Origin of the sequence: Dialister sp. i34-0019-2H8 (assembly GCF_042846925.1) — a bacterium.
Taxonomy (GTDB): domain Bacteria; phylum Bacillota; class Negativicutes; order Veillonellales; family Dialisteraceae; genus Dialister.
Genome location: NZ_BAABYQ010000001.1, coordinates 280686 through 338356 on the forward strand (window position 1 = coordinate 280686; position 57671 = coordinate 338356).

Consider the following 57671-nt stretch of genomic DNA (forward strand, 5'->3'; position numbering starts at 1 on the left):
ATGGATGGGGAAAAATGAGGAGTGAGGAATGGTGGAGCGGCGAGATCCTTCGTCTCAGCCCCCGCTTCCGGACTTCGTGAGAAGTGCTGGAATGTCTTGGCTCCCCATCGGTGGAGCGCCCCGAAGGGGAAGCAAGTTGCTACGACGTTAATTCTGGCTGCATTTGTATGTCGATTGAATCAGTGTTTCCCTAGTGACTCCTAATCCCTAATCCCTAATCCCTAATCCCTAGCTACTAGTCCCCAGTCCCCAGTCCCTAGTCACCAATACCTGGTCACTTTGAACATAGGACCCTTTCCCTCTCATCCCCCGCCTCTTTTTATTATGCTATAATAAGAAGACATATTTTCCTTTTTATTTGCGTCGAAAGGTGCTTTGGGCTTATGAAATTTATTTCCGCAGACGGGATCCTTTACATGACATTCGACTGTTATCAGGGACAGGGGGTCGTAGCGGCTGTGTCATGCCGCACTGGCGGGGTGAGTGAGCCGCCATTTTCCTCTCTGAATATGGGCTTCCATACGGGCGACGATGCGGATGCGGTGCGTGAGAACCGCATCCGCTATTTCGAGGCACTGGGGCTTTCCGCCTCGCGCCTTGTCTCGGGAAATCAGGTGCATGGCACCTACATTTACAAGGTGACGGAGAAGGATGCCGGACGCGGCGCACTCACGATGGAGACGGCGATCCCTGCCTGTGATGGCTTCGTGACGGATGAGAAGGATATCCCGATCACGATGAATTATGCCGACTGCACGCCGCTCTTTTTCTACGATCCGGTGAAGCGGGCGATCGCGCTGTCTCATGGAGGCTGGAGGGGGACAGCCGGCAATATCGCTGCGCTCACGGTGGCGAAGATGGAGAAGAACTACGGCTCGAAGCGGAAGGATATCCTGTGTGCGATCGGTCCGGCGATCGGAATGGAGTGCTTCGAGGTGGGTGAGGAAGTGGTAGAGGAATTCTATAGGCTCTTCAATGAGAAGGAGATCTCGCGTCTTGCGGTCAAAAAAGCCAATGGGAAGTACCTCTTCGATCTGCACAATGCGAACCGCCGCCTCCTCGAAAAGGCGGGCATACCGGCCGACCACATCGAAGACTGCGGGCTCTGCACCTACTGTCATGATGATCTCTTCTACTCGTATCGGAAATCCGGCGGAAAAACAGGTCGTCACATGGCAGTGATGGCGCTCGTTTGATCGGTGGAAGATAAAAAGCTCACGGCTTCTGTCGTGAGCTTTTTGAGTGGGGTGACTAGGGACTGGTGATTGGTGACTAGGGACTAGGGATTAGGGATTAGGGATTAGGAGACTAGGAGACTAGGAGACTGGGGGACTGGGAGACAGCAGGCTCTCTCGTATCGTCATTGAAAGCGTTGCCGAGAAATCTCTATCGCAGAATGCCCATTGCCGTATGTGAGGCAATGGGCATCGTCTTTCCTCGGTGCATACGTGCTGATTACCGTAGTGCAGTAGAGATTCCTCGGCTGCGCTCGGAATGACGATACGGGAAAGGCGGTGTTCTCGTATCGCCCCTGAACCCTGAACCCTTCAACCTTCATCCCATCGTATTCTTCCCGAAGACGGGGTGACTGCAGGGCCTAAGGCTTCGTTTTTCGATGAGGGAGAGGGCTTCCTGCATATCGACATCATGGCGTCCTTTTCCTGTCTCGTAGACGAGCATGGGAGAGGCGGCATCCAGCTCGCTGGCGGGAAGGTAGATGTATTCCTGCATGTGCGGATCGCCGTAGATGAAGCCGGCGAGAAGTTTGCTTTCGGCAAGTCTATGCATGAGGCGCCTCCAGATCACAGATGAAGTATGGCTTGAAGTCCAGATAGTCCGAGCTCGTCAGGCAAAGCGGGACGCCCAGGAGGGAATCCGGCAGATTTTTGAAATTCGGCGCGCCGTGGATGTGGCCATAGAGGCAGAGGTCTGCGCCGCCGGCGGCGATGATCTCCATCATGTGCGAAGGCCGCCGCATTTCATCGAAGGGCGGGTAGTGCAGGATCGCGATGATCCGGTCTGCCTTCATTTGCTTTGCCAGGGCGAGCGAGCGCTCCATGCGCCCTTCTTCGCGCAGGATGATGGACTTGTCGGTGTCTTCTTTATATGTTTTTGCCGTCTCGGAGATCCAACCGCGCGTACCGGCGAGTGCTACATTTCCGACCTGTATGGCGGAGTTGTGAATAAATTCGAAGGCGCCATGCGTCATGGCGGTCATCTTCGTGACGGTGGACCACCAGAAGTCGTGGTTGCCGCGGACGATGATCTTACGTCCCGGGAGCGTGCCAAGCATGGTGAGGTCGGAAATGGCGCTCTCCATGCTCATCGCCCAGGAGAGGTCGCCTGCCATGATGACGGCATCGTCTTCATGGATCGTTTCCTTCCATGCATTCACGATCTTTTCCCGGTGGTTCTTCCAGTTCTCTCCGAATATATCCATGGGCTTCGTTGGCGGATCTCCGGAGAGATGGAAATCACTGAAGGCATATAGTTTCATAGGGTAACCTCGTTTGGGAATGGGGGATTAGTGACTAGTGACTGGTGACTAGTGACTGGGGGATATCAGACTCTCGTATCGTCATTTCGAGCGAAGCGAGAAATCTTCCTTGCAGACCGACAAATGAAGGATGTGTGAAAGCAAGGATGAGTGACTGGGGATTAAGAGACGCGAGTGAGTGGTGACTTGAATACTACTTTCGGGCATCGCCTCATATATATTCGCGGCGAAGCCGCCACCACAACCTTGAACCCTGAACCTTGAACCCACAACCTTTTTTATCCAAAATACTTTTCTGATTGCAATGTCTCGATGATCCGCTTCTTGCTCGTTTCGTCCATCACATTTGTGATGCGGTAGCCCATGTAGAGAGGGCTTGCTGTGAAGCGTGGGAAGATCTTGGCGTGGATCTGATTTTTCAGATGATAAAAGAAAATGTTGTAGCTCGAGCAGCGGATAGGGAAGTCGGAGAGGACGTAGCGCGCGAGGGTCTGTATGGTGTCAGCAAAGCCGTCACTTCCTCCCTCTTTCTTCAGTGTCACGTTCAGCTCGCCGACGCCGCTCAAGGGGTACTCTGCGAGCGAGGCGTAGCAGTCGTCATTTTCATAGATGACCTCGCCCAGGAAATTTTCGCCCTGCAGATTGTCGCGGTAGTCGTACTCTTCAAGCCCGATGATCTGCGAGTGCGGGTGGCGCTGGGAGCCGCCGGAGGTGGGGCCGAAGTTGCGGAAGTAGATGACGGAGCGGAAACGCTTGTCACTTTCCATTTCCTTCCACTTGGCAAGGCCGAAGGCGATCACCTCGTGGAGCTTCTCGGGTGAATAGGCGCTGAGCTCGCTGTCGTGGTCGGCTGTCTCGACGATGACGGTGGGGACAGTCTTCTCAAAGACGGGATACTTGTTCATGAGCCAGATGATATCGTTTTTCCGGTCAAGAATGTGTGTGAGATCTTCAGGATGGCAGAAAGGGCAGACTTTTTGTGTGCCGGAATGAGGCTTCTCGCTGCCGATGGATATATTGAATGTGATAGGATTGGTCATGGTGTACACCTCATCTTTCCGATTCTTATTATAGCATAGAAGGGTTAGCCCGTTGGGCGTGCTGCCTCTTGATTGCGGATGAAAGCTTCGCTTGAATGAGAAATTAGAAATGAGAAATGCGAAATGGTGGTGCGGCGCAGAAAAAAGAAGCGCCGCAGAATTTTGATAGCGCTTCGCGCTGTCTGCACCAGAAGCGTTGGCGAGAGATCTTTCTTGCAGAACGGTCAGCGCATCAATTGCACTATTTCAAACATCGCATGCTCCTAATCCCTAGCTACCAATCCCTAGCTACCAATCCCTAGTCCCTGTTCACCAGTCACCGGTCGCTCATTTCATAACATTTCACTTCTTTACTTGACAAAAGGATTTTTATAGGATAAGATATGTGCATACCGATGCTTTACTGAGATAAAGAAATGAAGATTTCAAAAAATGGGAACAGGAGAGATGACCATGAAAATGAAAAAACTGATGATCGCCGGAATGCTGGCTCTGGGTGCTTGTGGAATGCTCGCAGGATGCGGCGGTGGAGACAAGGCGGCTTCGAGTGCGGCCAAGGCCGCATCCGGCAAGCCGGCGAAGATCGTAGCCGGTATGGATGATACCTTTGCTCCGATGGGATTCCGTGATGACAGCGGCAAGATCGTCGGCTTTGATATCGATATGGCAGAAGCGGTATCGAAGGAGATCGGCGTGCCGATCGAATTCAAGCCGATCGACTGGGCTTCCAAGGAAACGGAACTGAATTCCGGCCGTATCGACTGCATCTGGAATGGCTTCACCATGACGCCGGAGCGTACCAAGAAGCTCGCTTTCACGAAGCCGTACATGGATAATATCCAGGTCTATGCGGTATTGAATGACAGCGCCGTCAAGACGCCGGAAGATCTGAAGGGCAAGAAGATCTCCATTCAGGAAGCCTCCACCGCAGAAACGGCGCTGAACCGTGATGAAAACCTCAAGAAGTCTTTCTCTGAGATCAAAGCATACCCGGATCTCACGGCCTGCTTCATGGATCTCGAGTCCGGCCGTTGTGATGCCGTCCTCGCTGACTCTGTCCTCATCGAATACTATATGACGAAGAAACCGGGACAGTTCAAAGAACTCGAGGGTGTCGTTTCTAAGGATACCTTCTCCATCGGGATCAAGAAGGACAATCAGGCTCTCGTCGATCTCTTGAATGACGGCATCGCCAAGGTCGTAGCCAGCGGCGAAGCCAAGAAGATCTCTGAAAAATGGTTCGGCAAGGATGTCGTGCTGAAATGATTTGAGATGATTTTTGAAAAGGAGCTGTGAAGAAATGAATCCTCATTTCTTCACAGCCCCTTTTTACTTTGCTTTCATTTGGTTCAGGGTTCAAGGTTCAAGGTTCAGGGGTAGCCCCCGGGGCGTGCTGCCCCTTGATCGTTTGCAAAAGAGGGGGGAGCGGGTTCTGCAGGTTCAGAGGGCTTGGCGGGAGTGGTACGGCGCATTTCGTCATCCTGAGCGGAGAAAAATGTCGTGTGTTAAGGAAACGCTGATTCAATCGCAGAATCAGATTATGAAGCTTCATAAATAGGGAATAAGAATAGCCAGCTTTCAAACTTGAAGTATATAGAGCGATGCACTTACTTCGATTTCTCCCTCCTTCCTCTGGAAGGAGGGAGAAGGGGAATGAGTAGCCCATCTACCCCCTTCCCATGGAAGGGGGATGCCCGAAGGGCGGGGGTTGGCCGAAGGCGAAAAAGAGCGAAGCCAACCTCCGGCGCTACGCGCCACCTCCTTCCAGAGGAAGGAGGGAGAAGCGGGATGAGTAACCCATCCCCCCCCTTCCAAGGGAAGGGGATAGAAGAAGTGTAATAACGCTCATCTTAAGGAAATGCCGATTATAAACAAGGCGATTCCTGAAGGTTTCATGGAGAGCAGGGTTCCCGTTTGATGTTTCCAAACATCGACCACCTGACCGCAAATGGCAAAGAATTTTCGCTTACGCTCGAAATGACAATGCGAGAGAGTCCCCAGTCACATGCCACTTTCGGGCATCGCCCTATATATATTCGCGGCGAAGCCGCCACCTTCATTCCTCACTTGAGCAAAGCTTTCGCAAGGGGCAGCACGCCATAGAGGCTGACCCTATCCCCATGAAATGGCTCTGCCATTTCATTTCTCTATCTTGCTAAAAGGGTGAAATCAGTGTATGATAACTCTATATGACACTGGTTTTATAAGGAGTATTTTATGGATTACATTCTTCGCATCCTGCCGAATATGTTTGCCGGGCTGGGCGTATCGGCACAGATCTTTCTGATCACCATCGTGCTCTCGCTGCCGATCGGTATCCTGCTGGCACTGGTCCGCATTTCCAAAGTCGCTGTTTTCCGCAAGCTCGCGGAGATCTATATTTACGTCATGCGTGGCACGCCGCTCATGCTGCAGATCATGTTCATCTACTACGGGCTTCCGCTCATGCTGAATGTGCAGATCAGTGATTTCCCGGCGGCGATCCTTGCCTTCGTAGCGAACTATGCGGCTTATTTTGCGGAAATTTTCAGAGGCGGCATCCAGTCCATCCCGAAGGGGCAGTATGAAGGCGCGAAGGTGCTCGGCTTCACCTACAGGCAGACCATGTGGCATATCGTGCTGCCGCAGGTCGTGAAGCGTGTCATCCCGCCGCTTGGCAATGAGACCATCACCCTTCTGAAGGATACCTCGCTCGTCTACATTCTGGCGATGAATGACCTCATGCGCGTCACCCGCGCCTTCGTGCAGCGTGACTTCGATACCATGCCGTTCCTTGTGGCAGCTGTTTTCTACCTCGTATGCACCGCGATCCTGACGAAGATCCTGGCGTATGTGGAAAAACGCTATGCGGTCTATGAAGAATAAGGAGGACGGACATGAGTTTTATTGAAATGAAAAATATCCGGAAGGATTTCGGCAAGCTCACCATCCTTCACGGCGTCGATATGACACTGGAAAAGGGCGAAGTCATCTCCATCATCGGGCCTTCAGGGGCCGGCAAGAGTACGCTTTTGCGTTGCCTGAACCATCTGGAAACCATCCAGGGCGGCTCGATCGCAGTCGATGGAGAATTTCTTGCCGAGGACAAAGACGGCAAGGTCACCTATGCGAGCGAAGACAGAACGAAGGAGATCCTTGCCAAGATGGGCATGGTCTTTCAGTCCTTCAACCTTTTCCCGCACATGACCGTGCTGGATAACATCATGGCCGCTCCCATCTACGTGAAGGGCATGAAGAGGGAAGAGATCCAGCCGATCGCGGAAGATCTTTTAAGCAAGGTCGGCCTGCTCAATAAAAAAGACATGTATCCCGGCAGTCTTTCCGGCGGTCAGAAGCAGCGTGTCGCCATCGCGCGGGCGCTCGCGATGAGTCCGGAGATCATGCTCTTCGATGAACCGACCTCCGCGCTCGATCCGGAGCTGACGGGCGAGGTCTTAAAGACCATCCAGCAGCTGGCGGATGAGAATATGACCATGGCGATCGTGACGCATGAAATGGCTTTCGCCAAGTCTGTCTCGGATAAGATCCTCTTCATGGTCGATGGCCGCGTCGAGGAAGAAGGGACGAGCGAAGAGGTTTTCGATCACCCGAAGAGCGAACGAACGAAGGCCTTCCTGAAGTCAATATTGAGAGCCTGATAAAAAAGGATGCACCGCGAAATGCAAAAGCATTTCGCGGTGCATCCTTTTTCTTTTACAGCCCGAATGCGATCCCGCAGACAGCGCTGATCGCGATATAGAGCACAGGGTGCTTTTTATATTTCTTAAGACCGAAGTAGATCGCAATGGCAAGGAGAATGGCCGGCCACTGGAAGAGGGCGATGAGCGAGCCGCTCTTTTCATAAAGCGCGGTATCTAAGAGAGATACCTTCGCGACGCCAAGACCGGCGGCTGCGATGAGCGCGGTGGAGGCAGGGCGCAGACCGTAGAAGATCCGCTTCACGGCGTCCGATTCGGAAAAGCGTGTCAGCATCGCATAGATAATCGTGATAACGATGAGCGCGGGTGCTGTGAGGGAGAGCGTCGTGAAGATGCCGCCCGGGATGCCAAGCGCCTGAAATCCGGCGTAGGTCGCCATATTGACGCCCAGAGGCCCCGGGGTGGACTCTGATATCGCGATCATATTCGCGATGTCTTCCGCGCTGAACCATCCGGTGCGTTCAGAAATATGATAGAGAAAGGGAAGTGTCGCGAGCCCTCCGCCGACGGCGAAGAGACCGGTCTTGAAGAATTCCCAAAACATGGAAAGCCAGATCATGATAGATGCTCCTTTTGAAAAAAGTGAGGAGTGAAGAGTGAAAGTGCGGCGCCTTTCGTCTTCTCACTTTGTTGTCCTCGGCATCAGATAGTATCCTGCGATGCCGGCAAGGACGACGGAGAAAACGGGAGAGAAGGGAGCGAAGAGAGCGATGAGAAGGATGCCGATGAAGATCGCAAGTGTGCGCTTATCCTTGATCGACTTCTTGCCGAGCTTCACGACGGCGTCCAGAATGAGGACGCAGACACAGGCACGGATGCCGGCGAAGGCGTGAATGACATAGGGATTCTCTTCGAACTGGGTGAGAAAGAGCGCGATCACCGTGATGATGATCATGGACGGGGTGATGACGCCGAGCGTCGCGAAGACGCCGCCCCAGAAGCCTTTCAGCTTGCAGCCGATGAAGGTCGCGACATTCACCGCGATCATGCCGGGCGTGACCTGCCCCAAGGCATAGTAATCCATCAGCTCTTCCTCGCTGCCCCAGTGCTTATTCTCTACGATCTCGCGCTGGAGAATCGGCAGCATCGCGTACCCGCCGCCAAAGGTGACGGCGCCCATTTTGGCAAAGATAAGAAATAATTCGAGTAGTAGTTTCATAGATGGGATACTCCTTTGATTGGGGGGAATGGGGAGTGACTGGTAGCTAGTAGCTAGGGATTAGGGGCGAAAAGTGACTGGTGACTAGTGGCTAGGGATTAGGGACTAGACGCAAAGACTAGGAGCCTTAGACATTAGATATCAGAGGTCTAAGGCATAACATCCCAAGCAGGCATCGCCTCTTATATATTCGCGGCGAAGCCGCCACTTTCATTTCGCATTTCTCATTTCTAATTTCTCATTCAATCGAGGCTTTCAAACGTAATCAAGGGACGGCACGCCCCACGGGCTAACCCCGCACCTCAATGTAATTTCCTCTATCATACTGTCAGAGATGGAGAAAAGCAATCAAGAGAACGTAAAATTTGTATTTTCGAAACAAGTGTGGTAGAATATATCTTGCGATTTAGCGTATTTTGTAAAAATAAAAGATGGTTCAATATTGTCGGAAAAACCGACTTAAGGAGGAATAATTTTTATGAACGTAAAAGTAGAGGCACTGGATCAGCACAAGGTATCTCTTGCCATTGAACTGCCGGCAGAAGCTGTACAGAAAGGATTCAAGCAGGCTGTAGCTCGCATTGCAAACCAGGTCAGAATCCCGGGGTTCCGCAAAGGCAAGGCAAGCCGCAAGGTACTGGAAATGCATTTCGGCAAGGAAGCTGTCGTCGCTGAAGCGAAAGATATCGTCATCAATGGCGCTCTCACCGAAGCTATGAAGCAGGAAAAGATCATCCCGATCACCCAGGCGGATGTGAAGGAAGATCTCTTCTCTGAAACCGAAGGCGCAAAGTTCACCGCTACTTTTGTAAAACGTCCGGAAGTAGAACTGGGCGAATACAAAGGCCTCGAAGCAGCCCATGAAGAACCGGAAGTTTCCGATGCACAGGTCGAAGCTGAACTGAAAAAAGCAGCTGAACAGAGCGCACGCCTCGAAAAAGCAGAAGAAGGCGCTGTCCTTGCCAAAGGCGACTACGCTGTCATCGACTTCAAAGGCTTCGTAGACGGCAAACCGTTCGAAGGCGGCGAAGGCAAGACCTATCCGCTGGAAATCGGCTCCCAGAGCTTCATCCCGGGCTTTGAAGAACAGCTCGAAGGCCATAAAGCAGGCGATGACGTAGAAGTCAAGGTCACCTTCCCGGAAACCTACTTCGTCGATGCTCTCAAAGGCAAAGAAGCAGAATTCAAAGTTCACATCAATGATGTAAAACGCAAACAGCTGCCGGCTCTTGATGATGCTTTCGCAAAATCCATCAGCCAGTTCGATAAAATGGATGACCTGAAGGCTTCTGTGAAACAGCAGATGCAGCTGCAGGCTATCCAGCAGGCAGAAGAAGCCTACCATGAAGCTCTCGTAGCGCAGGCTGTAGCCAATGCCAAGGTCGATATCCCGCACGAAATGGTCGACCAGCGCATTGACGAGATCGTCGAAGAGATCTCCATGAACCTCGAATCCAGAGACATGAAGCTCGCTGACTATCTGAAGAACATCGGCCAGACCGAAGAACAGCTCCGTAAGAACTACGAAAAGACCGCTGAAGAACAGGTTCGTCAGGGCCTTGTCCTCGAAACCATCGCAGAAAAAGAAGAACTCGATGTAACGAACCAGGACCTCTCCATGGAAGTCTACAGCATGGCTCACCAGTTCAACGCTGACCCGAAAGATGTCATGAAGATCATCAAAGAAGAAGGCCGCGTGAACATGCTGATCAACTCCGTCCTTCGCAAGAAAGCAGCTGCTTTCATCTACGGCGCTGCTAAAAAAGCAGAAGCAGATAAGAAAGAAGCAGAAGAAGCTCCGGCTGCAGAAGCAGCAGCTCCGAAGACCGAAGAAGACTTCAATGCTATGACCGTCAAGGATCTCAAGGCTTACGCACAGGAAAAAGGCATCGCCATCGAATCCAAAGCCAAAAAAGCTGAGATCATCGATACCATCATGGCTGCTGAAAAGGAATAATCCTTTAGAAAATTGAATGAGTACTGCTGCGGCAGTGTGTATTGGAAGAGACGCGGGGATGACCAGCGTCTCTTTCGGACATATGGGGAAATTGGGGAAAGGATTGCCCCGATCTCGATTTTATGAATTGACATTGGGATAGCCCGTGGGGCGTGAGAAGTGCCGGTGCGGCGCATTTCGTCATCCTGAGCGAAGAAAAACGTCGAATATAGCTTATCTGAAAACAGGAGAACTGAGTCGAAGGATCTAAGCGCTGCAGCGTATAGATGGCGGCGATGCCCTTAGTCACCAGTCACTTTCAATCCCTAATCCCTAACCCCTAGCTGCCAGTCACTGCCTATTATTTAGTCAAAAGAAAGGGTGTTATCACATGGCATATGTACCGATTGTTGTCGAACAGACCGCTCGCGGAGAGCGCTCCTATGATATTTATTCCCGTCTTTTGAAGGACCGCATCATATTCCTTGACGGCCAGATTGAAGACCATATGGCCAATGTCATCATTGCGCAGCTTCTCTTTCTGGAAGCCGAAGACCCTTCGAAAGATATCCATCTTTACATCAACAGCCCCGGCGGCGTCGTGACCGCCGGCCTTGCGATCTATGATACGATGCAGTATATCCATCCGGATGTTTCCACCATCTGTATCGGATCCTGTGCCAGCATGGCGGCTGTCCTCCTGACTGCCGGTGCGAAGGGCAAACGCTATGCCCTCCCGCATGCGAATGTCATGATCCACCAGCCGCTGGGCGGCGTACAGGGACAGGCGACCGAGATCGAGATCCATGCGAGAGAGATCCTCCGCCTGCGCGAAGAACTGAACGGCATCCTTGCCAAGCACAGCGGACAGTCCCTTGAAACCATCAAAAACGACACCGAACGCGATAATTTCATGACAGCCCAGATGGCGAAGGACTATGGCCTCATCGACCACATCCTCACCCGCAATGAGCTGGCGAAAATGACACAGAAATAAAGGAGAAAGACCATGAACGGAGAAGATAAAGAACCGAAGATCTGCAGCTTCTGCGGCCGATCCAGCGACGAAGTCGAAAACATGGTCACCGGCCCCGGCGTCTACATCTGTAGCGAATGTATTGACATCTGTCATAACATTCTTCTGGAAGAGCGGAAAAACAAAGCAAAGCCGGGTAAAGAACCCGCTGACACCAAGGTGCCGACACCGGAAGAGATCAAAGAATATATCGATCAGTACGTCATCGAGCAGGACAATGCCAAGATCGCTCTGGCCGTCGCCGTGTACAATCACTACAAACGCCTCTTTTTCAAAGGCGAAGATGACGGCGTAGAGTTGCAGAAATCCAATATCATCCTGCTTGGGCCGACCGGCAGCGGCAAGACCCTCCTTGCCCAGACCCTCGCCCGCTACCTCGATGTGCCCTTTGCGATTTCCGATGCCACTACCCTCACACAGGCCGGCTATGTCGGAGATGACGTCGAGAACATCCTCCTCCGCCTCATTCAGGCCGCGGACTACGACATCGAGAAAGCCCAGCGCGGCATCATCTACATCGACGAAATCGACAAGATCGCCAAGAAGACCGAGAACGTCTCCATCACCCGCGACGTCTCCGGCGAAGGCGTCCAGCAGGCCCTCCTGAAGATCCTGGAAGGCACCGTGGCGAACGTGCCGCCGCAGGGCGGACGCAAGCATCCGAATCAGGAAATGATCCAGATCGACACCAGCAACATCCTCTTCATCTGCGGCGGCGCTTTCGCCGGCCTCGATAAAGTCATCGACAGCCGTCTCACCAAAAGCGTCATGGGCTTCGGCGCCGATATTGAGAAAGCAGAAGACAAAGACATGGACGAGCTCCTCCAGCAGGTCCAGCCGGAAGACCTCCTGAAATTCGGCCTCATCCCCGAATTCATCGGCCGTCTCCCCGTCATCGTCGCCCTTCACCCGCTGAAGGAAGAAGCTCTCGTCAAAATCCTGACCGAACCGAAGAATGCCCTCGTCAAGCAGTACAAGAAGCTGCTGGCCATGGACGGCGTAGAGCTCGTCATCGAAGACGCTGCCATCCATGCGATCGCCCGCCAGGCTATCGAGCGCAATACCGGCGCCCGCGGCCTTCGCGCGATCATAGAGAAGATCATGCAGAAAGTCATGTACGAGATCCCCGGCATGAAGGATGTCGTGAAATGCACCATCACGGAAGACAACGTGGTGAACCACACCGATCCGCTGCTGGAACGGAAAGCGGCAGAAAAATAAAAAACACCTCCCTGTGACTCGCTCATAGGGAGGTGTTTTTTTTATTGCGAGGTGGATGACGATAAGTGGGTGGGCATTGGTAGATTGCCTGACTTACCACTCCCATAACCTTAACATGAATGGCGAATCGTATCGCTTCCAAAATGCGCGCAAAAGGAAGTCGTAGTTTTTACGGTCAAAGTGGCTCAGAAATTTACGGCCGCATGGCTCACTTTTTCATTGGCATTAGATCCGCGCTTAAAATACAAGGGGCTGGTCTGAATCCCTGGATCCATTATAGGGAACCCTCGGATAACTGTATTCGTATATTAAGCCCCCATCTGAGATGGGGGACCCGGTGGAGCCGTAGCTTTGCCTAGAGTATAAAAAATCCTCCAGTGTTAGAATAAAGAGGGTCTAGCAAACCACTTTAGCTAACAAAGGAGGAGTCCAAATGGACAACAATAGTATAGCTCATACCAAATGGAATTGCACATATCATATCGTATTCATCCCAAAATATCGCAAGAAAGTATTCTACGGGCAAATGAGGAAAGATTTGGTTGAAATCATCCGAAAATTGTGCGAGATGAAGAAAGTGGAACTGATCAAGGGAGCTGCATGCGTGGATCATGTGCATCTGTATCTCGGGATACCGCCGAAGTTGAATATATCAGACGTAGTAGCCTATATCAAAGGGAAAAGTGCGTTAATGATATACGACCGGCATCCCGAGATAAAAGCCAGATGGGGAGAACGGCATCTCTGGGCACGAGGCTATTATGTAGAAACCGTCGGGAATATCAACGAAGAAGTTATCAAGCGTTACATTTCAGAGCAAGAAGAAAGCGATAAGTTCGAGAAGTAAGTAAGACGAATAAGCGAAAGAGCCGCCATAGGCGGCTGTAAGTACAAAGACGATTTGCTAGACCTGCCATAGGCAGGTGTCAGTACAAAACCCCGGAGGGGTTCCAAATAAACCCCCATTTGAAATGGGGGTTGCTAACTTTATATTAATCCATTTTAGCAATAAACGGATATAAAAATACCACAATCAAAAACATAATAACTTCAATAGCAACACAAAAGTTTCTACGTTGTATATTTACTCTATACATTTTGCCTAAATCCTGTTTATGGTATACATAATTTAACTCAGCCTCTTTTTTTATTACTTGTAAAATCCCAATACTCGATGCACCAATAGCTAGGCAAAGATAGGAAAACAATCGCTCTTCTTCTATTTGAAAAATTCTAGCAATCATCTCAATTTTCAATAAAACCAGAAAACTTATTATCAAGCTTAAATAGCTTATCACATACTCCAACAAGTAAAATTTTTCTGAAATGTATTCTTTAGGAAACCTTTTGAAGCATTTATATGTCATATGACAAATCTCGAGAAAGAATATTATTTTAATTAAATCCATTTCAGTCATAATCAATTACCTGCTTTCTGAAATCGATTTAATTTTTCCATGTATTCTTTTTCTTTATCAGTTTTGGTATTTTTTAACTTATATTTCAATACAAGAGCATCAATAGAACGATTAGCTATAGCTGATACTCCTACGGATGCAATACCACTACTGAGAGATAACGTTCCAACAAAAGTGCTAATACCGATAGAATCCTTTGCCACAAATTGGGAATTTATCTCCTGAATATTTTTTCTTAAACCTGCCATTTGTTCTATTGCACTCCTAAAAGAGAATACTTTAAAGCAATGACAATAGCTATCATTATAGCTTCTATAACTATTAAAAAATTTCTACGAATTATATTATTCTTATACTCGTTTTCCAGCTTTATTCCATAATTCTTATAATCTAAGATTGCCTTTTTTTTGATTGCTTCCGAAATACCAATTCCCGATACTCCTAACATCAGACAAATTCCTAGAAACATATTAAATTCAACAATATGTAAAATTACAGAAATCTTCGTTATAAAGAGTAGGACTAAAAAACTAATTATAAAACATGAATATGAAAAAGTGTACAGTAAAAAGTAGCTTGTTTCATGAAAATATTCCTGTGGAAAATTATGAAAGCATTTCCAAATCATACGAAAAACACCAAAGAGTAGAATAACTCGAATTAAATCAATTTCAGTCATAGTTTGTCACCTTCTTTCTGAAATCGATTCAGTTTTTCCAAATTATTCTTTTCTTTATCAGTTTTCGTATACTGTAATTTGTACTTTAGGACATTAGAATCAATATACCGATTAGCTACAATTGACAGTCCTATAGTAGTAATACCACCGCCAAGTGGTATAGCTCCCACAACAACTCCACCTAATAGTCCCACGGAATCTATGCCAAGAGCCAAATACCTATCTTTTCCACTATAATCTCTAAAATCCTGGGTAATATTCATAGTTCCGTTTGCAACAGAACCTATAACACTATATTTCCCAAGTGCCTTTGCCCATGAAGGTGCATATTGCTGATCCTTAACTAATTCCCATGGTAATCCAGCACTTTCCGCGATTCCCCAATTTCGCACAGAGGCACATCCATCAAAAGCTCCCATTCCCTTGTAGTCATAGTAGTCTTTTCCCATTAATTCATTTACTTTATCACGTGCTTGGTCTTCTAATGATTTTTTGACATCTAATGGTACATTCGGACTAAAAGTAGGTATGCCAGAAGCATCAACACCTAGTAACGTAAATGGATTATTATCAACTTTTCCTACATCAGGATGGATTTTTTCATAATCAGATAAAAGTTCATTTGTATAATCATCTTGCAATTGTCTTTTCTTGGTATAATATTCAGCCTCGTCTGCATTTCCAGCATTTTCTGCCTGCTTTATTTTATCGGCATAATCTTGTGCGTCTTTATGATTAATCCAGTTGAACTTCGTCCCACTCCAAGCGGCAGCAGCCCCTACATCTCCATCACCGCCAAAGAGTTTTCCTGCACAATATCCGAAAATGCTAGACACTTCTTCTCGCATATCCGGATGGTCTTTCAGGAAGGTGTCAAGCATGGGCTGCAAGCCTTCCATAGTGGCTCCGGAGGCTACACCGGACAGGATACTGTTTCCACCTAGTTTGGCAGAGATACCACCCAGTAGTCCATGAAGCAGAGAGTGTCTAGGGTCATTGGGGGACCAGTTCTTTTCTTTGGCAATATCACCAATCTTTTCGGCTCCCAGTTTGGCAAATTCGTTAGCCAGTGCCTGTCGTTCTTGTACCTTCTCTTTGTCAAAAATCTTTTCCAACTGGTTCAAGGTATTCTTTGTATCTCGATTGAGAGCAGATATATCTTGTTTCTGGTTTTCTTTATCAGTGATAGAAATCGTTCCTTCTGAAATAGCGGATTTGGTTGTGCTATCAGATTTCTCTTTTACCGGTTGTGATTGAACCGGACTGGTTGCTACTTTATTCCCACCTACTTTTTGTGTCGTACCGTCCTTCTTTGTAATCGTTTCTTTCGGAGACCAGCTAGCACCGTAGTTCCTACCATCTGCTGTCGCTTTATAGTCTGCCTTGTTTTCTACATCTTCCCAGGTCAACGTACCTGTGGTAAGGGTATTTTTATCCTTGCTTGCATTGCTATCAATAAGGCCACCTTTGAGATAAGTATTGGCTTTGACAGAAATATCATAGCCTTGGTTGCTAGCAGTAATGCCAGCTTGGTTTGTCACGCTTTCGTAAGTAGAATCTGTATTGCCTTTGGTTGTCCCTACCGTCAGTCCACCATGTCCATTAGTTGTTTTGCTAGTACCTGTGGACAGTCCCATGCCTTTGCTTTCATTATGAGATGTATAGCTGTCCTTATCCTGTACGCTTTCGATGGCCAGATTTCCGCCCGCCTTGATGGTCACTTTATCTCCATAGGCATTGCTGCCACGTAAGGTTGTATCTTTTCCGCTTTCAGTGGTCAGATCCTTTCTGGCAATGACTTGGCTGCTGGTATGAGTTAAAGTTTCTTCTGTCTCATTACCCTGTCCCTTGCTGGCATTGGCATAGAAACTATTTCCTGTGGGTGCAAAAGTCATACCTGCCTGGCTGCTTTTGCTGCTTTCTTTCGTGTCACTAGAGCTTCTATTTTCTGCTGCACTGAGGGTGATATTTTCTCCCGCATTCATAGAAACATTATCACCAATAATCTGTGATCCTTTCATCTCGATGTCTTTCTTGGCAGTGATATGAATATCGTTATTCGCCAACAGATTACTTCCTACTGCTTCTATAGTTTCTGTGTGGGAGGTTGCTTTGAACACACTGGAGCCTATTCCTACTTTTATACCTGGCATGCCTTTCTCGCTGATGTGATTCAAGGAGTCTTTTCCCTTGGCCATGGTTTCATAGACTTCTGCGCCATAAAGTGCTTTTAGCTGTTTATCTCTAGCAGAGGACGCTTTTTTCGCATAATCTATAGTATCTGTTAGTATGTCAGCAACTCCACCACTGGCAGAGACCGTGAGTCCACTCTTCTTGTATTCGTGCTTCTCATCACTGCGATATACATTGTCCTTGCTGGTGATGGTGACATTTTCACCGGTCATAGAAATGTCTTTTCCTGTCATGATGTCAGAGGCGTCTACATGGATATCCTTATTCGCATTAACCGTTACATTTCCTTGCAAGCTGCCTACTGTCGACGTTTTCTGTAAGGTATCTGCTTCTTGGTATTGGTCGTTTCTCTTTTCTTTCCCGATAGTAAATCCCAATCCGCTGCCTTTGTTGCTATTGGCATAAAAGGTATTTCCTGGCATGAATCCCACAACTGCCTGGCTGCTTGGTACCACAATTCTTTTAATCCGCCCCATATATTATATAATAAGCAGCACTTAATAAAAGAGAACACATAGCTAGACAACCACCACAAATGACAAAATAGAGTTTTCTTTTCATCTGCGGGTAATTAGCTGGCAATAGAATTCCATACCTTTTTTTGTTATATTCGGCATTTTTTAGCCAACTTACCAAATTCACTAATGCAGATGCAGGCAATATAAACAATATTACCATCCAAAATGCCAAAAATTCACTAAACTTTAGTGAGTAAAAACTCAACAAATGAAGCACAGCAAGTAGCAATAGCATAGAAATTATAAATCCGATATAACCGCCTACATAAAAATATTTGTATATTGGTAACATATTATGCTGTTTCCTGTAATCATTTAAAAATATTTTAATGTTATATCCTATAGTCATACAAAAAAATAATTCTATGATAATATCTATTATACTATTCATGGTTATCTCCTGTTCTATTAGCTTCTTTCTTTTGTAGATCTGTTTTTGTGTACTGAGATTTAACTTTATAACTTAAATAATCCAATACAGGTGCATACAAAAAACCAGGAGTGGGAACAAATATCCCAGAAGCTACTCCTACGCCAGTTTTTCCGGCATCTATAAGCGCAGCAATTAATAGATCTTTTCCACTGTAATCTCTATAATCACTTGCAAAATCAAGAGTCCCTGAAATCCCAATTCCAATTACATTGTATTTTCCTAGAGCTTTTACCAGACCGCTACTACCATATTTTTCACTCAACGCCCATGGCAGACCGGCTTCTTCGCCAATAATAGCTGTTGCAATAGAACTCTTCCAATCAAATGTACTGCCAGGTACTACATCGGGATTCTCTACAACGTACTGACCTTTAATTCCACGTAAATCCCAATAATCACCTACGCCTTGTTCTTTCAACCAGTTATCTTCTTGTTCATCATTTATTTCTAGCCATTTGGCTTTTACCTGTTTCTTCTCCTCTTCTGTTGTCGCTGCATCCCATTCTTTTGCATACTCAGCCATCTGCTCATGATTCAGCCAATTAAACTTTGTCCCATTCCATGCCACAGCAGAACCAGTTTCTCCATCACCGCCAAGCAGCTTTCCTGCACAATATCCGAAAATGCTAGACACTTCTTCTCGCATATCCGGATGGTCTTTCAGGAAGGTGTCAAGCATGGGCTGCAAGCCTTCCATAGTGGCTCCGGAGGCTACACCGGACAGGATACTGTTTCCACCTAGTTTGGCAGAGATACCACCCAGTAGTCCATGAAGCAGAGAGTGTCTAGGGTCATTGGGGGACCAGTTCTTTTCTTTGGCAATATCACCAATCTTTTCGGCTCCCAGTTTGGCAAATTCGTTAGCCAGTGCCTGTCGTTCTTGTACCTTCTCTTTGTCAAAAATCTTTTCCAACTGGTTCAAGGTATTCTTTGTATCTCGATTGAGAGCAGATATATCTTGTTTCTGGTTTTCTTTATCAGTGATAGAAATCGTTCCTTCTGAAATAGCGGATTTGGTTGTGCTATCAGATTTCTCTTTTACCGGTTGTGATTGAACCGGACTGGTTGCTACTTTATTCCCACCTACTTTTTGTGTCGTACCGTCCTTCTTTGTAATCGTTTCTTTCGGAGACCAGCTAGCACCGTAGTTCCTACCATCTGCTGTCGCTTTATAGTCTGCCTTGTTTTCTACATCTTCCCAGGTCAACGTACCTGTGGTAAGGGTATTTTTATCCTTGCTTGCATTGCTATCAATAAGGCCACCTTTGAGATAAGTATTGGCTTTGACAGAAATATCATAGCCTTGGTTGCTAGCAGTAATGCCAGCTTGGTTTGTCACGCTTTCGTAAGTAGAATCTGTATTGCCTTTGGTTGTCCCTACCGTCAGTCCACCATGTCCATTAGTTGTTTTGCTAGTACCTGTGGACAGTCCCATGCCTTTGCTTTCATTATGAGATGTATAGCTGTCCTTATCCTGTACGCTTTCGATGGCCAGATTTCCGCCCGCCTTGATGGTCACTTTATCTCCATAGGCATTGCTGCCACGTAAGGTTGTATCTTTTCCGCTTTCAGTGGTCAGATCCTTTCTGGCAATGACTTGGCTGCTGGTATGAGTTAAAGTTTCTTCTGTCTCATTACCCTGTCCCTTGCTGGCATTGGCATAGAAACTATTTCCTGTGGGTGCAAAAGTCATACCTGCCTGGCTGCTTTTGCTGCTTTCTTTCGTGTCACTAGAGCTTCTATTTTCTGCTGCACTGAGGGTGATATTTTCTCCCGCATTCATAGAAACATTATCACCAATAATCTGTGATCCTTTCATCTCGATGTCTTTCTTGGCAGTGATATGAATATCGTTATTCGCCAACAGATTACTTCCTACTGCTTCTATAGTTTCCGTGTGTGTTTCTGCTTTAAAAGAACTGGTTCCGATTCCTACGCTGACACCGGGCATTCCTTTCCCTGACAGATCTTTCAAGACATCTTTCCCTTTTGCTATTGTCTGGTAGACTTCTGCGCCATAAAGTGCTTTCAGTTGTTTATCTCTAGCGCTGGATGCCTTTTGAGCATAAGCCAGAGCATCACTCAGAACTGCTACTGCTCCACCCGTAGCAGAGACAGTGAGCCCGCTCTTTTTATACTCGTGCTTTTCTTCGCTGTGATACACATTGTCTTTGCTGGAAATCTGTACATTCTCGCCTGTGATAGAAATATTCTTCCCCGCGAGTACGGCTGACGCGCCGACTTCCGTCTTGTTGCCCGATTCGATCGACACATTGCCGCTTACACTTCCCACGGTGGATGCTTTCTGAAGAAGGTCAGCATCGCTATACTGATCTTTCCGCTTCTCCGTCCCGATGGTAAATCCGAGTCCGCCACCCGAGAGCGGGCCGCTCTTCTTGACGCGTTTCTCATAGTCGTGCTGCTCTACTTCTTCTGCACTGGTGATAGTCGTATTTTTACCAGAAGTGATAGACACGTCGTTCGTACCTACCACATTGGATGCGGTGATAGTGGTGTTTCCAATAGAAGTAATGCTTATTTTGTCTCCAGAAAGCATACTGCCAATTGCCGTCTTGCTTTCGTCATGGCTTTTTATGGCTGTTGTCTTATGAGAGAGGAAGCCACTTTCTTTGTACTTTAAGCCGTAGTCATCCATAGCTTTATTATATCCGTTTTCGATGATTACATCATCAGCAGCTTTCATGGAAACCTGCCCATTTTCACTAGCTACGGTGGTACTTCTCGCTTTGATATCATTGCCTGAAATGAGCGAGATATCTTTCCCGGCGGTCAAAGTATTCGCTGTTTCTGTCTTGCGATAGGTGCGGATATAGTTGTCATTATTCTCAGTCATATCTTTCTTGGCTTCCAGACTATCCGTATCCATAGTGAGATTGTGCCCAGCAGAGAAGATCATAGAGCCATTTTTACCTAAAGCGGCTAGCGTAGCACCAGTCATGGTGATGTCTTGTCCTGATTGCATCAGAAGTAAGCCTTCTTTCCCTTTGACGGCGATGCCGGCGGTGGTGTCCAGGATGGCCTGGTTCATGCCATGCTGGATGGTGTTTTTCATGGTAATGTTTCTGCCTGCATCTAGGGAGATTCTATCTTCTCCCTCTATGATACCACTATGTACAATATCCTGGCTAGCTTTGAGGGAAATGTCATTGCCGAAGATGGTGCCTTTGTTCACGATGTTCTTGGACTTAGTGATGATGGTATTTCCTTTGAGTGTGCCTTGGTTCGTCAAAGTACCCTTGGTATCTGTAATCAAGGTATTGGCACTGATGAGGCTGCCGTCTTCGGTGAGGGCTTTTGCCGTGCTGGCTTTGAGATACACATGAGGATAAAGAACCGTGTATGTCTTGCCATTCACGGTGACGGTGGTGGTCTCAAGCCAGACGATGTCGCTGGTGAGAGCGGCTATCTGTTCTTTGGTGAGGGCGATGCCTGGTTTCAGGTTATATTCTTTCGCATAGGCGATCCCTGCATCCATTAGAGCCTTGTATTCCTCTTCATCATTGGTATAGCCATTGAGATGACGCATGCCAGTGAGCTGGGTCACTTGGTTCCGGATGAGTTCTTGTTCATAGAATCCGTCACCGAGCCGTTTATTGACTTTGTCGTTATCCCAAAGAAGCTGGTTGTACATGTAATCAGACGAAAGGAACTTCTTTTTGTTGGTGAAGGCGGGATCGGTCTCGATGAGATACTTTGCCTTCTCTTCTGGATGGAGCTTGCAGAGAGAGCTATCTGGGATAAAAGACAGCGTGCCACCTGTTTCTTTTCCGGCTGTACTGCCTGGATTGGTTTCTTTCCCGGTAGCAAATGGATTCAAATGTTGCTGGACGTTGTCACGCATGGCCTGGGTAATGTCTTCTTTATTTGGGTTCTTTCCTGTGTTTCCTTCATAGGATCCAACATCAAGAGAGGTGGGGTTGTCCAGCTCTTTCTGTGGCGTCATGAAAATTTGGTCCCGATAGTGCCGTCTCCATGCTTTATGGGGTCTATGTTTTCTTTTGGTGTAGCTTTCTTGTGTGGTACCGAAGGTGATTTTCTGCACTTGATTCTTTTCGGCAATGTTGTCCAATGTGCCACTGTTTGCCGTGAGGGTACTCCCAGCGGTGATACGGCTGTTTTCATTGGTCACGTTGCCAGAGAGGATCATATCTTTCCCACTGGAAATGTTGCCCGCTTTCGTTTCCTGCACTTGTTTTTCTGACGTGTGGGTGGTGGTGCGAATGATGGTGTAGTATTTGATGGCTTTACTTTCGATAGCACCGATGGAATCATTGTAAGCCTTGGCTTCTTCGTTGTAGGCTTTTATCTTTTCATTGAGTTGATTCAATATTTCTTTATACTGCTTGTCCCAATCGGCTTGCTTCGGATCATCATAGCCGGGGCGTGGAGTATCCATGGATTTGACACCCAGTTCTTTGAAAATGGGATCATTGTAGTCATAGTTTGGTGCTTCTTGGCCTACTAATTCGTCGGGGACCGGTGTTTCGCCGTCTTTCCGTTCTTCCTCGGTGATTTGTTCTATCTTGTCATAACCGGCTTCTTCGTAGAGTGTTTTCGGGGTGATACCTTTGTTATGGTACGCCCCATAGCCGCTATCCAGAGCAGAAAATTCATCTCTGGTGAAAGATTGCCCTCTTTCTGGATGTCCATTTTCATCGATACGGATAAGGTCAGGATTAGTGACTTCGCTTGTCCATACTCGTTTAGCAGAGAAGGCTTCGTTTTCATTGGTGATGGTAGGAGCTGTGAGGGACATATTTCCCTGTGCTTTGATGTCAGCTCCGTGGTTAGTGATGTCTTTGGCTTCGGAAATAGCCATGTCGCCACCGGCATAGAGCAGAGAAGAGGCACTATTCAGCAAGGTATCCCCTGTAATGATCATGTCATTCCGTGCAGCGATAGTGGCAGACTTCACCTGTGCCATATCTGCTAAAATAGCATCGACAGACGCTTTGGAAGCAGCATAGGCCGCTTGCTTATTTTCTATTTCTTTGAAATAGTTTTCTTTTTCACTATCGCTCTTGAAAGCGGTCACGTCGATGGCAAAGGCGCCATCCAGATCTTGTTCTTTCTGCTTTAAATCTTTCATGGCAGCAGCCAGTTTTTCTTCCAGTACTTTGTCTTTTCTATTTTCCAGCGTCTTAGCATGAAGGGTAATGTCTTCACCATAGATGCGACCGGTAGCTATATTCTGTAATATATCTGTGGTGATTGTATTTGCTTGGTCAGCACTCACTAAACCACGGTTTGTCAGAGTCGTGGACGTGATAGAAACACTGCCACCGTTGATCTCACCACTTTCTTTATTGGAAATATCTTTGGCACTGAGTGTAAGTGTCCCTTTGGATTCCAGTTTCTTGCTGTTAGTCAGGTTACCTTTGGCGGAAATGGTCAGATTTCCATCTGCCTGGGTGATACCGTAGTTTTCTTTAGCACTGTCATTGGTGATGTCATGATCTGTGGTGATAGTCAGATTATTACCTGCTGCCAGTTTCCCATCCAGCTGAATATCTTTCGTTGTGATAGTTTCATTCTGCCCAGCCGTGATGGTTCCTTGGGCATTATGAATCAGATCAGATGAAATAGAAATATTCTCATTAGCAGCGATTTGACCTTGTTCATTTTCCAGTTTGTCTGATACAGAAATGGTATTGCTCCCATAAGCAGTTAGTTTCCCTTGAGAGTTATTTAGTGTTTTTCCTTGGATAGACAAGGTACTGCCAGAAGCGATATTACCATTCAGGTTGTCCGTATGACTGGCTTGGATAGTCACATTTCCATTGGCAAGGATTTCACTATTGGAATTGTCCAGCGCATTTTCTTCTTCACTGGTTGTGGTAATGGACAAGTCTTTTTCAGAAGCAATGGTCTTGTGATTGGTGACTTGGTTGGCAGTGATTGCCATATTTCCAACGCTTCCCATGATTTTATCATTGACAACCTGCCCGTCAGCGCGTAACGTCATATTTCCGGAAGCTGCCATAGTGCCAGTATTCTGTATATCTTTCGCATGGATGGTCATATCTTCCGTGCTGTGGGTGGTGCCGGCATGGTATAAGTTTCCTTGGTTATCCAGCACCATATGCTGGCTTTCGATGGCACCTTTAATGTCTATAGGAAGGCCTTTTTCATTGCCAATAAGGAAGATACGTCCAGCATACATGCCGCCTAGGTCTTTCACATCAATGGCAATCTCCGGTTTCTTTCCTTTTCCTTCGATAGCAGTGACTTTCCCTGTATTGGCATCAATCACATTGGCACCGGTGGTGACATGTACGGTATTCCCAAAGATAGCCGCTTCGATTTCTGCGGCTCTGGTATAAAGTTCCAATGTGTCTGCTTTTTTACCATTGAGCCCATTTCCGGTGATAAGAATGGTAGCGTCATTATCTATGCGGAAATCTTTCAGTCGTTCCTTGTTGTCATACTCCGGTTTGCCCGTGGTCAAAATGGCACGAGCTGTATTGATGAATCCGCCACCATTGACGGTAATACCATTCGGATTGGCAATGATCACATCAGCTTTATGGCCTGCTACTTCCAGAAATCCATTCATCGTCGTAGGATTTCCGCTGGTCACTTGGTTCACAATGATTTTCGCCGGACCTTGTGCCATATTGGCATTGCCTTGCACGTAACCGGCCAGTTCCGTTTTGGATAGGGTATAGGAGTTATTCAGAATGGCCCCTTTTTCTGGTACATTGAAGCGGTCATAATCATTGCGAGATACACCACCTGCAGAAGGAGCAGAAATATTGACCAAGGGGATCCCATTGGCTGTTTCTTGTACCAATGGCTGACGGTTTCCTGGGGCTCTCTGGTCTGGCAGAATCGGTGTTTCAGCGAAAATGGCAGTGTCAGCGAAAAACACTCCTGCTAAGAGAAGGCTCATGATTTTTCTGGCGAGTTGTTTTGTATGATTTCGTTGCATGATATATGACGCTTCCTTTTATTATTAGTGACTCGTGACTGGTGACCAGGTGAGGAATTAGGCTGTATTCTTCTTAATGTAAGAAAAGCGTGAGTTTCCCTATACGATTTCTTCCGAACCGCCTTCCCCGATAGGGAAGGCATTGGAATGGAAATTAGTCATTAAAGATTAGACAATTAAATTTCTAATTCCCAATCCTTAACTACTAATCACTAGAACTTGCAAGTAATAGTGAATCCCATAGGCCACCGCCTGGTGTGGTATCCTTCTGGTTTATACAAAGCTCGACTGATAAACGCATCGTAGGAAATACCAGAGGAAAAGGTTCCTCTCATCCCGATAGTAGCACCGGCAATGGTTCTGCCGACTAATGTGTCTGTGCTCACGCCATAGACAGCTCCCACATCCAATCCCATATAAACCTCACTATGTAAAGAGGGAATCGTGCTGGCTAATTCATTTCGTAAGTACCAACCACTTTCGCCCATGAGAGTGTACTCTCCGTCAAAGCCATTCACAGTATATCTGTTTCCTATACTTAGCATATCCACGCCATAGAGACGATTGCCTTTGCTATTCCATTGTCCGTGAAGGGAACTGGAAAAAGTAGCGGGGCGATGTCCCATGGTAAAAGGCTGATACCAATCTACATCAAAGAGCCACATCTGGTATCTTGTCTTTGGCGCATCTGGATATTCATTTTCTTTCTGCGCACCGAACCATCCCATACCTTGTTTGTGCGCTACTCGAAGATACAAAGTATTTCTTCCGAAATAGATTCGGTCATTGAATCCAATTTCCAAAGCTGATGTGTTCATGGCCTGCACAGGAATTTCCGTATCATTGATGAAATAATGAGAATTCCGTTTGCTCACCGTGATATCCATGGATCGTCTTTCTGTCTGAGAACGAGAAATCATATGCTCCAGACTTACACGGCTCGTTTGCGACTTTCCGGAACTGGTAAAGTCATATGGCTTAGAGAAGACAAGTTGGTTGTACCGATTTCTGCTATGGCTGATGGTCAGTCTATTTTTGCCACAGGGAATCGAATAACTGAAGCTCTGGCTTCGTGTCCCCTTTTCATTCCAATCCCGGCTAGTGTCTAGCGTATTGGATATGTATAAGACATCATTGGCATTGAACACTCGATCAAATCCAAGACTGGTTGTAAATTGGTTTTTCCCCGTTTCTTTCATCCCAGAATCATCAAAAGACAAACTGCCATGGACTTGTTTCTGGCTATGAATGGTGAGTTCCAAATCCGAAAACCCCGGTTCATTGGGTGGAAGGATTTTCATAGACACATCGAGCGAAGAGATCCGCTTCATATTCTCCAGACCTTCCTCTAGCATCCGAAGATTCATCAAATCTCCCTCTCGGATGGGGAAAGCATTTTTCCATGGAAGATTCTCGCTTCCCTTTGCATATACCACTTGTCCTAACTTTCCAGGGGTACAATACAAAACAAGTTTCTCCCCAGATAGATTTTGCTCCGGTATTACCACTTGGCTTGTTACATAGCCCTTATCTTGTAATTTTTGATTCAGTTTCCGTACCAATTCTTCTATATCTGACAGTTTCAAATTTCTGTTTTCGTAGGAAGGAAGCAAGTCATACAGAAAGTCCAATTCTTCAGGTAGATTTTTCAGCGTGATTTCTTGCACATAAAAAGCAGCTGATGGAAGGGAGCCACTGGACATCTCTTTCTCACCATCTGCTTTTTCTATTTTTATACGAGGCAGACTTTCTCTGTCTGCTTTCCACTTGGCTATTTCTTTCGCTTGATTTTGCAATTCCTGGTGTGCAAAAGGTTGTGATACATCTGCAGCATCTACAGATGCTTGCGTACCAAGGCATAAAAGCGTGATTGGTATAATTATCCATCTATTTTTCATGGAGTTTTCCTCCCTTACATGTGGGGCTTTTCTTCTTCTTGATTACTCATTCTAGCACTAACAATAAGTATTTGCAAAACCTCATGATCACCTTTCCTTAATAAAAGCTGATCTATTTAGGGGCATAATGGCCGTGAAAAAAATGAGCCACATTTGGCTGACATCTCATATAAAAAGTTGAGATAAAAACATGAAAGGTCTGATATTTCGATCAGTTGCTCTGACGCTCATAGAACGATTCAGACTGTAGAATCGGTTCATCATAATAACTCTTTGAATTCTCAATTTTTTATAAAATTAACCGTTCTCCTCTTTTCAAAGACACATCTTCATTATATAATTAGATAATTTTGTGCGTCTTTCGCACTATATGATTTTCAGGGTCATTGTCTGCACAAGATCAGACATGTAGGGGAGGTATTATGTCGGAAAAATCTTTGGAAGAATTGGAATTTGAGGAAACTGGCGTCACCCGGAAGGAGCGATGGAAGGTCATGTGGGCTTCGATCGTCGGGTATGCGATGGATGGACTGGATGTTTTGATCCTGTCCTTTGCCATGGCAGCGATCGTTGCGGAGTTTGGTCTGACGCTCGGGGAGGGCGGTCTCATCGCGACGTACACGCTGATCGGTACGGTCCTTGGCGGGTATCTCTTCGGCGTCTTTGCTGATTACTTCGGCCGTGTGCATACCTTTGCACTGACCATCATCATTTTCTCGATCTTCACCGGGGCCTGCGCTTTTGCAGACAATGTCATGCATCTCAATATCCTTCGTTTCCTGGCAGGGCTCGGCCTTGGCGGGGAATACGGGATCGGTATGACGCTCGTCACGGAGACCTGGCCGGCAGCGAAGCGCGCGCGTGCTACGGCGGGCGTGGCGATGGGCTGGCAGGCGGGGGCTGTGCTCGCTGCGATCCTGGCGGCTGTCGTTCTTCCTGATTATGGCTGGAGAGGCCTCTTCCTTGTGGGCGTTATCCCGGCGCTGCTGGCGGCATGGGCGCGCCATGGCTTGAAGGAACCACCGATGTGGCTGAAACGCAAGGAGCTGAAGAAGCAGCTGAAAGCAAGAAAAGCGGCTGGCGAAACGCTGACGGCAGAAGAAGAGGAGGAGCTCGCGGAAGCAAGCAAGTTCCCTCTTGCGCATCTGTTCTCCAGCCCGTCGAAGACGGCGACCACGATTTCTCTCACTGTCATGACGAGTGTGCAGAATTTCGGCTATTACGGCATCATGGTGTGGCTGCCGATGATCCTTCTGAAAGAGCACGGCCTTTCCACGAGCTCGATGTCAGGCTGGATGGTCGTCACGGTCATCGGCATGATCGCAGGCATCTATGTCTTCGGCTATCTCTCGGATCGTTTTGGCCGCAAGAAACCGTACCTGCTCTTCTACCTGTGTGCGGCAGCGATGGTGTATGTGTATGTCAATCTGAATACGCCGATGGCGCTGCTCTTCGGCGGTGCGGTGCTCGGCTTCTTCTGCAATGGCATGATGGCCGGCTATGGTACGCTGCTTTCTGAAAACTATACGACGGATGCGCGCTCGACGGCGCAGAATTTCATTTTCAATACGGGCCGTGCGGTCGGCGGTTTTGCCCCGGCGATCATCGGTGCGCTGGCACAGGCGAATGGCTTCTCTGCGGCTTTCGCTCTGCTGTCCTGCGTGTACCTCGCGGCAGCGCTCAATGTTCTTTTCTTCATCAAGGATACCAAGGGCGTGACGATCAAATAGTCGCTGGCGACTGGGGAATAAAAAAGACTCGTGAGATCTCACGGGTCTTTTTTATTGACTTATAATCCTAGGGAAACGCTGATTTAATCGCAGAGTCGGATTTCATATGGATTTTTATACATAGCTTCGTCATCATCTTCCTTACATAGCTCGCTATTCTCGGCAGATGATTCCTTGCTCTGTATAAAAATCCAAGAATGAAATCTGACAACGATTTAATCAGTGTTTCCCAGCGCTTCTTCGCAGGTGGCTGGCATTTCCGGTACGGGCGTCTTGAACCATTTTTCGTGGAGCTCATTCAGCGTACCCTTCTGCTTCAGGTCGGCGATGGCTTTATTGATCTGCTGCTGCAGTTCTTTGTTGTCTTTATTGAAGCCAAAGGCGAAGTACTGGACTTTGGAGTCCGGCACATCGACCACGCGGAAATTGTCCTTGCCGTCTGTCGCGACGAAGTAGTCTGCGGCAGGCTTGTCGAGGATGCCCGACTTTGCACCGCCTGCTTTGAGTTCCATCACGATATCCGATGCATGGTCGAAGCCGCGGATCTTCATGCCCTTATCCTGGGCATAGTACGCGGCTGTCGTACCCATCTGTACGGCGACTTCGGCGCCGTCCTGCATGTCTTCGACAGAGTGGATCGGGCTGTCCTTCGGTGTCACGACCGCAAGCTTCGTCGCATAGAAGGGGGCGGCGAAGAGGATCTTGCCGGCTCTTTCTTTCGTGGCTGTCATGCCGGAAGCCGTCATGTCGACTTCATGCGACTGCAGAGATGGGATGAGTCCGTCAAACGCAATGTTCTTGAATTCCACATCGCGGCCTAGTTCTTTCGCTACCGCACGCACTACGTCGATCTCATAGCCGGTATAGTCTTTTCCATCTTTGGATTTAAATTCAAAAGGCACATACGTCGCATTCGTAGCGACTTTCAGCGGGGCTTTGCCCGATGCCGCGTCTGCCTTCTTCTCGCTGCCGCAGCCGGATGCAAGTCCGAGTGCGAGCACGGCCGCTGCGGCCAGTGCCAATCCCTTTTTCCAAGTTTTCATTCTTATCGCCTCTTTTAAAATGTATACTCATAAAAGGATGTACATATTATATAAAGCGGTATGCGATTTGTCCACGAGAAATGAGGAATGAAGGTGGCGGCTTCGCCGAGATCGAGGGCTCAGGTCGCAGCTGTTCTGGCATTCGTTATCTCACATACGACGTTTCTCACCGCTCAGGATGACGAAACGGGGCGATGCTCGAAGGTGAGCGGGTAGCAGGTTTCCCGTTTGAGTTTGTCTGATGGGAACCGTTTGAACGAGAATGACAAAGATTTCTCGCTTCGCTCGAAATGACGATACGAGAGAGACTGATGTCTTCTAGTCTCTTAGTCTTCCCTGCACTTGAGATTACTAATTCCTAGCCACTAATCCCTAATCCCTGCTTTCAATCTTCAGGTGGCGGCTAAAGGCAGGCGATGCTCGAAGGTGAGCGGGTAGCAGGTTTCCCGTTTGAGTTTGTCTGATAGGAGCCGTTTGAACGAGAATGACAAAGATTTCTCGGCAACGCTTTCAATGACGATACGAGAGAGACTGATGTCTTCTAGTCTTTTAGTCCTCCCTGCACTTGAGATTCCTAATCCCTAGCCACCAGTCACGAGTCACTCGTCCCCCGTCTCCCATCGCGCTACTTCGATCTCTTTCCCGAAGGTGAAGGACCAGAGGTAGAGGTGTTTGACGGGCTTTCCCAGCAATTTCTCGGCGGATTCGCCGTAGACCTGGAGCTGGATCTTGTAATGGGCTTTCAGCTCTTCTTCGGTCATGGTGCGGTCGGTCTTGTAGTCGATGATGGTGAGGCCGTCTGCTTCTTCCACGAGGCAGTCCATGATGCCCTGCAGGAAGAGGGTCTCGCCCTCTTCACACTGCGGGTAGAAGGAATGGGCGGGAAGGAGGATGGAGAAGGGCATTTCCTTCCTTACGGCAGCGGCTCTTCGCATCAAAGCGGCGAGGGGGCTTTGGGCAAAGGTGAGGAGGGCTTCTACGGGATTGCGATCTTTTCGATGGGAGAGGAGGACCTTCGTCTCCTCTTCGGTGAAGACGTGCTTATCAGAAAGGGCGCGGATGTGTTTTCTGAGGGCGTCTTCAGTGGGGAAAGGGGCGGTGAAGTCGATCATCTCCATCGCCTTGTGCATGAGGGTGCCGAAGGAGGTGCCGCTATACAGGGGGGCGTCCTCGCTTAGGAAGGCGGGCGGCGTGCTGTAGTCGGCGGGAAGGCCCTCTGTCTCTGCTACGTCCTCAAGGTCACCTGCGAGGATGGAGGAAGCGTAGGGCGGTTCATCTCCCTGCGCGTATTCTGCTTCTTCGCGGAGCTTGACGGCGGCGGTGGCGGTGAGTTTGGCCGGGGTCGATGTCGCACCCGGGAAGGCGTAGTGCCAAGTGAGCTGTCGGGAGAGCCAGTCAGGGACGGTTTCCGGAAGATGGGCGAGGAAGGCCTCTCTATCGAAGGCGGGGGATGCGTCCTTTTCTTCCTTCGCCGTTTCCGGCTTCTCACTCTCTTCGAGGAGGGCTTTCTCGCTTTCTGTGAGCAGGTCTTTCTGGGAGATGATGCGGAAATCAAAGTGGGAGTGGTCGCCCGCAGCATCGCCTTGGAAGGAGGGGATCTTCTCGAGGCGGCTCCAGACAGAGGAGAGGTCTCTGTGGTGGAGCGCGGCGGGGAGGATCCAGTCCAGGTAGGAGCGGGCATGGGAGATGAGGTGCGAGGGGAGCGGGAGCGGCGTATCATTTCCGCTGCCGGCGAGCGGGGTCATGCAGGCGGCGAGCACTTTTTCCGCGTCCTTGACGGAGGCGGTGAGGTAGAGGGTATCGCGGGCACGGGTCATGGCGACGTAGAGGAGGCGCGCTTCTTCGGCACGGCTTTCACGCTCGGAGGCGGCGCGGACGGCGTACCAGTAGAGGGAGGGCCAGCGCAGGCGTCTTTCGATGTCGAAGTATTGGATACCGAGGCCGAGCCCTTTGTGGCAGAGGGCGATGCCGGTCATGTCCGAGGCGTTGAAGTTTTTCGCGAGGTCGGCGAGAAAGACGACGGGAAATTCCAGTCCTTTGCTACTGTGGATGGTCATGATACGGACGGCATCGGTAGAGACGGCGTCGGTCTTTGTCTGGAAACGGCCATCGCCCTTGAGCAGGCTCGACAGCTCTGTGAGGAAGGGGTAGAGACCGTTGTGCGTGCCTGTGTCGCGCGTGCGGGCGAGCTCATAGAAGGAAAGCAGGTGGGCGCGGCGGGCATGTCCGCCGGGAAGGCCGGAGACGTAGGTGAGGTAGTCGGTGTCCTCCCAGATCTCCTGAAGGAGTGGTGCGATGCCGCCTTGCACGGCGTGCTCGCGCCATGCGCTAAAGTGGGCGAGGAAGGCGGACAGGGCGTCGCCCTTTTCTCTGGAGAGCAGGGGCGCGGCTTTTTCGAGGAGCGGGAAGAGATGGTCTGCCTCGTTTTCTTTCATGAGGAGACGGAGACGGGCGAGGTCTGTCTCCGTGAGCCCTACGAAGAAGGAGCGGAGCACGGCGGTGAGCGGCAGGTCCTGCAGCGGGTTATCCAGGATCTGAAGGAGAGCGATGAGTGTCTGTACTTCCAGATTCTTCACATAGTCATCGTCTCGGGAGGAGACGGCAGGGATGTGATGCTCTTTCAGAATCTTGAGCAGGGCGGGGCCTTTCGAGGCGATGGAGCGGAGGAGGATCACGATGTCTCCATACCGGATGGGACGGAAGGTGCCGTCCTTATTCATCACTTGCCGTCCTTCTTGGATGAGGCTTTCGATATGGCTGGCGATGAGGCGGCCTTCGGCGTCGATCGTGGAGATCTCCTTGAGCTCGGGCCGGTCCGTCTCGGCGAGTTCGCTGCCATCGATGAGCTCGATCGTGACGCGGCCGCCGACGTAGTTTTCCGGGCGCGTTTCTTCGTATCGTCCCGGGTAGAGGGCTTCGGCGTCGCCGTAGGTGAGCTCCAGATTTTTCTCGGTCATGAGCTGACGGAAAAGATAGTTGATGGAGGAGAGGACGGCGGCATCGCTTCGGAAGTTGCGGTTCAGGTCGATGCGACGGCCGCCTTCACTGTCTGTAAGGAAGCGGTGGTACTTGGAAAGGAAGATCGTGGGGTCTGCCTGCCTGAAGCGGTAGATGCTCTGCTTGATGTCGCCGACAAGGAAACGGTTATGCCCGTTCGAGAGGAGGGTGGTGATGAGCTCCTGAATGCCATTCGTATCCTGATACTCGTCGATCATGACTTCCTTGTAGTTTCTTCGGATGGAGAGTGCGGCTTCGGAGGGGAAGTCTTCGGCGTGCTCGGGGGTGAAGGCTGGATTTTCCGTATCGAGCAGAAGGGAGAGTGTATAATGCTCGAGGTCATTGAATTCCATCACGCCCTCCTGTTTCTTCCTTGCCATGTAGCTGCGGCTGAAGTCGAGCGCGAGCGCGGAGAGGACCTTGACTTCCGGGGCCATGGCGCGGGTCTCTTTGATCCATTGTGAGGGCGTAATGGAGAGAAAGGGGAGGAGCTTTTTCTTATAGATGTCTTTGGCCGTGTCGCGAAGAGTTTTGATCGCTTCCGCTTCCGGAGATCTGCTAAAATCCGTGGACTTGATGCCGTAGGCTTTGGCTTTGGCAGCGGAGAGTCTCGGCATGTTTTTCGGGGTGAAGGAGGGCATGGCGTAGAGTGCCTGCCAGGTGGTGACTTGGGCGAGGGAGGAGAAGAAGGCGTACTCTTGGCTGAGCGTCTCGCCGTAGACATCGCGCGCGATGGGATGCAGATCCAGCAGGGAGAAGCTCTGCCGGTAGAGGTCACAGATCTTTCCGGCGGTGTCGATGAGCTCGGATAGGATGGGCTGCGTCCATGGGAGGGTATCGAGCGTGGCATTCCCGGGGATCTCATAGGCGGAAGGGAGGCGCGTGAGCCAGACGTCCGGGAAGGGCATGGAGGAGGCGTAGCGGTGCATGCGCAGGATCATCTGGCGCAGCGCCTGGTCCTGATGGCCGCTTGCAAAGAGGTCGCAGGTGGTGAGGAAATCAGGATCTCCCTCCTCATACCAGCGCTCGAGGACTTCTGTCAGTACATCATCAGCGAGAATACGCGCATCATTTTCATCGGCCATGATGCGTGTCTTCGGGTCAAGATCGAGCAGGTAGAAATATTGACGCACGAGGGACTGAAAGAAGGCGTCCAGTGTGGAGATCTGCGCACTCGAAAGGAGCGAGATCTGTCGCTCCAGGTGGCGGACGAGCGGGAGGTCCTTGGCGGCATCTGCGGCCTCGAGCTCACGGGTGAGAGAGGCGGAAATGCGGGACTTCATCTCGCTGGCTGCGGCTTTTGTGAAGGTCAGCACCAGGAGCTCATGGATGCCTGTGTGGCTTTCGGGGTCTGCCGCGAGGCGTGTGATGCGTTCCGTCAGGACGGCGGTCTTTCCGCTGCCCGCGGCGGCGGATAAGAGGAGGTTTTTATTTCGGATGCGCAGGGCCTCTTCCTGCTGGGGTGTCCAACTCATGATGGCTCCTTTTTTTAATGAGGAATGGGGAATGAGGAATGAGGAATGGGTGTGAAAGGTTGACGGGTTCAGGGTTCGGGGTTCAGGTTGGTGGAGCGGCGCATCATAAAATAGAAGCGCCGCGGAGTTTTGAAACAGGCGGTTTTTCCCGTATCGTGCTCCCTTTCCATAGGAAAGGAAGGCAGGGGGGATAGGGAGACCAGTGTGCAGGTAGTCGACCGCTATGAATGAGGCTGACTACGCTATGCAAGAGAAACAACTTTGACGATGCTTCTTATTCCGTAGTCAGTCCCATCTGTACTGGCTGACTGTTTGCGCAACCGTTGCCCTATTCCCCGCCCTATGGGCGCCCCCCTTCCTGAGGAAGGGGGCTCTGCGATATGTGCGAAATACTTATATTATTTCATTCGCGGCGCTTTTTATTGTTTTGCATCGCACCGCCAACCTGAACCCTGAACCCATCAACCTGAATCCTTATTTCTTCGCCCTTTCCTCAAGCTCTTTCTTCAGCTCGCTGTCCTTCGGCAGGCGCACGTAGTCGTAATTCTCTTCCTCTCGGCCAGGGTCGAAGCGGCAGATGGTGTGGTAGGGGCAGTAGCTGCAGGGAGTGACGCCCTTATAGCTGGCAGGGCAGATGGAGATGTCGCCTGCGATCATGCGGCTGTGGAGGGAGAGGATGTTTTTTCTGACGATGGTAAGGAGGGCGGAGAATTGCTCCTTCGTCAGGGCAGAAGCAGATCCCTTGTGGAGGCTGCCGTCGTTGGTGAATCTCACGGGCAGGCAGGAGTCGCTTTCGCCGGCGTCCTTGTCGAGGGACTTTAGGAGGGATGGATCTGCGAGGACGTAGCCGGAGGCGTGATCCTTTTCAGAAAGGTTGACGTTTCCATTCGGCGGGACTTGCTCGACCTTGGTGACATTGCCCGACAGGTAGATATACATGAGCGCGGCGGGGAGAAGCTGCTCTTCGGGATGTTCCTGCTCGACGGCGAGAAGGTAGGTGAGGAGCTGGAGCTTCAGTCCGGCGACGATCTCTGCGAGCGTGGCTTCGGTATGGCCGGTCTTGTAGTCAAAGATGGCGATGGCATCGTCCTTCACATCGAAGCGGTCGATCTTTCCTGAAATGGTGAGTGTCTCACCGTCTTCCTTGGCAAGGTGGAGGTAGAAGGCTTTCTCAAGGTCTTTGGTATCGAATTCGCTTCGCTGGCTCCACGAGCGAAGGAAGGTGAGCGTTTCCCGGAAGGTGCGGTCGAGGCTTCTTTTCGTGTAGCGGGAGGTGGCATCGGAGGAGAGGATGCCGTACTTCATCTTTTCGGAGAGGGCGCCTGCGATGGTGGAGGAGATCTCGCGGATGTCTTCATCACTGGCGTCGCGCCACTGCCTTTTTTGCCGGGTGAGTGTGCTGCCGAACTGGTGAAGGCCTGCGTGAAGGTAGTTGCCAAGGTCCAGGCTTTGGATCTCTCCTTCATCACGGGCTTCCAGTGCCAGGCCGTACTGGAGGAAATACTTGTAGGGGCAGCTGCGATAGGTCTCCAGACGTGTCATGGAGCTTACGTAGCGCCCGCCGGGCTGGAAGAGGGCGCGGGCGAGCTCTTGCGGCAGGGCGTCGGGGGTATTGCTGTAGGAGAGGGCGCGAAGCTTTTCCGAAAGGATGCGCTGCCAGTGGGGACTTGCCATCGCCCAGCGGGCGAGTGCGAGCCAGGGGGAGGTGCTTTCAGGCAGGCCTTCCTGCAGAAGGCGGGGAAGGAGCGAGAGGGCTTCCTCTGGGTTGGCAAAGAAGCTGTGGTCGGGATCTTTCAGCGTGGGAGCGTGAGCGGCGGCGCATTCTGAGCTGTAGCCGAGCTTGGAAAGCTGGAGGGCCAGGAAGGAGGGCTCGCATTCTTTTCCGTCACTTCCGAGCGATGGGGAGGTGAGGTAGAGCGCATCCGAGGCGCGGGTGAGGGCGAGATAGACGAAGAACTGCTCCTGATGGATCATCTGCATGAGATCATTCCCGAAGGTGAGCTGACTGTTTTCAGAGAGAGCCTGCTTTTCCCATGCGGAGAAGAAGCCGCTCTCTTCGACGCGCTTGGGGAATTCGCCTTCGATCACGCCGGGGATGAAGACGACCTTCGCTTCCATCGCATAGCCGCGGTCCATGCCTGTCACGGTCACATGGTCGAGTGTCGGAGGGATGGTGGAATAGGTGAGGGCAGAGAGACCGTCTTCGAAGAGGGCGCGGAAATCTTCCGCTGTCATCGCCTCATCCCCTGCGACGTGGACGATCTCATCCAGAAGACCCAGTACCTTCTTCCAGACCTGCAGGTGCGGGCGAAGGCCTGTCTTTTCAAAGGCGGCTTCATCCCATGCCGACAGGGTGTGAGGCACCTTCTCGCTGAGGAGAAAGCGGTAGAGTATGGCCGCGCGGTCTTTGGCGGAGACAGCGGATCTCCACGCTTCGGAAAGCGGATCGAGAAGGGAAGTGAGGCGCGTGCGCCATTCATTCACGCGGCGGCGCTCGGCGAGCTCGGCCTCGGACAGCGGCGGGGGCGTCTCATCGAGATCGCGGCAGCTGCGCTGCTCCCAGCTGTCATGCCATTGCCAGGGCCGGATGCGGCGGGAAAGGACGTAGTTTTCCAGTCGGTCGATCTCTTCCTGTGAGAATTGAGGCAGGAGCGAGGTCTTCAAGAGACGAAAGAGGGTGAGACGCTGCCAGCCTGCGTTCCTTCTGCCTGTTTCCTTTGCGAGAAATTGCAGCAGGAAGGAGGTGAGCATCACGAGCGGGTGGTTATTCATGGGATGCTTCTCATCGATGAAGCCGGGGATGCCGTAAGTGGCAAAGGAGCGGGTAAAGAGATCGCTGTAGTTTTCCGGCGTACGCGAGAGGACAAGGATGTCACGGTAGCGAAGGCCCTTGTCTCGGACGAGCGATGTGATGGTGCGTGAAATGAGATCCACTTCTTCCTTCGGGCTTTCTGCGGTGATGAGGTGGAGCCCCTCCTTTACGCGCCCGTCCTCCGGGCGGAGGCGTGCGTGGCGTTCAAAGAAATGGCGTGCCATGAGAGAAAGGTCGCTGGTGCGGAAGCGTTTTTCTTCCGTGAGCACGATGGAGGAGGAATGGCGGATCGCGCCCTGCAGCTGGCTGTAGAGCTGATATGGCCGGGCGAAGTTTGGATTTTCCGCCGCCTCTTCCGGACTGTCCATCTGCAGCGTCATGGTGACTTCCTCGGCTGTGTGAACGAGCGCGGACACGATGCGGATCTTCTGCGGCGCCATGCCGTTGAAGCCATCGATCCAGATGTGGGAGCCACGGAGCTTCTCTGACTTGGGGATCTCTCGTGCGAGAAGGTCGAAGAGGCTCCCTTCATAAGCAAAATGCATACGCAGATAGTCGTGGTATGCTTTATATAAGAGGGAGAGGTCAGCGAGCTTTTTCCCAAGTGGTGTCTCGCCTTCCCGCTGCGAGGCGGCAAGGAGGTCGTCTTCTGTGACGAGAAACATGTCGAGCTGATGGAAGAAGGCGGTCAGCTTCTCCGAGAAATGCGGCTGTGATGCAGCGCGGAGGATCACCTGCAGCTCGTCCTTGTGTGCATCCAGAAGACGGCGCAGGATGATTTGCTGGCCCAGCGGCGAAAGGGCATCGGCGACCGGCGAGTGCAGCTCTTGAAAAACGCGGTAGGCGAGGCGCGAGAAGCCGCACACCGTCACATCGATGAAGCCGGCGCCGGGGAAGGACTTGGCGAGCAGATACTCCGCTGTGTAGGTGCCCTGATCGGGGACAAGAAGGTAGGCGCGGCCGCCCGGTGTTTTTTTCAGATAGTCTTGGATCTCGCGGCAGCAGCGGGTGGTCTTTCCCGTGCCGGCGCGGCCGAAAATAAAATGCAGGCTCATAGGAGGCTCCTTTGGATGTGATTCAGGGACTGGGTTCGGGGTTCAGGGTTCAGGGTTAGCTCGTGGGGCGTGCTTCCCCTTGATTGCGGATGAAAGCTCCGCGCGAATGAGAAATTAGAAATGAGAAATTAGAAATGGTGGTGGCGGCTTCGCCGCGAGTATTATGGGGCGATGCCCGAAGGTAGTATTCAAGTCACCAGTCACCAGTCACTAGTCACTAGTCACTCCTAATCCCTAATCTCTAATCCCTAGATACTCATCCCTGCTTTCAACCTTTTCTTTATGTTATAATACTAAGATTATTTTATAAGAAAAACAAGGAGAACAAACGAATGGGTGAAAAGCTATGGACTCGTGAATTCATCGGTATGGGTCTCACGAATTTCTTTTATTTCATGTCGCAGTACATCATGATCGCGGCGTTGCCGGTCTACATCATGGATGATCTGGGGCTCGGGCAGTGGGAGGCAGGGATGGCGATGACCTGCTTCCAGATCGGCACGGTGGTCTCCCGCCCGATCGCAGGGCGTGTGATCGATGCGGTGAATAAGCAGCGTCTGCTCCTCATCGTCTCGGTGCTGCTCTTTCTCCTGATGACGGGCTTTCTCCTTGCGTATCGTCTGGAGATCGCGCTTTCGCTGCGCCTCATTCACGGGATCGTCTTTGCACTGGGGACGACGGCTTCGGCAGCGATGGCGGCGCTCGTGCTTCCTAGCCGGCGGAAAGGAGAGGGGATCGGCTACTTTGCGGTCTGTGGAAATATGGCGATGGTCGTGGGGCCTTTGGTGGGGCTCATCCTCATCGAGCATTTCGGCGCGTCGGTGCTGTTTCTCTTCCTTTCTTTGATGGCTGCGTGTGCGATCGTTTCAGGAAATGGAAAACGGCTGCCCGCGCGCGTGGTATGTTCATCGGGAGGAAAGCACCGCGGATTTCATTTTTCGGATTTCTTTGAAAAGAAGGCGCTTCCGGCGGTCATCCTGGGCGGGCTTGTCTTTTTTGCCTACGGCGGTGTGCTGACATTCATTCCCATGTATACGAGAAGCCTTGGTATAGGCTCTTACACGAGTCTCTTCTTCCTCGTCTTTGCGCTCGTCATCGTCGTATCCCGTCCGTTTGTCGGCTACCTCTTCGATCACCATGGCTCGGACTATACGGTGTATCCGGGCTTCCTTTTCTTCTCGGCGGGCTTTCTCCTCTTCTCGCAGGTCGAGGGGCCTTTCCTCCTGCTCCTCTCCGCGGCGGTGCTGGGGATCGGCTTCGGCGCGCTGGCGCCCGCCTTCCAGACCATCGCGGTCAGCAGCGCCCCTTCTTCCCGCGCGGGTGTCGCGACATCGACCTATTTCTGGTCGCTGGATATCAGTGTGGGCTTTGCGGCGGTCTTCCTCGGGCTTTTTGCAGAGGCTTTCGGCTATTCTTTCATGTATGGCGGGATCTGCCTCGCCTCTTCGCTGGCCGGAGCGGTGTATTATTTCGTATGGAGAAGGGGAAAACAAATTAGGAATTAGGAATGAGGAATGAGGAATGAAGATGGCGGCTTCGCCGCGAATATATATGAGGCGATGCTCGCTTGAGATGTCAGATGTCTCCTCATATTCTGGTTTCTTGGTCTTCTAGCCATTCATCCCTGCTTTCAAACTTCTCATTTGTACAACAAAAACGCCGCTTCGCTTGCGCGAGGCGGCGTTTTTTGATGATGTTTGTGATTCGGCATCACGCGAAATGGGGAGAGTATGATTCTCTGGTCAGTCCCCAGTCACTCGTCACTAGCTGCTATTTCAGGACCACCTGGTGGCAGAGATTTCTCAGCTGGTTTTCTGCATCCGGGAGGGAGGAGAGGTGATTGATGTAGAGGAAGGACACCTGTGCGCCGATGTAGTTTCTGAAGGCATTGAAGCGAGCGCCATTCGCTTCTTGTTCCGTGAAGCCATAGTCTTTCCGGCAGATGGACTTCAGGATGGCGATGGATTTCTGAGCAGCCGGTACGGAGAGGACCCAGTCATGGTCACCTAAGTGGACGATGTAGCCTTCCTGCTTGTGCGGGGCTGGGAGGCCTTCGCCGTCAGAGGTGAGGAGACCGAGGCGGACAGGGTCTTTGCCGATGATGATGGAGGCCGCGCGGATCCAGCTGACGACATCGGCGTCCTCTTTTTTACTGGTCGGAGCGGCATGAGCACAGGCCTGCGCTACGATTTCTTCTGCCGGCATACCGCGGTAGATGGATTCGGCGATACTGAGGACATGGTGCGCCCCCTGACCTGCGATGGTGTATTCTTTTCTGGAGGAGCCGTCTTCCTGCCACTGGAAGACGAAGGGCTTCTCGATGTCGTGCAGCGCCTGTGCTGCGACGGCGGTGTCGTAGTCGACATCATAGTGGAAGACGTCTTTATAGGTTTCACAGATACCGACGGTGATGTGCAGGTTGCTGTCGACATGGGTGGAGAGACCGCCCGGGTAGGAGTGGTGGCTCATGTAGCCGCTGCCTGGTGCGGTCATGAATGGCTGCAGCTTCGTCGGTACCGGTGGGAGAAGGGTCTCTGCGGAGATCTTAGATGGATCGATGAGCTTTTGATCCAGAAGCTGATTGTAGAGGCGCTGGATGGAGGAAGAACTGGTGTAGTTTTCCATAAAGGTCGGGAATGGATTCTTGATCATAGCAAGGACGGCGGATCTGAGAGAGCTGTCTTTGATGGTGTCTACGATCTTCAAAATGTCTGCATAGGAGCTTTTGATGAGTGGAGCGGCTTTAGCGGCAGCTTCTCCGGTCTTTGGCAGATCAGCGAGAGCGATCGGGTGGATCTCCATCGCAGCAGCCGCTTCTTTGGCACTGGCGGTGAATGGGAATTTGAAAAGCATAGCGCCTGCTGCGGTGCCGGCTGCGAGCTTCAGAAAGGTGCGTCTGGAAATCGGATCGTGCGTGATTGCGTTGTTCATGAATGGTTCCTCCATCTCTTTTTGTACGGAATTCGAGCAGGCTCTTCGGAGCCGCTTTTATCAGTCTAGTGAGGGAACGCAAAGAATGGATTCCTGTTTTGAAAAACTTCCGCTAAATTTCGTCATGCCTTTGTCAATTGACAGATATTTGGCAGCCTTGACAAAAGATATACAAAGTGTTGATGGAAAAAGAATGGGGAGAAGGTAGGATAGATGAAGTAAGAAGTGACTGGTAACTGGTGGCTGGGGATTAGGTGCCGCGAGTGACTAGTGACTTGTGAAATGGCAGCTCATGGCACCACCATTTTGCATTTCTCATTCAAGAGAGACTTTCGCACGCAATCAAGGGGCGACTCGCCCCACGGGCTAACCCTGACTTAATTTCATCCAAGGAGGTAATTATTATGTTTGGTATCGGTATCCCGGAACTTCTTCTGATCCTTGTGATCGGTCTCATTGTCTTTGGCCCTGGCAAGCTGCCGGAGATCGGCAAGGCACTGGGCAAGAGCATGCATGAATTCAAAGACGCAGTGAATACGGACTCGCCGAAGACGGTCATTGTGAAAGAGACAGAAGTCGCAACCGCTAAGGCGGCTGTCGAGGCTAAGAAATGATGACGGAAGCCGCGGACATGCCTCTTTCCGGGCATCTCACGGAACTGCGCAAGAGGCTCATCTACTCGTTCCTAGCGATAGCTGTCGGGACGGCGGTGAGCTTTTTCTTTATCCGTGAGCTCATGGCTTTCCTGACCGCTCCGGCGGGGCAGCTGTACTTTGCGCGGCCCACAGAAGTCCTCATGATTTACATCAAGACTGCGGTCGTGGCAGGTTTCGTCCTCGCTTCGCCTGTGGTCTTCTTCGAATTTTGGCGTTTCCTGCTCCCCGCACTGACGGATCGGGAGAAATCATGGTGCTGCGTCTTTGTACCGCTTTCCGTGATTCTCTTTCTCTCCGGACTCGCCTTTTCTTATTTCTTCGTCATGCCGGAGAGCCTTCACTTCCTCATGGGATTTGGCGGTGACGACTTCAAGCCGCTCCTTTCGATGGAGAACTATCTGGAATTCGTTCTCTTCATGATCTTCCCCTTCGGCTTCGTGTGCAATCTTCCGCTCGTCCTCATCGCCATGGCTAAGGCCGGCCTCGTCACCTCGGCAGCGCTCACGAAAGGGAGAAAGTATGTGATCTTCCTCTCCTTCATCCTTGCGGCCATCCTCACGCCGACGCCTGACATCATGACACAGAGTCTTCTCGCCGTCCCCTCTATCGTCCTCTTTGAGATCAGTCTGCTCGTGATACGGATGATGGGGCGGTGAAGCCGCATTTCTTAAAAAATGCTTCAAGTTCATGGCAAAACAAAATCCGCTTCACGCAAGATTTCGTGAAGCGGATTTTGTTTTGTCATGGTTAGCCCGCGGGGCGTGCCATCTTTTGATTAGAAATGGAAAACTCTGTTCGCATGAGGAATGGGGGGCGGCGGCTTCGCCGCAATCATATATGAGGCGATGCCCGAATGTAGTATTTCAGGAAACGCGGATCCCTATTTCTCAAATCCTTCTTTCAGTTGGCGCAGTCCCTTTTCGAGTGTTTCTCTCGGGCAGGCGAGGTTGAAGCGGAGGAAGCCTTCCCCTTCCTTGCCGAAAATGTATCCCATATCCAGCCAGAGGTGGCAGTCATAGAGGATCTTGTGCTCAAGCTCTTCGTTGGAGAGGCCGTAAGCAGAGGCATCGACCCAGATGAGGTAGGTCCCCTCCGGCTCGATGAGCTTCATCTCCGGCATTTCTTTTTTGAAGAAGCTTCGCGTGAAGTCCAGATTTCCTTTGAGATAGGACTTGACGGCTTCGAGCCAGGGGCGGCCCTCTCGGTACGCGGCTTCACTGGCAACGAGCCCCATGACATTCAGCTGGTCGTAGCCGAAGGCATCGAGCTCTTCCTGAAAGGCTCTGCGGATCTCAGGATTCGGGATGAAGATGTTCGAATTCTGCAGACCCGCGATGTTGAATGTCTTCGAAGGCGTGGTACAGATGATGGCATTGTCCGCTGCCTCGCGGCTGATGGTGGCGAAGGTCGTGTGGGTATGGCCGGGGTAGGTGAAGTCTTGATGGATCTCATCAGCGACGATCTTCACGTCATGGCGCAGGCAGATCTCTGCATATCGCGTAAGCTCTTCCTTCGTCCAGACGCGTCCGACGGGATTGTGCGGCGTGCAAAGGAGCGCGAGCTTCACGCCTCCTTCTTCGATCTTCCTTTCCATGTCATCGAAATCGATCTCATAATGTCCCTCTTTCAGGACGAGACCGCTGTTTACGAGGCGGCGGCCATTCTTTTCGATGGCGGAGAGGAAGGGATAGTAGACAGGCTGGTGGAGCAGTACGCCGTCCCCCGGCTTCGTCAGTGCTTTGACAGCGATATTGATGGCCGGCACGACGCCCGGTGTCTTGATGAGCCATTCCGGATGGATGGTCCAGTGGAAATAGGTCTTCTGCCAGTCTGCAAGTGCTTTAAAGTAGGAGCTGCCTGCTTCCGAGTAGCCGAAGATGCCATGGTCCACGCGGGCATGGAGCGCACGGGTGATGGGTTCAGCCACGCGGAAATCCATGTCCGCCACCCAGAAGGGAAGGACATCAGCCGGTTTGCCGCGCTGGACGGCGAAATCATACTTGAGGCAGCCGGTGCCTCTCCGGTCAATGATGGTATCAAGGTCAAGTGTATCCATAGGAAGGTTCTCCTTTCGCGGACAGGGCTTGCCCGCTGAATCCGAATGAAGGCTTGCGGCAAATGAGACGGCGTTTCCGTCATCCGTCGCCGGTTTCACACCGCTCATTCTCCCAGTGCCTGCGAGAGGTCGGCGATGAGGTCATTCACATCTTCGATGCCGACAGAGAGGCGGAGGAGACAGGCGGTGATGCCGCGGGATTCGCGTTCCTCTTCCGTGAGGTCGGCGTGTGTCTGGGTGGCCGGGTAGGTGATGAGACTTTCTACACCGCCCAGACTTTCCAGACTTTCTGCGAAGCGGATGAGTCGGACGGATTTCAGCACGCGGAGGGCAGTCTCATGGCTGTCGGTATAGAAGGAGAGCATAGCGCCGCTGCCGCGGGACTGCCGGTCGTGGATCTCTTTGTTTTTGAAGACGGGAAGACCCGGATAGAGCACCTGCGTGATCTTTGGATGGCCGGCAAGCCACTCAGCGAGGGTCTGGGCATTTTTCTGCGCAGCTTCCATGCGAAGTGCCAGTGTCTTGATGCCGCGGGTGACGAGCCAGCTGTCCCATGGCGCGAGGCAGCCGCCGACGGTCTTGTAGAGGAAACGGATCTTTTCCGCGATCTCTTTGTCCTTGCATACGACAAAGCCCGTGAGGGTGTCATTGTGTCCGGCGAGATACTTGGTGCCGCTGTGGAGGACGATGTCAGCGCCGAAGTCGATCGGATTGCAGAAGTACGGGCTCATGAAGGTATTGTCCGCGATGAGGAGTGCGCCGCGAGAGTGTGCGAGGTCTGCCATCGCAGAGATGTCTGTCACCTGCATCATCGGATTCGTCGGCGTTTCGATGTAGATGGCTTTGACGGTGTCGTCCAGTGCGGCCTCTGCTTTGGAAATATCCGATGTGTCGACGAAGCGGAAATGGAGACCGTTCTTCTCATTGATGAAGCGGAAAAGACGGATGGAGCCGCCGTAAAGGTCATCGGTGGAAAGGATCGTGTCTCCAGGCTTGAAAAGCTCCATGACCATAGAGATCACAGCCATGCCGGAAGAGTAGCTGGTACAGTCACACCCGTGCTCAAGCCGTGCGACCACCTTCTCCGTGCATTCCCGTGTCGGGTTCTGCACGCGGGCATAGTCGTAGCCCGTGGATTGTCCGAGCTCCGGATGCCCGAAGGTCGCAGACTGAAATACAGGGACAGAAATGTAGCCGGTCGGGTCTTTCCAGTCGCTGCCATGAATGCAGATCGTTTTTATATCCATCGTGGATTCTCCTTTTCATAGGTCGGGGGGGTATGGCGCTCGCCGCAGACAGCGGGGCAACCAACCATCCATATCCCTTTCCTGTCAATAAAAAAATCCGTCTCTCTGTTGAGAGACGGATAGTAATACCGTGTGACCACTCTGCTTCTCCCTACCGTCACCGATAAGGACTCTATAGGTACGCTGGACGAGCCATACATACCCTGCTGCTGTAACGGGCAGTCCCGGCGAGCTTCATGATTCGGCTCGGAGGCTCGAAGGCCATCTTCTGTGCCCGCTTCTGCACTGCTTTCACCATACGCAGCTCTCTTTGCCAGTCCTGGGCGCATACTCTGCTTCTCATCGCCTGTGTGGAATTAGGCCTATCATGGCATGGGAAAAGGGAGAGGTCAAGCACTTGCGGTCATGCGTGGATTTTTATGCGTAGTATAAACTTGCAACATTATTCAGGAAAGCGTATACTAAAATAAAAATATGTATTTTTTAGGAGGAGGAATTATTGTGTTCAAAACGATCCAGCATACGCTTGCCAGCGTGGCGCTGATCAAGCAGATCGCGGTCGGTCTGGTGATCGGCATCTTGATCGCTGTCTGCTTCCCGGCGGCCATCCCCGTCGTGAAGATTTTCGGAGATCTTTTCGTCAAAGCCCTGAAGGGTGTCGCACCGGTCCTGGTTTTCTTCCTGGTCATGAACGCCATGGCGCAGAGAAAAGAAAATGGAAACGGCAGCATGAAGCCGATCATCGGTCTCTATGTGATGGCGACATTCTTCGCATCGCTCGTCGGGGTCTGCATGTCCTTTCTGTTCCCGACCACACTGCACCTGCAGGTGGCTGCTGACACGAAGCTCGCTCCGCCAAGCGGCATCATTCAGGTGCTTCATAACCTGATCCTGAGCGTCGTCGATAATCCGGTGAATGCACTGCTCTCTGCGAACTACATCGGCATCCTGGCATGGGCGATCATCATCGGTATCGCGATGAAGAATATCGCATCCGGCACCACCAAGGGCTGGCTCGATGATATCGCCAAGACCATCACCAAAGTGGTGACCTGGGTCATCCACTTTGCCCCGCTCGGCATCATGGGCCTTGTCGCTGACTCCGTCGGCACTGCCGGCGTGGAAGCGCTCATCGGCTATGTACAGCTTCTGGCGGTCCTCATCGGTTCGTACTTCCTGGTCGCTCTTGTGATGAATCCGATCATCGTATTTTCCCGCATTCACATGAATCCATACCCGCTGATCCTCACCACGATCCGTGAAAGCGGCGTGTATGCCTTCTTCACCAGAAGCTCGGCGGCCAATATCCCTGTGAATCTGGCACTCTGCAAGAGACTCGGGCTGAATCCGGATATCTTCACGATCTCCATTCCTCTCGGTGCGACGATCAATATGTCCGGCGCATCCATTACGATCTCCGTGCTGGCGCTGGCCGCTGCACATACGCTGGGCATTGATGTCGATCTGCCGACCGCACTCCTGCTCTGTATCGTATCTACCGTCGGTGCATGTGGTGCTTCCGGCGTCGCAGGCGGCTCTCTGCTGCTGATCCCGGTCGCTTGTGCGTCCTTTGGCATCAGCAATGATATCTCCATGCAGGTCGTCGGCGTCGGCTTCATCATCTCCGTGCTGGAAGATGCCTGCGAGACTGCGCTGAACAGCTCCACTGACGTGCTTTTCACTGCTACGGCGGAATATGCAGAACGCCGCAAGGCGGGTACGCTTCAGGCGGAAGACATGGTCCCGCATGATCACTAAATAAAAAAGGGGCTGTGAAGAAATGAATCTTCATTTCTTCACAGCCCCTTTTTACTTTGCTTTCATTTGGTTCAGGGTTCAAGGTTCAGGGTTCTCGTGGCGGCTTCGCCGCCTTTTTTTAGAAGATGGTATTCTCGTATCGTCAGCCTTCCTCTCTAGGTAATGCTATTAAGTTAAGCGGCAGAACGTTCTTGGCTCCCCATCGGGGGAGCTGCCCGAAGGGCTGAGGGGGCTACGTAGCGGTATTGCATGAAAGTGTTGGAATATCGATAGCGTCGGACTATTCAACATAGCACGCTATACTGCTGGCATGCCCCTATTGCCTTCGGCACTTCCCCCGAAGGGGGAAGCAAGACGTTACGTAGCTAACGATTTCCTTAACTTAATAGCATTGCCCCTCTAGGGGAAGGTGCCCCGTAGGGGCGGATAGGGTGACTATGGCATGAAAGACAGCTGGGATAGGGTTTCCCGGTCACTCCTATGAGAGCTGCAAGTCCCCCGAGGCAGATGGAACGCGAAAATGAGATGATCGTTATTTCACATCGCCTTTTTTAATGGGTGCAGGGGAAAGCCGATTCGACTGCTAACCGAAATTTCTATAATGCGTAACCAGTGAAAAAATGCTAAAATAATAAAGATTATGACGCTATGGAGGTCATTATGGAAACGATTGGTTTATTAGCGGGCATCGGGACGCTGCCGGTGGAATTCATCGAAGCAGTGCGGCCCCAGGGATATCGCGTGGTCTGTATCGCGGTGACGCCGGGCGTCGATGCAAGACTTGCCGCGATCGCGGATGCGTACTACGATATCAGCGCCTTTAAACTGGATAAAGTCATCAAGACTCTCGTGAAAGAGCATGTGAAAGAGGTCACGATGATCGGCAAGGTCACGAAGGAGTGGCTCTACAAGTCGCACACCCTTCCGGATATGCGCGCGGTGAGGCTCTTGAATCGTCTGCGTAAGATGAATTTCAAGGATGATACGATCACGCTGGCGATCGTGGATGAACTGGCTAAAGACGGGATCTCCGTCCTGGATCAGACGAAGTATCTGAAGCCGCTCATGCCGGGGCCGCAGGTCTTCACTAAAAAGAAGCCGACGGAGGCACAGATGGCCGATGTGGCTTTTGGCTTCGAGGCGGCGAAGGCGATCGGTGCGATCGATCTGGGGCAGACGGTCGTCGTGAAGGATCAGGCGGTCATGGCCGTCGAAGCCATCGAGGGTACGGATGCCTGCATCAAGCGCGGCGGCAGTCTCGCCCGCGGCGGCGCTGTCGTCGTGAAGACAGCCAAGCCCGGACAGGATACCCGCTTCGACATGCCGGCGGTCGGACTTACGACACTTTCCTCCATGGAGGAGAGCGGCTGCGCGGTTCTTGCCATCGAAGCCTGGCATACCCTTTTCGCAGAAAAGGAAGCCGTGCTCCAGGAAGCCAATAAAAAAGGCATAGTGATATTGGCGGTGGAAGGAAAGAAGTGACTGGTGGCTAGTAGCTAGGAATTAGGGATTAGGAGTGACTAGTGACTGGTGACTGAAATGCCATCTTCGGGCATCGCTCTATTTATATTCCGCGGCGCTTCCATATTTTATACGCCGCACCACCATTCCTAATTCCTCATTCGAGCAAAGCTTTCATTTAGAATCAGTGGATGGCACGCCCCAAGGGCTAACCCTGAACCCCGAACCCTGAACCCTTATATTCACGAGGACTTAACTTATGAAAATTATGATGTCTGCCGGAGAGGCCTCTGGCGATATGCATGCCGCAGCCGTTGCGGCAGAAATCAAAAAGCTCTACCCCGGGACAGACATCTTCGGGATGGGCGGTGCGGACATGCGAAGGAGCGGCGTCCGCATCATCTATGATATAGAAAATCTGGGCATCATCGGACTGGTGGAAGTCATCAAGCACCTGCCGCTCTTCTTCAAGCTGCGCAGCTTCCTGAAGGAAGCCATGCTGCGGGAAAAGCCGGATGTGCTGGTCTGTGTAGATTACCCCGGATTCAATATGAAGCTCGCCCATGTGGCGAAAGAGCTTGGCATCCCTGTCGTCTACTATATCGCGCCCACCATCTGGGCGTGGAACAAGGGACGGGCGAAGAATATCGTCCGCGATGTCGAGCAGGTGGCGTCCATATTTCCTTTTGAAGCGGACGCATACCGGAAGGCGGGAGCGCATGTGACCTTCGTCGGTCATCCGCTGGCGGATACGGTGAAGCCTTCCATGACGAAGGAGAAGGCGATGGCCTATTTCCATGGCGATCCGAATAAAAAGCGTATCCTTCTCATGCCGGGGAGCCGCAAGAATGAAGTCGCGGGGCTTCTGCCCGTGATGCTGGAGGCGGCGCGGCAGCTCGCCCAAAAGGCAGACTGCCAGTTCTTCATCCCTCGGGCCTCGACGATCCCGATGGAGATGCTCTCGTCCTTCATTGGGGCTTCGGAGCTTTCCGTAGAGATCACCGAGGGCAGGCAGTATGACCTGATGCAGATCTGTGATGCCTGCGTCGCCTCTTCGGGGACGGCGACCTTGGAAACGGCGCTCATGGAGCTGCCGACCGTATTGATCTATCGCCTCGCGCCTGTGACATGGATGCTGGCGAAGCTTCTCGTCCATGTGAAGTATGCGGGCCTGCCGAATCTTCTGCTGGACCGTGAGGTTACTCCCGAACTCCTGCAGGATGCGGTGACGGCGGAGAATATTTCCCGCATCGTGACACCGTGGCTCATTCAGCCTGCCGCACGGGAAAAGAATGTGGAAGGCATCCGAGAAGTGAGAAAAGCACTGGGCGGCGGAGGCGCGGTGCACCGCGTGGCAGAGCTCATCGTGAGGACGGGGAAAAAGTAAATGGTGGCTAGTGACTAGTGACTAGTGGCTAGTGACTAGGAGATTAGGAGACATCAGACTCTCGTATCGTCATTTTGAGCGAAGCGAGAAATCTTTGTCATTCGCGGTCAGGTAGGCAATGTTTGGAAAGTTCAAAACGGGAAGCCTGCTATCGAGAGACTTTTGGGCATCGCCACTAGTTGTACTTCGCGGCGCTCCCTCATTTTATGCGCCGTACCTTCACTCCTCACTGGGGAGCCATGCTTTCATTCACAAGCAAGGGGCGCCCCGTAACCCTGAACCCATCAACCTGAACCCTTTGAACCTTTAGTCTCCCCCCCAAAGAAAATTCTGGAGAATGGAATGAATACAAAATCAAGTAAACTGAACAGTTACATGAGACTGTTATCCTATCTAAAACCCTACTGGAAGCTGCTGCTTGTTTCCGTTTTCTTCATGTTGCTCGTATCGGGGTCGAACCTGGTCGTGCCGTGGATCATCAAGGATGTCATCGATAAGGTGCTGAATGACAAGGACCTTGGCATGCTCTACCTCATCATCGTGGCGATCCTTGTGACCTTCCTTATCCGCGCGATCACCACCTTTGGGCACCGCTACCTCATGGGATACATCGGGCAGGCTGTCATCAAGGATCTTCGAAATACGCTGTATCATCATCTGCAGAAATTATCGATCTCCTACTATGATCGCCGCCGCACCGGGGACATCATGAGCAACCTGACGAATGACATTGCGGCGCTGCAGACAGCCATCGTGGATAATTTCATCCAGCTGGTGCAGGAAGGCGCCATTTTCATCGGTTCTTTCGTCTCCATGATCTACCTGCAGTGGAAACTGACGATGCTCTGCCTTGTGATCGTACCGCTCGTTTCTTATACGATCAAATTCTTTGGGAAAAAGCTCCACTCGAGCGGCCGCGACGTGCAGGAACGACTGGCCGATGTGACGTCCATGCTGCAGGAGACTATCCAGGGCGTGCGCATCGTTCGCAGCTTCAATCGAGGCGACTTCGAAGAGAAGCGCTTCAATGACATCAATGAATCCAGCTTCAAGGCGACCGTGCGCTCCATAAGGCAGCAGAGCCAGATGACGCCGCTTGTCGAATTTCTCGCTGCCATTGCCGTCTGCGCGATCATCTGGTATGGCGGTGTCTCCGTCATTGAGGGCGTGATGACCACCGGCGAGCTCATCGCCTTCCTGATCTATGCCATCAACCTGGCCAATCCGACCCGCCGTCTGGCAGAAAGCTTCGGTAATATCCAGAAATCCCTGGCTGCAGCAGACCGCGTCTTTGCGATCCTAGATGAAAAGTCAGAGATCCAGGACAAGGACGGCGCTAAGCCGATCGAAGTCACAGAAGGCTTAGTCGAAGCGCGTCATGTGGCCTTTGCCTATGAAAAAGAAAATCCGGTGCTGACAGACCTGAATTTCGTCGCCAGACCCGGACAGACCATCGCCGTTGTCGGGCCCTCCGGCGCCGGCAAGACCACCATTGCCAACTTGCTTCCGCGCTTCTATGATGTGACAGGCGGAGCCATCTGCATCGACGGCGTCGACATCCGGGATGTGACGGCCGGCTCCCTTCGCGACAACATCGGCCTCGTGCCGCAGGATACGCTCCTCTTCAATACCACCATCAAAGAAAATGTCCTCTACGGCCGCCTGGATGCGACGGATGAAGAGGTCTGGGATGCCATTCGTGCTGCGAATGCAGAGAAATTCATTCAGGGTCTGCCGCGCGGCATCGATACCAAGGTCGGCGATCGCGGCCTCGTCCTCTCCGGCGGTCAGCGTCAGCGCATCGCCATCGCAAGAGCGATCTTGAAGAATCCGAAGATCCTCATCTTGGACGAAGCGACCTCCGCACTCGATACGGAAAGCGAGAAGATCGTGCAGGATGCGCTCGACAAGCTCATGGTCGGCCGTACCTCCTTCGTCATCGCTCACCGCCTTTCGACCATCAAGAATGCCGACCAGATCCTTGTCCTGAATCACGGCGTCATCGAAGAAAGCGGTACACATAAGGAGCTCATGGAAAAGAAAGGGCTGTATTATGAGCTCTACACGATGTCGCAGAAAAATGATCGTGAGAAAAATAGTGACCAGTGACCAGTGACTAGTGACTTGTGACTAGTGATTAGGTGCTCGATGTTCCGCTTTCGCGCCCCTTCCTATGGAAGGGGCAGGTGAGCGAAGCGAGCCGGGGTTGGCTCGCGTATGTGAGACAGCCACCCGCGTTCTTTCGAGCCTCACTATATAAAATACGGCGCGCAGCGCCTTCCTTCCCCCATGGAACCTGTTGAACCCCATTTCCTCAACCCATAACAAAAACCATCAAAGGAGAAAAAATTGTACTGGATTTACAACATTTGTCTTGTCGCCTACTGGCTGCTGCAGATACCGATCCTGATCTATCGGCTTGTCTTCGAAGAAGGCTTCTATGACCGTCTGAAGCAGAGCGCCGGCGTCATGCCGACGCCCACGCTGCAGCAGATCGCCTACCACAATGCCATCTGGGTGCATGCCGCCTCCGTCGGTGAAGTGGTCGCCGCGAGCCCGATCGTGCGCGAGCTGAAGAAGAAGTACCCGGATGAAATGGTGGTGGTGTCTGTCGTCACCGCGACCGGTCACCGCATGGCACAGCGCATCATCCCAGAGGCGGACGGACACATTTTCTTCCCCTTTGACCTGCCCGTCATCACCGAGCGTATCGTAGATATCGTGAATCCCAAGGCGATCATTCTGATCGAAACGGAGCTGTGGCCGAATTTCCTTCGCCTCGCTTTCCGCAAAAAGATCCCTGTCATGATGATGAATGGCCGCATCAGCAGCCGCTCGATGCGCCGCTATTCGCTGATCAAGCGCTTCACGACGCGCATGCTCTGCCAGATCCGGCGTTTCTGCATGCAGTCCCGCATCGACGAGGAGCGCATCATCGCGATGGGCGCCCAGCCGAAGCGCTGCACCATCACAGGCAATACCAAGTACGATCAGACGTACGCTGAAGTGTCGGAGGAAGAACGCGCCGCGCTTCGTAAAGAATTCCGCTTCGACGGGAAGGGCCCGATCATCGTCGCCGGTTCCACGCACAGCGGAGAGGAGGAGATCGTACTCCGCACCTTTGGTGAGATCCTGAAAAAATATCCGAAGGCGCGTCTGCTTCTCGCTGTTCGTGAGATCACGAGAGCGCCGTCCGTGAAATTTGCCATCAAGCATCACGGCTACAGCGTCCTGCGCCGCTCCAAGATGGGCACGGAGGAGGATGACGGCACGAGCCCGCAGGTGGTCATTCTGGATACCATCGGCGAGCTGGGGCGTCTTTACAGTCTGGCAGATGTCGTCTTTGTCGGAGGCAGCTTCGTCAAAGTCGGCGGTCATAATATTCTGGAGCCGGCGGCGCATGGAAAGCCTGTCATCGTCGGCCCTTACATGTTCAATTTCCAAGAGATCTTCGAGCTTTTGGAGAGCCGCGGCGTGTGCCTCATGACGAAGTCAGAGCATGAATTCAAGGAAACGCTCATGGACCTTCTCTCTCATCCCGATACCATGAAACGGATGGGAGAGGCGGCTTTGACCGTGGTGCATGAGAATCAGGGCGCGACCGAGAGAAACATCAAGGCTTTCGAGCAGCTGGTCGCGGAAGCCGGCGTGAAGCTGGGAGGCCGTCATGAGTCTTGAGTCCTATGTCACCGGCTTGATGAAGGAGCCGGTGCCGAAAGGCATGGACAGGCTGGTCCTGTCAGGCCTTTCGCAGCTGGAAAAAATGTATTTCTCTCAGGTCGAAAAGAAGAGGACGGCAGATATGGCCGCTGCGGTCTCCGCCCATGTACCCGTTATCAGTGTCGGCAATATCACGGCAGGCGGGACGGGCAAGACCCCCTGCATCCTGATGCTGGCTGAGTTCTTCCGCTCAATCGGAAAGAAGCCCGCCATCATCAGCCGAGGCTATAAAAGCGGCCTTGAAAAAGAAGGTGGCTGTGTATCGGATGGAAGCTCCATCCTCGTATCTCAGCAGATGGCAGGGGACGAGCCCTACATGATGGCGAGAAAACTTCCCTCCGTCCCCATTTTCGTCGGGAAAGACCGCATTGCCTCTGTAAAGAGAGCCGAGGAAATGGGAGTGGGCATCCTGCTTTTGGATGATGGCTTTCAGTACTGGAAGCTCAGACGCGATCAAGATATCATTCTCATCGATGCGACGAATCCCTTCGGCTATGGTCATGGCCTGCCCCGCGGTCTGCTTCGGGAGCCGCTCGATGCCCTTTCGCGGGCGAGCCTTTTCATCCTGACCAAGAGCGATCAGGTGCATCTGACAGATCTGATGGAGATCAGAGAAGAGCTCGCCCGTCTTGCGCCGGGTGTGCCCGTCCTCTCCTCCACACATGCGCCGTCGAAGGTGGTGCCGTATGAGAAGTGGAAAGCCTTTCTTCATGAAGGGACGCTCGAAGACGTCAGGATGAAGAAGGCCTATCTGGTCTCCGGCATCGGAAACCCCGCTGCCTTTAAAAAGACCGCCAAGGAAGCCGGTCTGCGTCCGGTGGGCGAGATGCCCTTCCCTGACCACCACAGGTATACAGAAGAAGATCTGCGGAATGCGATTTCCGAAGCCAAAGCCAAGGGCGCAGAGCTCATCGTCATGACAGAAAAAGATGCCGTGAAGATGCTCTCCCTTGATAGCCTCGCTGAGTCTGACATTCCCTTTTACGTCCTTGAGATCGCGATGACATTACCAAGGGAAGACAGGGAGGTATTGGAAGAATTCCTCCATGCCAAGCCGCAAGTCCCTCATCCATGATCCCTGTCACTAGTCACTACGCAAAGGAGTTCATCATGAAAATTGCTTGTATCATTCCGTCCCGGTATGCATCGACACGTCTTCCGGGGAAGCCCCTCCGCCTGATCGCGGGAGAAACACTGGTGCATCGTGTCTATGAAAGAGCCGTTCAGGCCAAGCTCCCTGACGTCGTCATCGTTGCGACAGACCATGAGGACATTGAGAAGGAAGTGAAGAGCTTCGGCGGTCATGTCATGATGACCTCCGTCGACCATCCGACAGGCACCGATCGTCTGGCAGAAGTGGCTTCCCATACGCCGGACTATGAGATCATCGTCAATGTACAGGGCGATGAACCGCTAATCGACCCAGACGTGATCGATCGTCTGGCGCAGGATCTTATCGACCATCCGGAGCTGGATATGGCGACTGTCGCCACGCCCCTCCACGAAGACGAATACGATGATCCTTCCTCTGTCAAGGTCGTCGTGAACCAGAAGGGCGAAGCACTCTACTTCTCCCGTTCCCTCATCCCGTATCCCCGCCACGATTTCGAAGTGCCGGCACTGAAGCACGTCGGCATCTATGCGTATCGGAGAGATTTCCTCCTCGCCTATGCGAAGATGGCGCAGACCCCGCTCGAAAAGACCGAGTCCTTAGAGCAGCTCCGCGCCCTCGAGATGGGCTACAAGATCGGTGTCATCGAGGTGAAGACACAGGATATCGGCATTGATACCGAAGAAGACCTGAAGAAGGCCAATGAGTATTTTGAAAAAATGGGAATGTAATTTTTTCAAATATTTTCACAATAAGTGAGGAGCAGGGAGTGAAAGGTCGGCGCACGATTCATATAGCGTCGCAAAAGGAAAATGGCGCGATGCCCATGTGTGGCGGAGGAGTTTGTTTCGGTCATGTTTCCTTAAAACGTCCGGCGCTATATGATTTTTTGCGCCGCACCACCACTCCTCCCTCCTCACTTCTCACTCAGAACTGAAAAAACATAATTTGTGAATTTGTCATTTAAGGAAACACTGATTCAATCGTTGTCAGATTTTACTCTTGAATTTTTATGCAGAGCGAGGAATAACCTGACGTGAATAGCGAGCTATTTAAGGAAGGCTATGACGAAGCTATGTATAAAAATTCTTGTAAAGTCTGACTCTGCGATTTAATCAGCGTTTCCTTAACAACTAACTTCAAAGGAGCTCCCTATGAAAACCATTCATGTCGGAAATCTGACCATCGACGGCAGCAAGCTGTTTCTGATCGCAGGCCCCTGCGTCATTGAAGGCTATGACCGCACGCTGATGATCGGCCGTGAGATCAAAAAGATCTGTGAACGCCTTGGCGTACAGTACATTTTCAAGGCGTCTTTTGATAAGGCGAACCGTTCCTCTTACCATTCCTTCCGTGGGCCGGGACTTGAGAAGGGCCTCGAGATCCTTGCGGATATCAAGAAGGAACTCCAGGTGCCGGTACTCTCTGACGTACATGATGTGACCCAGCTCGCACCAGCCGCCAAGGTGCTCGACATGCTCCAGATCCCTGCCTTCCTCTGCCGCCAGACTGATCTGGTATACGGCGCAGCGAAGACAGGCAAGCCTGTCAATGTGAAGAAGGGCCAGTTCATGGCGCCGGAAGATATGAAAAATGTCATCGGCAAGATGGAAGAAGCAGGAAATCCGAACCTCGCTCTGACAGAAAGAGGGGCGTCCTTCGGCTACCACAATCTCGTGGTCGATATGCGTTCCTTCCCCATCATGCGACAGTTCGGCTATCCGGTCATTTTTGATGCGACCCACAGTGTCCAGCTCCCGGGAGGTATGGGCAATACCACCGGCGGCCAGCGCGAATTCATCCCGTACCTCGCAAGAGCGGCAGCGGCATCCGGTGTCGACGGCTTCTTCATGGAAGTCCACGACAATCCGCCGGAAGGCCTGTCTGACTCTACCAATATGCTCTATCTCTCCTCCCTCGAGGGCCTCCTGAAAGACCTCATTGCGATCAATGACGTCGTAAAGAAGGATAAGGAAATGGGACTCGTGTCCGGAAAATAGTGACTAGTGGCTAGTGGCTAGTGGCTAAGGACTAAGAGACATCAGACTCTCTCGTATCGTCATTTCGAGCGGAGCGAGAAATCTTTGTCATTCGCGGCTAAACGGTCGATGTCAGGGAACCACAAACGGGAAGCCTGTTATCCGTTGCCCTTCGGATATTGTCACTATCTATACTCCGCACCACCATCTTGCATTTCTAATTTCTCATTCATTTGAGGCTTTCAAACGTAATCATGGGGCAGCACGCCCCACGGGCTAACCCTGAACCTCAATATAACTATTTTTCCTCGAATATTGTATAATAAGGTGTAAACTTATTTTGCGTTGACCAAGGAGGCATCATGTCAGTTATTGAAACAGCTTCGCGGGTGCTTCGGGATGAAGCAGCCGCTGTCCTTTCTCTGGTGGATCATCTGGACGGCGAATTTGAAAAAGCCGTTTGCCTGATCGAAGCGTCCAAGGGGCGCGTGGTTCTGACGGGTATGGGGAAATCAGGCCATATCGCGCGGAAAGTGGCAGCGACCATGGCGAGCACAGGGACGCCGGCTTTTTTCCTGCATCCGGCAGAAGGCATTCACGGGGATCTTGGCATGGTGACAGCCGATGATGTGGTCATCGCATATTCGAACAGCGGAGAAACGGGCGAGGTGCTGAATATCCTCCCGTCCCTGAAGCGCATCGGAGCGAAGCTCATTGCGGTCGTTGGGAAAAAGAATTCGACACTCGCTAAAAATGCGGACGCAGTGCTCGATGCGGGCATCGAAAAAGAAGCAGACAGTCTGGGGCTCGCTCCGACGAGCTCGACGACGGCTGCTTTGGCTCTGGGGGATGCGCTCGCCGTCTCTTTGATGGAGCGCCATCATTTCACGGCAGATAATTTTGCCGTTTTCCATCCGGGCGGGTCTCTCGGCAAGCGCCTGCTTCTCACTGTCGAGATGGTGATGCACAAAGGCGAGGACAATCCTTTGATCGATGAAATGGCTTCGGTCAAGGATGCGCTCTTTGTGATGACAGATAAAGGGCTGGGCGCCGTCTCTGTGACGGACAGGGAAGGACGCCTCTTGGGGCTCATGACGGACGGCGATGTCCGCCGCGGCCTCGAGAAGGGAGAGGATTTCCTGCTTCTCCCCGTGAGGGACGTCATGACGAAGGCACCGATGGTGATCTCGCAGCAGAAGCTGGCGGCCGAAGCCCTGCACATCATGGAGAAGCACATGCCGCATCCGATCACCGTGCTTCCAGTCTGTGATGAGGCAGGCAAGGCGATCGGCATGGTACATATCACCGATCTTTTGCGGCAGGGGGTCATGTGATGATCGGCGCAGAACAGGTGAAGCTCATCGCCTTTGATGTCGATGGCACACTGACAGACGGGACGTTCGTCATGGGGAGCGGCGGCGAGGCATATAAGCTTTTCAACGCGCATGACGGACTGGCGATTTCTCTCGCTCACCGCATGGGTTATGCAGTCGGTTTCATCACGGGGAGGACTTCGCCGATCGTAGAAGCTCGCGCGAAGGAGCTCTCCTGTGATTTCGTCCTCATGGGCATCCG

Annotated in this window: 41 protein-coding genes (2 of these 41 cut by a window edge); 23 read left to right on the forward strand and 18 right to left on the reverse strand. The window is 51.5% G+C overall.

Features of this window, described 5'->3' with window-relative positions; all coding sequences use genetic code 11:
- Both ACGG9R_RS01010 and pgeF read left to right on the forward strand, forming a co-directional pair.
- Positions 1-25, forward strand: partial view of an RluA family pseudouridine synthase gene (locus ACGG9R_RS01010; RefSeq protein ID WP_390150438.1) — the final stretch only. It extends 851 nt beyond the left edge of the window; the window shows 25 of its 876 coding nt (coding positions 852-876); its start codon lies off the left edge, out of view; it ends in the stop codon at positions 23-25.
- A gap of 358 nt (positions 26-383) precedes the next feature.
- Complete coding sequence (gene pgeF / locus ACGG9R_RS01015; protein WP_390150441.1) at positions 384-1196, forward strand: peptidoglycan editing factor PgeF; 813 nt, start codon at positions 384-386, stop codon at positions 1194-1196.
- 358 nt (positions 1197-1554) lie between these two features.
- Here pgeF and ACGG9R_RS01020 read toward each other — a convergent pair whose 3' ends face one another.
- From ACGG9R_RS01020 to ACGG9R_RS01030, 3 genes are all read right to left on the reverse strand, one after another.
- Positions 1555-1788, reverse strand: a complete 234-nt coding sequence (locus ACGG9R_RS01020) for a hypothetical protein (RefSeq protein ID WP_390150444.1) — start codon at positions 1786-1788, stop codon at positions 1555-1557.
- Positions 1781-2497: a metallophosphoesterase gene (locus ACGG9R_RS01025; RefSeq protein WP_390150446.1), complete on the reverse strand. Its 717-nt coding sequence runs from the start codon at positions 2495-2497 to the stop codon at positions 1781-1783. Before ACGG9R_RS01025 ends, ACGG9R_RS01020 begins: the two co-directional genes overlap by 8 nt.
- 278 nt (positions 2498-2775) lie before the next feature.
- Positions 2776-3537: a DUF4931 domain-containing protein gene (locus ACGG9R_RS01030; protein ID WP_390150449.1), complete on the reverse strand. Its 762-nt coding sequence runs from the start codon at positions 3535-3537 to the stop codon at positions 2776-2778.
- Between the two features lie 453 nt (positions 3538-3990).
- Between ACGG9R_RS01030 and ACGG9R_RS01035 the strand changes: the two genes are divergently transcribed.
- The 3 genes from ACGG9R_RS01035 (at position 3991) to ACGG9R_RS01045 (ending at position 7175) form a co-directional block, all read left to right on the forward strand.
- Positions 3991-4803, forward strand: coding sequence for an amino acid ABC transporter substrate-binding protein (locus ACGG9R_RS01035; RefSeq protein ID WP_055236521.1), 813 nt, complete (start codon positions 3991-3993; stop codon positions 4801-4803).
- A 951-nt stretch (positions 4804-5754) separates the two neighbouring features.
- The gene (locus ACGG9R_RS01040; RefSeq protein ID WP_022106258.1) at positions 5755-6402 is read left to right on the forward strand and encodes an amino acid ABC transporter permease; all 648 of its coding nucleotides are present in this window, start codon (positions 5755-5757) and stop codon (positions 6400-6402) included.
- Positions 6403-6413: 11 nt separating this feature from the next.
- Positions 6414-7175: an amino acid ABC transporter ATP-binding protein gene (locus ACGG9R_RS01045; RefSeq protein WP_390150452.1), complete on the forward strand. Its 762-nt coding sequence runs from the start codon at positions 6414-6416 to the stop codon at positions 7173-7175.
- 55 nt (positions 7176-7230) lie between these two features.
- Here ACGG9R_RS01045 and ACGG9R_RS01050 read toward each other — a convergent pair whose 3' ends face one another.
- Together ACGG9R_RS01050 and ACGG9R_RS01055 are read right to left on the reverse strand one after the other, a co-directional pair.
- Positions 7231-7794: a chromate transporter gene (locus ACGG9R_RS01050; protein WP_390150455.1), complete on the reverse strand. Its 564-nt coding sequence runs from the start codon at positions 7792-7794 to the stop codon at positions 7231-7233.
- A gap of 63 nt (positions 7795-7857) precedes the next feature.
- Positions 7858-8394, reverse strand: a complete 537-nt coding sequence (locus ACGG9R_RS01055; protein WP_022106255.1) for a chromate transporter — start codon at positions 8392-8394, stop codon at positions 7858-7860.
- 478 nt (positions 8395-8872) lie between these two features.
- Here ACGG9R_RS01055 and tig point away from each other — a divergent pair, with 478 nt between their 5' ends.
- The 4 genes from tig (at position 8873) to tnpA (ending at position 13434) form a co-directional block, all read left to right on the forward strand.
- Positions 8873-10351 carry a trigger factor gene (gene tig / locus ACGG9R_RS01060; protein WP_390150458.1) on the forward strand — a complete coding sequence of 493 codons (1479 nt, stop codon included), beginning with the start codon at positions 8873-8875 and terminating at the stop codon, positions 10349-10351.
- Positions 10352-10721: 370 nt separating this feature from the next.
- Entirely contained in the window at positions 10722-11327 is a 606-nt protein-coding gene (clpP, locus tag ACGG9R_RS01065; RefSeq protein ID WP_390150461.1) for an ATP-dependent Clp endopeptidase proteolytic subunit ClpP, read from the forward strand.
- 12 nt (positions 11328-11339) lie between these two features.
- Entirely contained in the window at positions 11340-12587 is a 1248-nt protein-coding gene (gene clpX / locus ACGG9R_RS01070) for an ATP-dependent Clp protease ATP-binding subunit ClpX (protein ID WP_390150463.1), read from the forward strand.
- Between the two features lie 433 nt (positions 12588-13020).
- Positions 13021-13434 (forward strand): IS200/IS605 family transposase, encoded by a 414-nt coding sequence (gene tnpA / locus ACGG9R_RS01075; protein ID WP_045172396.1) that lies wholly within the window; start codon positions 13021-13023, stop codon positions 13432-13434.
- Positions 13435-13579: 145 nt separating this feature from the next.
- On the opposite strand, the gene ACGG9R_RS01080 is transcribed toward tnpA, so the two are convergent.
- The 7 genes from ACGG9R_RS01080 to ACGG9R_RS01110 form a co-directional block, all read right to left on the reverse strand.
- Complete coding sequence (locus tag ACGG9R_RS01080) at positions 13580-14005, reverse strand: hypothetical protein (protein ID WP_390150466.1); 426 nt, start codon at positions 14003-14005, stop codon at positions 13580-13582.
- A 2-nt stretch (positions 14006-14007) separates the two neighbouring features.
- The gene (locus ACGG9R_RS01085) at positions 14008-14253 is read right to left on the reverse strand and encodes a hypothetical protein (protein WP_390150469.1); all 246 of its coding nucleotides are present in this window, start codon (positions 14251-14253) and stop codon (positions 14008-14010) included.
- A 5-nt stretch (positions 14254-14258) separates the two neighbouring features.
- Positions 14259-14684, reverse strand: a complete 426-nt coding sequence (locus ACGG9R_RS01090) for a hypothetical protein (protein ID WP_390150472.1) — start codon at positions 14682-14684, stop codon at positions 14259-14261.
- Positions 14681-17299 (reverse strand): hemagglutinin repeat-containing protein, encoded by a 2619-nt coding sequence (locus ACGG9R_RS01095; protein ID WP_390150475.1) that lies wholly within the window; start codon positions 17297-17299, stop codon positions 14681-14683. Before ACGG9R_RS01095 ends, ACGG9R_RS01090 begins: the two co-directional genes overlap by 4 nt.
- 40 nt (positions 17300-17339) lie before the next feature.
- Positions 17340-17786, reverse strand: coding sequence for a hypothetical protein (locus ACGG9R_RS01100; protein WP_055237012.1), 447 nt, complete (start codon positions 17784-17786; stop codon positions 17340-17342).
- Positions 17779-24780: a hemagglutinin repeat-containing protein gene (locus ACGG9R_RS01105; protein WP_390150478.1), complete on the reverse strand. Its 7002-nt coding sequence runs from the start codon at positions 24778-24780 to the stop codon at positions 17779-17781. Before ACGG9R_RS01105 ends, ACGG9R_RS01100 begins: the two co-directional genes overlap by 8 nt.
- Before the next feature lie 212 nt (positions 24781-24992).
- The gene (locus ACGG9R_RS01110) at positions 24993-26678 is read right to left on the reverse strand and encodes a ShlB/FhaC/HecB family hemolysin secretion/activation protein (RefSeq protein WP_390150481.1); all 1686 of its coding nucleotides are present in this window, start codon (positions 26676-26678) and stop codon (positions 24993-24995) included.
- A gap of 422 nt (positions 26679-27100) precedes the next feature.
- Here ACGG9R_RS01110 and ACGG9R_RS01115 point away from each other — a divergent pair, with 422 nt between their 5' ends.
- Complete coding sequence (locus tag ACGG9R_RS01115) at positions 27101-28408, forward strand: MFS transporter (protein WP_390150484.1); 1308 nt, start codon at positions 27101-27103, stop codon at positions 28406-28408.
- Positions 28409-28623: 215 nt separating this feature from the next.
- On the opposite strand, the gene ACGG9R_RS01120 is transcribed toward ACGG9R_RS01115, so the two are convergent.
- The 3 genes from ACGG9R_RS01120 to ACGG9R_RS01130 form a co-directional block, all read right to left on the reverse strand.
- Positions 28624-29451: a basic amino acid ABC transporter substrate-binding protein gene (locus ACGG9R_RS01120; protein ID WP_390150487.1), complete on the reverse strand. Its 828-nt coding sequence runs from the start codon at positions 29449-29451 to the stop codon at positions 28624-28626.
- 599 nt (positions 29452-30050) lie between these two features.
- On the reverse strand, positions 30051-33923 hold the full coding sequence (gene addA, locus ACGG9R_RS01125; RefSeq protein ID WP_390150490.1) for a helicase-exonuclease AddAB subunit AddA: 3873 nt from the start codon (positions 33921-33923) through the stop codon (positions 30051-30053).
- Positions 33924-34397: 474 nt separating this feature from the next.
- Positions 34398-37790, reverse strand: a complete 3393-nt coding sequence (locus tag ACGG9R_RS01130) for a PD-(D/E)XK nuclease family protein (RefSeq protein WP_390150493.1) — start codon at positions 37788-37790, stop codon at positions 34398-34400.
- 332 nt (positions 37791-38122) lie between these two features.
- On the opposite strand from ACGG9R_RS01130, the gene ACGG9R_RS01135 reads away from it, so the two are divergent.
- Complete coding sequence (locus ACGG9R_RS01135; RefSeq protein ID WP_390150496.1) at positions 38123-39295, forward strand: MFS transporter; 1173 nt, start codon at positions 38123-38125, stop codon at positions 39293-39295.
- A 265-nt stretch (positions 39296-39560) separates the two neighbouring features.
- Here ACGG9R_RS01135 and ACGG9R_RS01140 read toward each other — a convergent pair whose 3' ends face one another.
- Complete coding sequence (locus ACGG9R_RS01140) at positions 39561-40721, reverse strand: twin-arginine translocation signal domain-containing protein (RefSeq protein WP_390150499.1); 1161 nt, start codon at positions 40719-40721, stop codon at positions 39561-39563.
- A 404-nt stretch (positions 40722-41125) separates the two neighbouring features.
- On the opposite strand from ACGG9R_RS01140, the gene tatA reads away from it, so the two are divergent.
- Both tatA and tatC read left to right on the forward strand, forming a co-directional pair.
- A complete protein-coding gene (tatA, locus tag ACGG9R_RS01145) occupies positions 41126-41335 on the forward strand; it encodes a twin-arginine translocase TatA/TatE family subunit (protein WP_022106244.1) in 210 nt (69 codons plus the stop codon).
- A complete protein-coding gene (gene tatC / locus ACGG9R_RS01150; protein ID WP_022106243.1) occupies positions 41332-42033 on the forward strand; it encodes a twin-arginine translocase subunit TatC in 702 nt (233 codons plus the stop codon). The genes tatA and tatC overlap by 4 nt, the downstream gene beginning before the upstream one ends.
- 224 nt (positions 42034-42257) lie before the next feature.
- Here tatC and ACGG9R_RS01155 read toward each other — a convergent pair whose 3' ends face one another.
- Complete coding sequence (locus ACGG9R_RS01155; RefSeq protein ID WP_390150502.1) at positions 42258-43433, reverse strand: MalY/PatB family protein; 1176 nt, start codon at positions 43431-43433, stop codon at positions 42258-42260.
- A gap of 104 nt (positions 43434-43537) precedes the next feature.
- Entirely contained in the window at positions 43538-44680 is a 1143-nt protein-coding gene (locus ACGG9R_RS01160) for a trans-sulfuration enzyme family protein (protein WP_390150505.1), read from the reverse strand.
- Between the two features lie 501 nt (positions 44681-45181).
- Here ACGG9R_RS01160 and sstT point away from each other — a divergent pair.
- The 10 genes from sstT to ACGG9R_RS01210 form a co-directional block, all read left to right on the forward strand.
- Positions 45182-46438, forward strand: a complete 1257-nt coding sequence (sstT, locus tag ACGG9R_RS01165; protein WP_022106240.1) for a serine/threonine transporter SstT — start codon at positions 45182-45184, stop codon at positions 46436-46438.
- Positions 46439-47098: 660 nt separating this feature from the next.
- Positions 47099-47920, forward strand: a complete 822-nt coding sequence (locus ACGG9R_RS01170; RefSeq protein ID WP_022106779.1) for an LpxI family protein — start codon at positions 47099-47101, stop codon at positions 47918-47920.
- A 238-nt stretch (positions 47921-48158) separates the two neighbouring features.
- On the forward strand, positions 48159-49286 hold the full coding sequence (gene lpxB, locus ACGG9R_RS01175; protein ID WP_390150509.1) for a lipid-A-disaccharide synthase: 1128 nt from the start codon (positions 48159-48161) through the stop codon (positions 49284-49286).
- Positions 49287-49628: 342 nt separating this feature from the next.
- Positions 49629-51395 (forward strand): ABC transporter ATP-binding protein, encoded by a 1767-nt coding sequence (locus ACGG9R_RS01180; RefSeq protein ID WP_390150512.1) that lies wholly within the window; start codon positions 49629-49631, stop codon positions 51393-51395.
- Positions 51396-51635: 240 nt separating this feature from the next.
- Positions 51636-52964 carry a 3-deoxy-D-manno-octulosonic acid transferase gene (locus tag ACGG9R_RS01185; RefSeq protein WP_022106782.1) on the forward strand — a complete coding sequence of 443 codons (1329 nt, stop codon included), beginning with the start codon at positions 51636-51638 and terminating at the stop codon, positions 52962-52964.
- Positions 52954-54081 carry a tetraacyldisaccharide 4'-kinase gene (lpxK, locus tag ACGG9R_RS01190; protein WP_390150516.1) on the forward strand — a complete coding sequence of 376 codons (1128 nt, stop codon included), beginning with the start codon at positions 52954-52956 and terminating at the stop codon, positions 54079-54081. Before ACGG9R_RS01185 ends, lpxK begins: the two co-directional genes overlap by 11 nt.
- 35 nt (positions 54082-54116) lie before the next feature.
- Positions 54117-54848 carry a 3-deoxy-manno-octulosonate cytidylyltransferase gene (kdsB, locus tag ACGG9R_RS01195; RefSeq protein ID WP_390150519.1) on the forward strand — a complete coding sequence of 244 codons (732 nt, stop codon included), beginning with the start codon at positions 54117-54119 and terminating at the stop codon, positions 54846-54848.
- Positions 54849-55271: 423 nt separating this feature from the next.
- A complete protein-coding gene (gene kdsA, locus ACGG9R_RS01200) occupies positions 55272-56117 on the forward strand; it encodes a 3-deoxy-8-phosphooctulonate synthase (protein ID WP_390150522.1) in 846 nt (281 codons plus the stop codon).
- Positions 56118-56458: 341 nt separating this feature from the next.
- Complete coding sequence (locus ACGG9R_RS01205; protein ID WP_390150525.1) at positions 56459-57430, forward strand: SIS domain-containing protein; 972 nt, start codon at positions 56459-56461, stop codon at positions 57428-57430.
- Positions 57430-57671 carry the start of a KdsC family phosphatase gene (locus ACGG9R_RS01210; protein WP_390150528.1) on the forward strand. The gene runs 295 nt beyond the window's last position, so only the first 242 of its 537 coding nucleotides appear in the window; the start codon lies at positions 57430-57432; its stop codon lies off the right edge, out of view. Before ACGG9R_RS01205 ends, ACGG9R_RS01210 begins: the two co-directional genes overlap by 1 nt.

Bases quoted from the DNA above. Each gene is read 5' to 3' on its own strand.
- ACGG9R_RS01135 (WP_390150496.1), top strand. From the start codon at position 38,123: ATGGGTGAAAAGCTATGGACTCGTGAATTCATCGGTATGGGTCTCACG.
- ACGG9R_RS01100 (WP_055237012.1), bottom strand. From the start codon at position 17,786: ATGAATAGTATAATAGATATTATCATAGAATTATTTTTTTGTATGACT.
- ACGG9R_RS01090 (WP_390150472.1), bottom strand. From the start codon at position 14,684: ATGACTGAAATTGATTTAATTCGAGTTATTCTACTCTTTGGTGTTTTT.
- ACGG9R_RS01035 (WP_055236521.1), top strand. From the start codon at position 3,991: ATGAAAATGAAAAAACTGATGATCGCCGGAATGCTGGCTCTGGGTGCT.
- ACGG9R_RS01130 (WP_390150493.1), bottom strand. From the start codon at position 37,790: ATGAGCCTGCATTTTATTTTCGGCCGCGCCGGCACGGGAAAGACCACC.
- ACGG9R_RS01020 (WP_390150444.1), bottom strand. From the start codon at position 1,788: ATGCATAGACTTGCCGAAAGCAAACTTCTCGCCGGCTTCATCTACGGC.
- ACGG9R_RS01205 (WP_390150525.1), top strand. From the start codon at position 56,459: ATGTCAGTTATTGAAACAGCTTCGCGGGTGCTTCGGGATGAAGCAGCC.
- tig (WP_390150458.1), top strand. From the start codon at position 8,873: ATGAACGTAAAAGTAGAGGCACTGGATCAGCACAAGGTATCTCTTGCC.
- addA (WP_390150490.1), bottom strand. From the start codon at position 33,923: ATGAGTTGGACACCCCAGCAGGAAGAGGCCCTGCGCATCCGAAATAAA.
- kdsA (WP_390150522.1), top strand. From the start codon at position 55,272: ATGAAAACCATTCATGTCGGAAATCTGACCATCGACGGCAGCAAGCTG.
- ACGG9R_RS01155 (WP_390150502.1), bottom strand. From the start codon at position 43,433: ATGGATACACTTGACCTTGATACCATCATTGACCGGAGAGGCACCGGC.
- tatC (WP_022106243.1), top strand. From the start codon at position 41,332: ATGATGACGGAAGCCGCGGACATGCCTCTTTCCGGGCATCTCACGGAA.
- tatA (WP_022106244.1), top strand. From the start codon at position 41,126: ATGTTTGGTATCGGTATCCCGGAACTTCTTCTGATCCTTGTGATCGGT.
- ACGG9R_RS01045 (WP_390150452.1), top strand. From the start codon at position 6,414: ATGAGTTTTATTGAAATGAAAAATATCCGGAAGGATTTCGGCAAGCTC.
- ACGG9R_RS01050 (WP_390150455.1), bottom strand. From the start codon at position 7,794: ATGATCTGGCTTTCCATGTTTTGGGAATTCTTCAAGACCGGTCTCTTC.
- ACGG9R_RS01085 (WP_390150469.1), bottom strand. From the start codon at position 14,253: ATGGCAGGTTTAAGAAAAAATATTCAGGAGATAAATTCCCAATTTGTG.
- ACGG9R_RS01080 (WP_390150466.1), bottom strand. From the start codon at position 14,005: ATGACTGAAATGGATTTAATTAAAATAATATTCTTTCTCGAGATTTGT.
- ACGG9R_RS01030 (WP_390150449.1), bottom strand. From the start codon at position 3,537: ATGACCAATCCTATCACATTCAATATATCCATCGGCAGCGAGAAGCCT.
- ACGG9R_RS01140 (WP_390150499.1), bottom strand. From the start codon at position 40,721: ATGAACAACGCAATCACGCACGATCCGATTTCCAGACGCACCTTTCTG.
- ACGG9R_RS01180 (WP_390150512.1), top strand. From the start codon at position 49,629: ATGAATACAAAATCAAGTAAACTGAACAGTTACATGAGACTGTTATCC.
- ACGG9R_RS01055 (WP_022106255.1), bottom strand. From the start codon at position 8,394: ATGAAACTACTACTCGAATTATTTCTTATCTTTGCCAAAATGGGCGCC.
- ACGG9R_RS01120 (WP_390150487.1), bottom strand. From the start codon at position 29,451: ATGAAAACTTGGAAAAAGGGATTGGCACTGGCCGCAGCGGCCGTGCTC.
- clpX (WP_390150463.1), top strand. From the start codon at position 11,340: ATGAACGGAGAAGATAAAGAACCGAAGATCTGCAGCTTCTGCGGCCGA.
- pgeF (WP_390150441.1), top strand. From the start codon at position 384: ATGAAATTTATTTCCGCAGACGGGATCCTTTACATGACATTCGACTGT.
- ACGG9R_RS01160 (WP_390150505.1), bottom strand. From the start codon at position 44,680: ATGGATATAAAAACGATCTGCATTCATGGCAGCGACTGGAAAGACCCG.
- tnpA (WP_045172396.1), top strand. From the start codon at position 13,021: ATGGACAACAATAGTATAGCTCATACCAAATGGAATTGCACATATCAT.
- ACGG9R_RS01025 (WP_390150446.1), bottom strand. From the start codon at position 2,497: ATGAAACTATATGCCTTCAGTGATTTCCATCTCTCCGGAGATCCGCCA.
- clpP (WP_390150461.1), top strand. From the start codon at position 10,722: ATGGCATATGTACCGATTGTTGTCGAACAGACCGCTCGCGGAGAGCGC.
- kdsB (WP_390150519.1), top strand. From the start codon at position 54,117: ATGAAAATTGCTTGTATCATTCCGTCCCGGTATGCATCGACACGTCTT.
- lpxK (WP_390150516.1), top strand. From the start codon at position 52,954: ATGAGTCTTGAGTCCTATGTCACCGGCTTGATGAAGGAGCCGGTGCCG.
- ACGG9R_RS01115 (WP_390150484.1), top strand. From the start codon at position 27,101: ATGTCGGAAAAATCTTTGGAAGAATTGGAATTTGAGGAAACTGGCGTC.
- ACGG9R_RS01105 (WP_390150478.1), bottom strand. From the start codon at position 24,780: ATGCAACGAAATCATACAAAACAACTCGCCAGAAAAATCATGAGCCTT.
- ACGG9R_RS01110 (WP_390150481.1), bottom strand. From the start codon at position 26,678: ATGAAAAATAGATGGATAATTATACCAATCACGCTTTTATGCCTTGGT.
- ACGG9R_RS01095 (WP_390150475.1), bottom strand. From the start codon at position 17,299: ATGCCAGGAAATACCTTTTATGCCAATAGCAACAAAGGCAGCGGATTG.
- ACGG9R_RS01170 (WP_022106779.1), top strand. From the start codon at position 47,099: ATGGAAACGATTGGTTTATTAGCGGGCATCGGGACGCTGCCGGTGGAA.
- lpxB (WP_390150509.1), top strand. From the start codon at position 48,159: ATGAAAATTATGATGTCTGCCGGAGAGGCCTCTGGCGATATGCATGCC.
- ACGG9R_RS01040 (WP_022106258.1), top strand. From the start codon at position 5,755: ATGGATTACATTCTTCGCATCCTGCCGAATATGTTTGCCGGGCTGGGC.